The sequence below is a fragment of the Pseudomonas sp. S3(2024) genome (genome assembly GCF_036861315.1).
GTDB lineage: Bacteria > Pseudomonadota > Gammaproteobacteria > Pseudomonadales > Pseudomonadaceae > Aquipseudomonas > Aquipseudomonas putida_A.
In genome coordinates this window covers 425,130-482,800 of record NZ_JAZAQQ010000004.1, presented here as the reverse complement: position 1 = coordinate 482,800, position 57,671 = coordinate 425,130, and the positions used below count along the sequence as shown (strand labels likewise).

At 61.2% G+C, this 57,671-nt stretch carries 40 protein-coding genes (2 of these 40 cut by a window edge); 31 read left to right on the top strand and 9 right to left on the bottom strand.

The features are described from left to right. The 12 genes from gcbA to VLA07_RS13805 form a co-directional block, all read left to right on the top strand. A protein-coding gene (gcbA, locus tag VLA07_RS13860) for a diguanylate cyclase GcbA (RefSeq protein WP_027613596.1) crosses the window boundary here: on the top strand, window positions 1-198 show its end. It extends 1,473 nt beyond the left edge of the window; the window shows 198 of its 1,671 coding nt (coding positions 1,474-1,671); the start codon falls outside the window, past its left edge; the stop codon is at window positions 196-198. Between the two features lie 51 nt (window positions 199-249). Further along, the gene (locus tag VLA07_RS13855) at window positions 250-2,196 is read left to right on the top strand and encodes a methyl-accepting chemotaxis protein (protein WP_333989466.1); all 1,947 of its coding nucleotides are present in this window, start codon (window positions 250-252) and stop codon (window positions 2,194-2,196) included. Window positions 2,197-2,448: 252 nt separating this feature from the next. Further along, on the top strand, window positions 2,449-2,901 hold the full coding sequence (gene aroQ, locus VLA07_RS13850) for a type II 3-dehydroquinate dehydratase (RefSeq protein ID WP_025111759.1): 453 nt from the start codon (window positions 2,449-2,451) through the stop codon (window positions 2,899-2,901). Window positions 2,902-2,949: 48 nt separating this feature from the next. Continuing rightward, entirely contained in the window at window positions 2,950-3,411 is a 462-nt protein-coding gene (accB, locus tag VLA07_RS13845) for an acetyl-CoA carboxylase biotin carboxyl carrier protein (protein WP_333989465.1), read from the top strand. Between the two features lie 17 nt (window positions 3,412-3,428). Beyond that, window positions 3,429-4,787, top strand: coding sequence for an acetyl-CoA carboxylase biotin carboxylase subunit (gene accC / locus VLA07_RS13840; RefSeq protein WP_333989464.1), 1,359 nt, complete (start codon window positions 3,429-3,431; stop codon window positions 4,785-4,787). A gap of 255 nt (window positions 4,788-5,042) precedes the next feature. Continuing rightward, window positions 5,043-5,921 carry a 50S ribosomal protein L11 methyltransferase gene (gene prmA / locus VLA07_RS13835; protein ID WP_027613592.1) on the top strand — a complete coding sequence of 293 codons (879 nt, stop codon included), beginning with the start codon at window positions 5,043-5,045 and terminating at the stop codon, window positions 5,919-5,921. 30 nt (window positions 5,922-5,951) lie between these two features. Next, complete coding sequence (locus tag VLA07_RS13830; RefSeq protein ID WP_333989463.1) at window positions 5,952-7,244, top strand: DUF3426 domain-containing protein; 1,293 nt, start codon at window positions 5,952-5,954, stop codon at window positions 7,242-7,244. Window positions 7,245-7,429: 185 nt separating this feature from the next. After that, window positions 7,430-8,440: a tRNA dihydrouridine synthase DusB gene (gene dusB / locus VLA07_RS13825; protein WP_007961945.1), complete on the top strand. Its 1,011-nt coding sequence runs from the start codon at window positions 7,430-7,432 to the stop codon at window positions 8,438-8,440. Then, complete coding sequence (gene fis / locus VLA07_RS13820; RefSeq protein ID WP_003221275.1) at window positions 8,437-8,757, top strand: DNA-binding transcriptional regulator Fis; 321 nt, start codon at window positions 8,437-8,439, stop codon at window positions 8,755-8,757. Before dusB ends, fis begins: the two co-directional genes overlap by 4 nt. Window positions 8,758-8,839: 82 nt before the next feature. Continuing rightward, entirely contained in the window at window positions 8,840-10,447 is a 1,608-nt protein-coding gene (gene purH, locus VLA07_RS13815; protein WP_333989462.1) for a bifunctional phosphoribosylaminoimidazolecarboxamide formyltransferase/IMP cyclohydrolase, read from the top strand. 149 nt (window positions 10,448-10,596) lie between these two features. Beyond that, window positions 10,597-11,892, top strand: coding sequence for a phosphoribosylamine--glycine ligase (gene purD, locus VLA07_RS13810; protein WP_095138182.1), 1,296 nt, complete (start codon window positions 10,597-10,599; stop codon window positions 11,890-11,892). A gap of 99 nt (window positions 11,893-11,991) precedes the next feature. Beyond that, the gene (locus tag VLA07_RS13805; RefSeq protein WP_333989461.1) at window positions 11,992-14,766 is read left to right on the top strand and encodes a hybrid sensor histidine kinase/response regulator; all 2,775 of its coding nucleotides are present in this window, start codon (window positions 11,992-11,994) and stop codon (window positions 14,764-14,766) included. A 10-nt stretch (window positions 14,767-14,776) separates the two neighbouring features. Here the strand turns inward: VLA07_RS13805 and VLA07_RS13800 are convergent, their stop codons facing one another. Together VLA07_RS13800 and VLA07_RS13795 are read right to left on the bottom strand one after the other, a co-directional pair. Beyond that, entirely contained in the window at window positions 14,777-15,505 is a 729-nt protein-coding gene (locus VLA07_RS13800; protein WP_333989460.1) for a hypothetical protein, read from the bottom strand. Window positions 15,506-15,562: 57 nt separating this feature from the next. Next, complete coding sequence (locus VLA07_RS13795; RefSeq protein WP_247268726.1) at window positions 15,563-16,366, bottom strand: hypothetical protein; 804 nt, start codon at window positions 16,364-16,366, stop codon at window positions 15,563-15,565. Window positions 16,367-16,582: 216 nt separating this feature from the next. On the opposite strand from VLA07_RS13795, the gene VLA07_RS13790 reads away from it, so the two are divergent. Next, window positions 16,583-17,179, top strand: a complete 597-nt coding sequence (locus VLA07_RS13790) for a MarC family protein (protein WP_007961956.1) — start codon at window positions 16,583-16,585, stop codon at window positions 17,177-17,179. A 61-nt stretch (window positions 17,180-17,240) separates the two neighbouring features. On the opposite strand, the gene VLA07_RS13785 is transcribed toward VLA07_RS13790, so the two are convergent. From VLA07_RS13785 to VLA07_RS13755, 7 genes are all read right to left on the bottom strand, one after another. After that, the gene (locus VLA07_RS13785) at window positions 17,241-24,218 is read right to left on the bottom strand and encodes a TcdA/TcdB pore-forming domain-containing protein (RefSeq protein WP_333989459.1); all 6,978 of its coding nucleotides are present in this window, start codon (window positions 24,216-24,218) and stop codon (window positions 17,241-17,243) included. 101 nt (window positions 24,219-24,319) lie between these two features. Continuing rightward, window positions 24,320-31,375, bottom strand: coding sequence for a TcdA/TcdB pore-forming domain-containing protein (locus VLA07_RS13780; protein ID WP_333989458.1), 7,056 nt, complete (start codon window positions 31,373-31,375; stop codon window positions 24,320-24,322). Window positions 31,376-31,784: 409 nt separating this feature from the next. Continuing rightward, entirely contained in the window at window positions 31,785-33,485 is a 1,701-nt protein-coding gene (cobJ, locus tag VLA07_RS13775) for a precorrin-3B C(17)-methyltransferase (protein WP_330207411.1), read from the bottom strand. Then, window positions 33,485-34,219, bottom strand: coding sequence for a precorrin-2 C(20)-methyltransferase (locus tag VLA07_RS13770; protein ID WP_371917839.1), 735 nt, complete (start codon window positions 34,217-34,219; stop codon window positions 33,485-33,487). Before VLA07_RS13770 ends, cobJ begins: the two co-directional genes overlap by 1 nt. Continuing rightward, window positions 34,216-34,842 carry a precorrin-8X methylmutase gene (locus VLA07_RS13765; protein ID WP_333989457.1) on the bottom strand — a complete coding sequence of 209 codons (627 nt, stop codon included), beginning with the start codon at window positions 34,840-34,842 and terminating at the stop codon, window positions 34,216-34,218. The genes VLA07_RS13770 and VLA07_RS13765 overlap by 4 nt, the downstream gene beginning before the upstream one ends. Next, window positions 34,835-36,133: a precorrin-3B synthase gene (gene cobG, locus VLA07_RS13760; protein ID WP_333989456.1), complete on the bottom strand. Its 1,299-nt coding sequence runs from the start codon at window positions 36,131-36,133 to the stop codon at window positions 34,835-34,837. Before cobG ends, VLA07_RS13765 begins: the two co-directional genes overlap by 8 nt. A 119-nt stretch (window positions 36,134-36,252) precedes the next feature. Next, window positions 36,253-36,909, bottom strand: a complete 657-nt coding sequence (locus VLA07_RS13755) for a hypothetical protein (protein WP_247268722.1) — start codon at window positions 36,907-36,909, stop codon at window positions 36,253-36,255. Window positions 36,910-37,142: 233 nt separating this feature from the next. On the opposite strand from VLA07_RS13755, the gene cbiE reads away from it, so the two are divergent. The 18 genes from cbiE to VLA07_RS13665 all read left to right on the top strand — a co-directional run. Continuing rightward, complete coding sequence (cbiE, locus tag VLA07_RS13750) at window positions 37,143-38,354, top strand: precorrin-6y C5,15-methyltransferase (decarboxylating) subunit CbiE (protein ID WP_330207414.1); 1,212 nt, start codon at window positions 37,143-37,145, stop codon at window positions 38,352-38,354. Next, entirely contained in the window at window positions 38,347-39,444 is a 1,098-nt protein-coding gene (locus VLA07_RS13745; RefSeq protein ID WP_330207415.1) for a cobalt-precorrin-5B (C(1))-methyltransferase, read from the top strand. The genes cbiE and VLA07_RS13745 overlap by 8 nt, the downstream gene beginning before the upstream one ends. Next, window positions 39,441-40,169 carry a cobalt-precorrin-6A reductase gene (locus VLA07_RS13740; RefSeq protein WP_333989455.1) on the top strand — a complete coding sequence of 243 codons (729 nt, stop codon included), beginning with the start codon at window positions 39,441-39,443 and terminating at the stop codon, window positions 40,167-40,169. Before VLA07_RS13745 ends, VLA07_RS13740 begins: the two co-directional genes overlap by 4 nt. A gap of 349 nt (window positions 40,170-40,518) precedes the next feature. Continuing rightward, window positions 40,519-40,917: a DUF2946 domain-containing protein gene (locus VLA07_RS13735; protein ID WP_333989454.1), complete on the top strand. Its 399-nt coding sequence runs from the start codon at window positions 40,519-40,521 to the stop codon at window positions 40,915-40,917. A gap of 48 nt (window positions 40,918-40,965) precedes the next feature. Then, entirely contained in the window at window positions 40,966-41,445 is a 480-nt protein-coding gene (locus tag VLA07_RS13730) for a copper chaperone PCu(A)C (RefSeq protein ID WP_097089900.1), read from the top strand. Between the two features lie 21 nt (window positions 41,446-41,466). Next, complete coding sequence (locus VLA07_RS13725; RefSeq protein WP_333989453.1) at window positions 41,467-41,913, top strand: DUF2946 domain-containing protein; 447 nt, start codon at window positions 41,467-41,469, stop codon at window positions 41,911-41,913. Window positions 41,914-41,998: 85 nt separating this feature from the next. After that, on the top strand, window positions 41,999-44,119 hold the full coding sequence (locus VLA07_RS13720; protein ID WP_333989452.1) for a TonB-dependent copper receptor: 2,121 nt from the start codon (window positions 41,999-42,001) through the stop codon (window positions 44,117-44,119). 177 nt (window positions 44,120-44,296) lie between these two features. After that, window positions 44,297-45,676, top strand: a complete 1,380-nt coding sequence (locus VLA07_RS13715) for a PepSY-associated TM helix domain-containing protein (protein WP_333989451.1) — start codon at window positions 44,297-44,299, stop codon at window positions 45,674-45,676. A 150-nt stretch (window positions 45,677-45,826) separates the two neighbouring features. Then, window positions 45,827-47,950: a TonB-dependent receptor gene (locus VLA07_RS13710; RefSeq protein WP_333989450.1), complete on the top strand. Its 2,124-nt coding sequence runs from the start codon at window positions 45,827-45,829 to the stop codon at window positions 47,948-47,950. Between the two features lie 114 nt (window positions 47,951-48,064). After that, window positions 48,065-48,853 (top strand): ABC transporter ATP-binding protein, encoded by a 789-nt coding sequence (locus tag VLA07_RS13705; RefSeq protein ID WP_027613567.1) that lies wholly within the window; start codon window positions 48,065-48,067, stop codon window positions 48,851-48,853. Then, window positions 48,850-49,797: an ABC transporter substrate-binding protein gene (locus VLA07_RS13700; protein ID WP_115988311.1), complete on the top strand. Its 948-nt coding sequence runs from the start codon at window positions 48,850-48,852 to the stop codon at window positions 49,795-49,797. Before VLA07_RS13705 ends, VLA07_RS13700 begins: the two co-directional genes overlap by 4 nt. Continuing rightward, on the top strand, window positions 49,794-50,804 hold the full coding sequence (locus VLA07_RS13695; protein ID WP_210556685.1) for a FecCD family ABC transporter permease: 1,011 nt from the start codon (window positions 49,794-49,796) through the stop codon (window positions 50,802-50,804). The genes VLA07_RS13700 and VLA07_RS13695 overlap by 4 nt, the downstream gene beginning before the upstream one ends. Before the next feature lie 324 nt (window positions 50,805-51,128). After that, window positions 51,129-52,394, top strand: coding sequence for an urea ABC transporter substrate-binding protein (gene urtA / locus VLA07_RS13690; protein WP_333989449.1), 1,266 nt, complete (start codon window positions 51,129-51,131; stop codon window positions 52,392-52,394). 164 nt (window positions 52,395-52,558) lie between these two features. Next, window positions 52,559-54,061: an urea ABC transporter permease subunit UrtB gene (gene urtB, locus VLA07_RS13685; protein WP_333989448.1), complete on the top strand. Its 1,503-nt coding sequence runs from the start codon at window positions 52,559-52,561 to the stop codon at window positions 54,059-54,061. Further along, window positions 54,061-55,140: an urea ABC transporter permease subunit UrtC gene (urtC, locus tag VLA07_RS13680; RefSeq protein WP_333989446.1), complete on the top strand. Its 1,080-nt coding sequence runs from the start codon at window positions 54,061-54,063 to the stop codon at window positions 55,138-55,140. The genes urtB and urtC overlap by 1 nt, the downstream gene beginning before the upstream one ends. Continuing rightward, complete coding sequence (gene urtD, locus VLA07_RS13675) at window positions 55,137-56,006, top strand: urea ABC transporter ATP-binding protein UrtD (protein WP_115985438.1); 870 nt, start codon at window positions 55,137-55,139, stop codon at window positions 56,004-56,006. The genes urtC and urtD overlap by 4 nt, the downstream gene beginning before the upstream one ends. 133 nt (window positions 56,007-56,139) lie before the next feature. After that, on the top strand, window positions 56,140-56,838 hold the full coding sequence (urtE, locus tag VLA07_RS13670; protein ID WP_333989444.1) for an urea ABC transporter ATP-binding subunit UrtE: 699 nt from the start codon (window positions 56,140-56,142) through the stop codon (window positions 56,836-56,838). A gap of 30 nt (window positions 56,839-56,868) precedes the next feature. Continuing rightward, a protein-coding gene (locus VLA07_RS13665; RefSeq protein ID WP_333989443.1) for an urease accessory protein UreD crosses the window boundary here: on the top strand, window positions 56,869-57,671 show its 5' portion. Its footprint extends 37 nt past the window's final position; 803 of the gene's 840 nt are visible here — the first part of the coding sequence; it begins with the start codon at window positions 56,869-56,871; the stop codon falls past the right edge of the window.

Sequence of the window (57,671 nt, the reverse complement as noted above, 5' to 3'; positions counted from 1 at the left end):
CACGATTTGTGGTGCACCTTCAGCGCCGGCGTGGTGGAAATGCACGAGGATTCCGACAGCCTGATGATGGCCAGCCAGGCCGACGAAGCGCTGTACCGCGCCAAAGGTGCCGGACGCAATCGAGTGCAGACCGCACGCGACTCAAAGCAAAGTGCCACCTTTTCATCGGAATCCACTGATTCGGTCATAACCCTGTAACAGAACCGCAATAAATTCAGGCGCTTACCATTTCTGCCGTTGGTAGCCGTCATGCGCCTGAAGTTGCTCACCAATCTCAACACTCTGCTGCTGGTCGCCGTCTGCGTGGCCCTCGGCGCGACGCTGTGGTGGTCGCAAAAAGCCTTGGAGCGTCCGTATCTGTTGATGGAGCGCTACCTCGGCCTGTCGCAGCAATTTCAGAATGACGTGGCACGCAATGTCGAGGACTACCTCGCCAGCGGCGACGCCCTGCGCCTGAGCAGCGCCAGCCAGGCCATCGACGGCCTGCAGAAGGAGCTCGGCGAACTGCCGCCGGCACTGGCCGAGACCCTGCGGCCAAGCCTGTCGAGCCTGGAAGAGTTCAGCAAAACCGACCTGCTCGCCGCCGGCAAACTGGCCGGTGATCCGCAAGCACTGCTGCTGCAAGCCGAACGCGAACTGAGTGCCAGTCTCGATCAACTCAGCACCTACGCCAATGGCAACGCGACGTATCTGACGCCGCTGCTCGTCGCTTCGCAGCACTTGGGCAAGCTGTCGCTGGCCCGCGACAAACTGGTCAGCAGCGGCCGCAGTGAACTGGCCGCCGACGTCGAGCGCGAAGTCGACAACATCCTCACCCAGGCTCAGGCCATCGACGCCCTGCCCCTGCTCGGCGTGGTCGCCAAGCATGAATCCGGCAGTGATGATTTCGCCGCGATGATGGGCATCGAAAGCACAGAAAAAGCCGCAGCCGAAGACGCCGGGGTCGGCCTCAAGCGCGAACTCAACAGCCTGCTCGGTCGCTACCCGGCGGAGCTGGTACGTACCCGCGAGCAGATCCAGAAACGCACCGACCTGAGCACCGCGACCCATTTGAAGATCGCCGCCGTGCAACAGGCGATCGCCGGGCTTGAGCCGGTGGTACGCGCCCAGCACGGGCAGATTCAGGGCGAAGTGCGCCTGATGCAGGGCGTGATGATCGGCCTGATTCTGTTGATCGCCCTGCTGATCGACACCCTGCAGCGGCGCCTCGCCCGCACCCTGACCAACCTCGCCCCGGCGCTGTCGACCTGGGCCGAAGGCGATTTCAGTAGCGACATTCAACTGGGCAAGACCAACCGCGAACTGCATGACATCGAAGCGTCGCTGAACCGCCTGCGCGCGTATCTGGTGGATCTGGTCGGGACGATTCGCGGCAATGCCGAACAGGTGGCCGACAGCAGCCGTACCCTGGCCGAACTGAGCAACGACCTGCACAGCGGTGCCGAACATCAGGCCGGCGACACCGCGCTGATCCGCGATTCACTGGGCGAACTGGAAGCGACCATTCAGCAGGTTGCCGGCGATGCACGGCAGGCCGCCGATGCCAGTCGCCATGCCGGGCTGGCCGTCGAACACGGACAAACCGTGATCGGCCAGAGCCTCACCGGCCTGCACGCGCTGGTCGGCGAGGTGCAAGGCAACGCGCAGATGATCGAGCATTTGGCCGAAGAGTCGGCGACCATTGGCGGAGTACTGACGGTGATCCGCTCGATCGCCGACCAGACCAACCTGCTGGCCCTGAACGCGGCCATCGAAGCGGCGCGGGCCGGGGAAATGGGCCGTGGTTTTGCGGTGGTGGCCGAGGAAGTGCGCTCACTGGCGCAACGCACGGCGGGCGCCACGGCAGAGATCCAGACACTGATCGCCGGCCTGCAAACTGCTGCCCGACAATCGGTCGAAGGCATGCGCGCGCAAGTCGAACACGCCGAAGCCACAGCCAATCAGGCACAAGCGGCGGACGGCGCGCTGGATAAAATCGTCGGCGCGATCCAGACCATTTCCGACACGGCGATACGTATCGCCGACATCACTGCCCGGCAAAGCGGCGCGGTCAGCGAGATCCGCGACCACAGCGAGCGGATCCATCAATTGGGCGGGGATAACCTGCTGCGTATCGGTGAAGGTCGCGAACAGGGCGAGAACCTGCTGGTATTGGGCGGGCAACTGCATACCGCCGTGCAAGCCTTCCGCGTCTGATAAACCGCTATCGCGAGCAGGCTCACTCCTACAAGGGAACGCATTTCAACTGTAGGAGTGAGCCTGCTCGCGATAGCGTCATTCGTATCACCGCAAATCTTGCGGAATGACCGGATCAAATCACTCAGTCACAAATTTCGCGCAAACATCGGTCATCGTGCTGGCTATTGCAGAGAACTGGACAGTCACAAAGCCTTTGCGGCATAGTCGCCGGGTTCTGACGACTGCTCATTCATAACAAGGAACATGCAGATGGCGACGCTACTGGTGCTGCACGGCCCCAACCTGAACCTGCTCGGCACCCGCGAACCGGGCACCTATGGGTCAACGACCCTGGCGCAGATCAATCAGGATCTGGAGCGCCGCGCCCGTGAAGCCGGCCATCATCTGCTGCACCTGCAAAGCAATGCCGAGTACGAATTGATCGACCGCATCCACGCCGCTCGCGGTGAGGGTGTCGATTTCATTCTGATCAATCCAGCAGCATTTACACACACAAGTGTCGCATTACGTGACGCGCTGCTGGGAGTGAGCATCCCATTCATCGAAGTGCATTTGTCCAACGTGCACAAGCGCGAACCTTTCCGCCATCACTCTTACTTCTCCGATGTAGCGGTGGGAGTGATCTGCGGCCTTGGCGCCAGCGGTTACCGACTGGCCCTGGAGGCCGCACTAGAACAGCTTGAAACACAGGCAACGACTTGAACCACAAGCGTTAAACGCCCCTGACCGACCCTTGGGAGTTGATGATTCATGGATATCCGTAAAGTTAAGAAACTGATCGAATTGCTGGAAGAGTCCGGCATCGACGAGCTCGAGATCAAGGAAGGCGAAGAGTCCGTACGCATCAGCCGTCACAGCAAGACCCCGGCTCAGCAGTACTACGCTCCGGCGCCGATGCAGGCTCCGGCCGCTGCGCCTGCCGCCGCTGCTCCAGTAGCTGCTGCCGCTCCGGCTGCCGCTGCTGCTCCGGCACTGAACGGCACCGTGGCCCGCTCGCCAATGGTAGGTACCTTCTACCGTAAATCTTCGCCAACCTCGCCAGCCTTCGTTGAAGTCGGCCAGACCGTGAAGAAAGGCGACACCCTGTGCATCGTCGAAGCCATGAAGATGATGAACCACATCGAATCTGAAACCAGCGGTGTGATCGAATCCATCCTCGTCGAAGACGGCCAGCCGGTTGAGTACGACCAACCGCTGTTCACCATCGTTTGAACTGCGGAGAGCCTTTGATGACTGCGAAGTTGGAAAAAGTTCTGATCGCTAACCGCGGTGAGATCGCCCTGCGGATTCTGCGTGCCTGCAAAGAGATGGGCATCAAGACCGTCGCCGTTTACTCCAAGGCCGACAAAGAGCTGATGCACCTGGGTCTGGCAGACGAGTCCGTCTGCATCGGCCCGGCTTCTGCCGCTCAGTCCTACCTGCACATCCCGGCCATCATCGCTGCCGCTGAAGTGACTGGCGCTACCGCCATTCACCCAGGCTACGGTTTCCTCGCGGAAAACGCCGATTTTGCCGAGCAGGTCGAGAATTCCGGCTTCGCCTTCATCGGCCCGAAAGCCGAAACCATTCGCCTGATGGGCGACAAGGTATCGGCCAAGCACGCGATGATCGAAGCAGGCGTGCCTACCGTTCCAGGTTCCGACGGCCCGCTGCCGGAAGACGAAGAAACGGCGCTGCGCATCGGTCGTGAAGTCGGCTACCCGGTGATCATCAAGGCCGCAGGCGGCGGTGGTGGTCGCGGCATGCGCGTGGTGCACAAGGAAGAAGACCTGATCGCCTCGGCGAAACTGACCCGCTCCGAAGCTGGCGCGGCGTTCGGCAACCCGATGGTCTATCTGGAAAAATTCCTGACCAACCCGCGTCACGTCGAAGTTCAGGTACTGTCCGACGGCCAGGGTCACGCCATCCATCTGGGCGACCGCGATTGCTCGCTGCAACGCCGTCACCAGAAGGTTCTCGAAGAAGCGCCGGCACCGGGCATCGACGAGCAGGCGCGCCAGGAAGTTCTGGCTCGCTGCGTCAAGGCGTGCATCGACATCGGCTACCGTGGCGCCGGCACGTTCGAGTTCCTGTACGAGAACGGTCGTTTCTACTTCATCGAAATGAACACCCGTGTTCAGGTGGAGCACCCGGTTTCGGAAATGGTCACCGGTATCGACATCGTCAAGGAGATGCTCAGCATCGCCGCTGGCAACAAGCTGTCGTTCACGCAGGATGACGTGGTGATCCACGGTCACTCGCTGGAGTGCCGGATCAACGCTGAAGACCCGAAAACTTTCATGCCGAGCCCGGGCACGGTCAAGCATTTCCACGCCCCGGGCGGCAACGGCGTTCGCGTCGATTCGCACCTGTACAGCGGTTATGCAGTTCCGCCGAACTACGACTCGCTGATCGGCAAGCTGATCACTTACGGCGCCACCCGCGACGAAGCCATGGCGCGCATGCGTAATGCCCTGGACGAGATCGTGGTTGACGGGATCAAGACCAACATCCCGCTGCACCGTGAACTGACCCGCGACGAAGGCTTCTGCAAAGGGGGTGTGAACATTCACTACCTCGAGCACAAGCTGGCTGGCGAGAAGCACTAAGCTTCAGCCCGCACCTGACAAAGCCGCCTTCGGGCGGCTTTGTTGTTTCTACAGCTTTCAAATCCCCTGTGGGAGCGGGCTTGCTCGCGAAAGCGGTGCATCAAATACATTTATTTGTCTGGCACACCGCCTTCGCGAGCAAGCCCGCTCCCACAGGGTGCAATGCAGCTCCCACAAACCCTGCGCGCTCGCGTAAACTTGCGCGCTTCTCGCTGGCCGCTAGGCTGCAATCATATTTTTTCAAAGGTGCCCGCCATGCCTTGGCTGCAAGTACGTCTCGCCATCAGCCCGGAACAAGCCGAAACCTACGAAGACGCTTTCCTTGAAGTCGGCGCCGTTTCGGTGACCTTCATGGACGCCGAAGATCAGCCGATCTTCGAGCCGGAACTCAACACCACCCCACTGTGGGCGCACACGCACCTGCTGGCCCTGTTCGAGGGCGGCACCGAGCCTGCGCCGGTGCTCGCGCATCTGGAACTGCTGACCGGCAGTCCGCTGCCCGAGCATCACAGCGAAGTCATCGAAGACCAGGACTGGGAACGCAGCTGGATGGACGGCTTCCAGCCAATGCGTTTCGGTCAGCGCCTGTGGATCGTGCCGAGCTGGCACGCCGCGCCCGAGCCTGACGCGGTCAATCTGTTGCTGGATCCGGGCCTGGCGTTCGGCACCGGCACCCACCCGACCACCGCCCTGTGCCTGGAATGGCTCGACGGTCAGGACCTGAAAGACTGCAACGTCCTGGACTTCGGCTGCGGCTCGGGAATTCTGGCGATCGCCGCCCTGCTGCTCGGCGCGAAAGAAGCCGTCGGCACCGACATCGACGTGCAGGCGCTGGAAGCCTCGCGCGACAACGCCGGGCGCAACAACATCGCCGATGAGCTGTTCCCGCTGTACCTGCCGGAAGATCTGCCGCAGGTCAAAGCCGACGTGCTGGTGGCCAACATTCTGGCCGGCCCGCTGGTTTCCCTGGCGCCGCAGCTGTCCGGCCTGGTGAAAACCGGCGGTCGTCTGGCACTGTCAGGCATCCTCGCCGAACAAGGTGAAGAAGTCGCTGCCGCCTATGCGCAGGACTTTGATCTGGACCCGATCGCCAATCGCGATGGCTGGGTGCGTATCACCGGCCGTCGGCGCTAGAATGACCGCCTGCATAAACCGGATCGCCGCATGACCGACAGCTTCGTCACCCAGTGCCCGCATTGCCAAACCAGCTTCCGCGTCAGCCATGCTCAGTTGAGCGTGGCCCGCGGGGTGGTTCGCTGTGGCTCCTGCCTGCAAGTGTTCAACGCCGCCAAACAGCTGCTGGAACAACACGCCGGCAAGGAAGCGGTCACTCCGGTGGCGCCGTCCATTGTCCAGCCAGCACCGTCTCAGGCGGTGGTCAGCGAGCCGCCGCCAGTGGTCGAAGCACCCGTCAATGACGAACCGCCCGCGCCGCGCGCCATCAGCCAAAAGCAATGGAGCGCCAGCGAGCTGGACCTGGACAGCCTCGATCTGGACGAAGAACTCGCCCGCCTCGAACAACGGGAAATCCAGCCGACCACCGAGTTCGGTCGTCAGCGCGAGGAGTCCCTGAGCGCCCGGCGCGACAGTCCTGAAGCCGATGAAACGGAGTGGCGCGACAGCCTGTTCAGCGCACGCGACGATGAACGTCTGCCCGAGCCCGAAGATGACGTCGAGTCAGATGCCGTCGAACCGGAACCGCTAAACACCGCGCGCACCGAGCCTTCCCTGTCGCTGGAGCCGGTGGATCTGGATGACGAGCCGCCGATCCCGCAACTGCGCCTGCACGACCCGATTGATCCGAATGCCCGCCGCGAACGCCTGTCGGCCAACGTCGAGCCGGACGATGACGACTTGCCATCGGTCGAACCGCTGCGCAAAAAACGTCAACGCGCCGAACCCGGCGTGCGCGCCGAAGTGCTGCAGGATCTGACAGACGATCCGCTGCAACTGGACTGGCAGAAGCGCCGCTCGCCCTGGGGCGGACGCCTGCTCTGGGGCTTGCTGGTGCTGTTGGCCGCCGCCGGTCTGGCAGGTCAGTACATTGCCTATCATTTCGACGAACTGGCGCGCCAGGATCAGTACCGCCCGTGGTTTCAGCAGTTCTGTCCGCAGATCGGCTGCACGGTGCCGTCCAAGGTCGACATCGGCAAAATCAAAAGCAGCAATCTGGTGGTGCGCAGCCATCCGGAATTCAGCGGGGCGCTGGTGGTGGATGCGATCATCTACAACCGCGCGACGTTCTCCCAGCCATTTCCGTTGCTGGAGCTACGCTTCGCTGACCTCAACGGTCATCTGATCGCCAGTCGTCGCTTCAAACCCGGCGAATACCTCAACGGCGACCTTGAGGGCATGGCGGAAATGCCGCCGCAGACGCCGATCCACATCGCGCTGGATATCCTTGATCCAGGCCCCAAAGCGGTGAATTACAGCCTGAGTTTCCACTCGCCCGAGTGAATCGCTTCATCGCTTCAGGTTTGACGGCAGTTTTCTGACTTCGCCCGCGCTTACCAAACCGCTGGTAATAACAGAATAACTGTTCAGATTTTGTTCAATTCAGCCTTTATCCAGTCATCGAGAGCGGGTATCATGCCAACCCTTTTTCGAACTCTCATGATCCGGCCCCACTTCAGGGAAGTCCTATGTCGGCGGTACGCATCGGCCCATATACATTGCAGAACGGTTTGATTCTCGCCCCGATGGCGGGCGTCACCGACCAGCCCTTTCGTCAGCTGTGCAAGCGTTTGGGCGCAGGGCTTGTAGTCTCGGAAATGGTCACCAGTGACATGAGCCTGTGGAATACCCGCAAGTCGCGCATGCGCATGATCCACGAAGGCGATCCCGAGCCACGCTCGGTGCAGATTGCCGGTGGCGATGCGCAGATGCTGGCGGACGCGGCACGGGCCAACGTCGAACTGGGCGCACAGATTATTGATATCAACATGGGTTGCCCGGCAAAGAAGGTCTGCAACAAGGCCGCCGGCTCCGCGTTATTGAAAGACGAAGCACTGGTGACCGAGATCCTGCAGGCCGTCGTCGCTGCAGTGGATGTGCCGGTGACCCTGAAGATCCGCACCGGATGGGATCGCGACAACAAGAACGGCCTGACTGTGGCGAAGATCGCCGAGCAGGCCGGGATCACCGCGCTGGCCGTGCATGGCCGCACGCGCGCCGATCTGTACACCGGCGAAGCCGAGTACGACACGATTGCCGCGATCAAGCAGGCGGTGTCGATCCCGGTGTTTGCCAATGGCGATATCGATTCGCCGGAAAAGGCCCGTTACGTGCTTGACGCGACCGGTGCCGATGGCCTGCTGATAGGCCGGGCTGCCCAGGGGCGGCCATGGATTTTTCGCGAGATCGAACACTTCCTGCGTACCGGCGAGAAATTGCCGGCGCCGGAGCTGAGCGAAGTGGAACGCATCCTGCTGGAGCATCTGGCCGCACTTCACGCCTTCTATGGGGATGTGATGGGCGTCCGTATTGCCCGCAAGCATGTGGGCTGGTATCTCGCAACCTTGCCGGGCGCCAGGGAGTTTCGCGCCCACTTCAATCGTTTGGATGGTACGGAAACACAATGCGCCAACGTTCGGGAGTTCTTCGCCGAGCGTTACAAGAGCCTGACAGGGGACGAAGAAGGGGTGGCCGCATGACGATGATGACCGAGACTTTAGTGAGTGGAACAGCACCCGTGAGCGACAACGTGAATTTGAAACAGCACCTCAATACCCCGAGCGAAGAAGGTCAGACCCTTCGCGGGAGTGTCGAGAAGGCGCTGCACAATTATTTCGCCCACCTTGAGGGCGCGTCCGTCACGGATGTGTACAACCTGGTGCTCTCCGAAGTCGAGGCTCCCCTGCTCGAAAGCGTGATGAACTACGTCAAGGGCAACCAGACCAAGGCCAGCGAGCTGCTCGGACTCAACCGCGGCACGCTGCGCAAGAAACTCAAGCAGTACGATCTGCTGTAAGCATTCAATCAAACCAGAAAGGCGCCCGCGTAAAACCGGTCGCCTTTTTTGCTGACTTCCTTTGCTTTTGATGGAAATTGAGATGACCGACCAGACTACCCGCCTGCCGATCCGCCGCGCCTTGATCAGCGTTTCCGACAAGACCGGGATCCTCGAATTCGCCAAGGAGCTTGAAGCCCTCGGCGTCGAGATCCTCTCCACCGGCGGGACGTTCAAGCTGCTGCGCGACAACGGTGTTGCCGCAGTGGAAGTCGCGGATTACACCGGTTTCGCGGAAATGATGGACGGTCGGGTGAAAACCCTGCACCCGAAAATCCACGGCGGGATCCTCGGTCGTCGCGGTATCGACGATGCAATCATGAACGAGCACGGCATCAAGCCGATCGACCTGGTTGCGGTCAACCTGTACCCGTTCGAAGCCACCATCAACAAGCCCGGCTGCGACCTGCCGACTGCGATCGAGAACATCGACATCGGTGGCCCGACCATGGTTCGTTCGGCAGCGAAAAACCATAAAGACGTGGCGATCGTGGTGAATGCCAGCGATTACGCCAACGTTCTGCAAAACCTCAAGGCCGGTGGCCTGACCTACGCTCAGCGTTTCGACCTGATGCTCAAGGCCTTCGAACACACCGCCGCCTACGACGGCATGATCGCCAACTACATGGGCACCGTGAATCAGGCTGCCGACGTGCGGAGCACCGAAGGCCGCAGCGAATTCCCGCGCACCTTCAACAGCCAGTTCATCAAGGCTCAGGAAATGCGCTACGGCGAGAACCCGCACCAGAGCGCGGCGTTCTACGTGGAAGCCAAGCCTGCCGAAGTCGGCATCGCCACCGCGACCCAACTGCAAGGCAAAGAGCTGTCGTACAACAACGTGGCCGACACCGACGCCGCGCTGGAATGCGTAAAAAGCTTCGTCAAGCCGGCCTGCGTGATCGTCAAGCACGCCAACCCGTGCGGCGTGGCCGTGAGCCCGGACGCCGAGGGCGGCATCCGCCAGGCCTACGAACTGGCCTACGCCACCGACACCGAGTCGGCCTTCGGCGGCATCATCGCCTTCAACCGTGAACTGGATGCCGAGACCGCCAAGGCGATCGTCGAGCGTCAGTTCGTGGAAGTGATCATCGCTCCAAGCGTCAGCGAAGAAGCTCGCGCCATCGTCGCCGCCAAAGCCAACGTGCGCCTGCTGGCCTGTGGCGAGTGGTCGGCGGACCGCGCTCCGGCCTGGGACTACAAGCGCGTCAACGGTGGCCTGCTGGTGCAGAGCCGCGACATCGGCATGATCGGCGCCGATGACCTGAAGGTGGTGACCCAGCGTGCACCGACCGAACAGGAAATCCACGACCTGATCTTCGCCTGGAAAGTCGCCAAGTACGTCAAGTCCAACGCCATTGTCTACGCCAAGAACCGTCAGACCATCGGCGTCGGCGCCGGCCAGATGAGCCGCGTAAACTCCGCGCGTATCGCCGCGATCAAGGCTGAGCACGCGGGTCTGCAAGTGGCGGGTTCGGTGATGGCCTCGGATGCGTTCTTCCCGTTCCGCGACGGCCTGGACAACGCGGCCAAGGTTGGTATCACGGCGGTGATCCAGCCGGGCGGCTCGATGCGTGATGCTGAAGTGATCGCTGCAGCCGACGAGGCTGGCATCGCCATGGTGTTCACCGGCATGCGCCACTTCCGTCACTGATACAACTCGATCCAAATGTGGGAGCGGGCTTGCTCGCGAATGCAATCTGTCAGCAACAGCCGTTTTGCCTGGCACACCGCTTTCGCGAGCAAGCCCGCTCCCACATAAAGCGCTCCAGCAGCGCCTGACAGTTTTTTGAGGTTTTTGAAATGAATGTTTTGATCATTGGCAGCGGTGGCCGTGAACACGCCCTGGCCTGGAAAGTGGCTCAGGATCCGCGCGTACAGAAGGTTTTCGTCGCACCGGGCAACGCCGGTACCGCGATTGAAGCCAAGTGCGAGAACGTCGCCATTGACGTGCTGGCCCTTGAGCAACTGGCCGACTTCGCCGAGAAAAACGTTTCCCTGACCATCGTCGGCCCGGAAGTGCCGCTGGTGGCAGGCGTGGTCGATCTGTTCCGCTCCCGTGGCCTGGACTGCTTCGGCCCGACCGCCGGCGCTGCACAGCTGGAAGGCTCGAAAGCCTTCACCAAGGATTTCCTCGCGCGCCACAAGATCCCGACCGCCGACTACCAGAACTTCACCGAGATCGAACCGGCCCTGGCTTACCTGCGTGAAAAAGGCGCACCGATCGTGATCAAGGCCGACGGCCTGGCCGCCGGTAAAGGCGTGATCGTTGCCATGACCCTGGCCGAAGCCGAAGACGCCGTGCGCGACATGCTCGCCGGCAACGCCTTCGGCGACGCCGGTTCGCGCGTGGTGATCGAAGAATTCCTCGACGGCGAAGAAGCCTCGTTCATCGTCATGGTCGACGGCAAGAACGTGCTGCCGATGGCCACCAGCCAGGACCACAAACGTGTTGGCGACGGCGACAGCGGCCCGAACACCGGCGGCATGGGTGCCTACTCCCCTGCCCCGGTGGTCACCGCCGACGTGCACCAGCGCGTGATGGATCAGGTGATCTGGCCGACCGTGCGCGGCATGGCCGAAGAAGGCAACGTCTACACCGGTTTCCTGTACGCCGGTCTGATGATCGACAAGGCCGGCAACCCGAAAGTCATCGAGTTCAACTGCCGCTTCGGTGACCCGGAAACCCAACCAGTGATGCTGCGTCTGCAGTCGAGCCTGGTGCTGCTGGTCGAAGCCGCTCTGGCGCAAGCGCTGGACAAGGTTGAAGCACAGTGGGATCCACGTCCGAGCGTCGGCATCGTGCTGGCCGCCGGCGGCTACCCGGGCGACTACGCCAAGGGGGCGGCAATCAACGGTCTGGACGCAGCCGCAGTCCTGGAAGGCAAAGTCTTCCACGCCGGTACGGCGCTGAAGGATGGCAACGTGGTGACGGCCGGTGGTCGCGTACTCTGCGCCACCGCCATGGGCGCCAGCGTCAGCGAAGCGCAGCAGCAAGCCTACAAGCTGGCCGCCGCCATCGACTGGGAAGGCTGCTTCTACCGCAAGGACATTGGCTACCGCGCCATTGCCCGTGAACGTGGCGAAACCCAGGAATAAGCTGTCCTTCACGTCCGGCGCGGGATGCAGTCCCTCGCCGGGCTGTTCCGCCGCCGCGCATCGTTATATTCTGGCATCAACCTACGAAGGGATTTCGCCGTGCGCTGGCTCAGGATTGCCATAAGTTTCACCGTCACGTTGCTGACCTTGCTCTGCATGCTCCCGGCCCAGGCCGCGCAAGGCAGTGGCTGGTCGGTATTGCTTGACGATCAGGGTAATCTGCAACTGAGCGACATCCGCTCGGCGCGCTACACCAATCAATTCAGCCCTATCGAACTTGATCGCCTTACGGCGGCCGAGCCCGATGGCGCACTCTGGCTGCGTTTCAAACTGGCACCGGGCAAGCACGAGCAGGTGCTGCGGATCTTCGCTCCCGACCTGTCCAACCTCAGTCTCTACGTGCTGGACGGCGACAAGCTGATCGAGCAACGCACTTCCGGCACCCAGCAGCCACAGGTCGAGCGGCCACTGCCGAGCAGCGACTTCCTGTTGCCGCTGCCGCAAAGCGACAAGTCCCTCGACGTTTATCTGCGGATGGTTTCCGACCATCAACTGCGCCCGCACATCACCCTGCAATCGGCGGTGATGAGTGCCGCCAACCAGAACCAGACGCTGATCTTCGGTCTGCTGTTCGGCTGTCTCGGCATGTTGCTGCTGCACAACATCGTGCGCTACGCCTACTCCCGCTCGCGCAGCAGCCTGTGGCTGGCGGTCTGCGAAGGCCTGCTGGGCCTGAGCCTGTTGCTGTTGCTCAACCTCGCCGGCCCGTGGTTGCCGAACTGGCACGCGATCCAGACCCCGGGCGCCTATCTGGCGTTGCTCCTGACCGCCCCAGCCGGGCTGATGTTCGCCCTGCGCTTCTTCGCCCCACTCGGCCCGCACCCGCTGAACAAACTATTGCTGGGCGACATTCTGTTCATCGTGATCTGCAGCCTGCTGCTGTTATTCGTCAACACCCTGCCGCTGAACATCATCACCTACGCGCTGGTGGCGCTGGCCGGTCTGAGCATGTTGCTGGTCGGCTTCTATCACTGGCAGAAGGGCTACCGTCCGGCGCGGCTGTTCGTTGCCGGGATGGTAGTGTTCAACATCGGCACGCTGATTATTTTGCCGGCCCTGCTGGGGCTGACCCTGGTGGCGCCGCAAGGCCTGATCATGACCCTGATGGGTTTCATCTGCATCAGTGGCTTGCTGATGAGCATCGCCTTGGGTGAACGCCAGCGCAGCATCACCGAAAGCCGGTTCAGCATCAGCCGCGACCTTGCCGCGAGCAATGCCGAGATCAACGCCAAGGCCGAGTTCCTGGCCAAGATCAGCCACGAGATCCGCACCCCGATGAACGGTGTGCTGGGCATGACCGAACTGCTGCTGGGTACGCCACTGTCGGTCAAGCAACGCGATTACGTGCAAACCATCCACAGCGCCGGCAACGAACTGCTGACGTTGATCAACGAGATTCTCGACATCTCCAAGCTCGAATCCGGACAGATCGAACTGGACGATGTGCAGTTCGACCTCAACGCGCTGATCGACGACTGCCTGAGCATCTACCGGGCCAAGGCCGAACAGCAGAACGTCGAGCTGATCAGCTTCATCCAGCCGCAAGTGCCACGCGTGATCAGCGGCGACCCGACCCGCTTGCGCCAGACCCTGCTGAGCCTGCTGGAAAACGCCCTGAAGAAAACCGACGAAGGCGAAGTGCTGATCGTCGTCGCCCTCGACGAACGCAGCGTCAAACCGCGCCTGCGCATCGCCGTGCAGGACAGCGGCCAGCCAATGGAAGCGGAAGAGCGCGATGCGTTGCTGCACGCCGAACTGCACAGCAAACACTTCCTCTCGGCCAACCGTCTGGGTGGCAACCTCGGACTGGTGATTGCGCGGCAACTGATCCGCCTGATGCACGGCGAGTTCGGGATCAAGAGCGGCGCCAATCAGGGCAGCACCTTGTGGCTGACCTTGCCGCTGGACCCGGATCGCCTCGAACACCCGACCTCCGACCTCGACGGCCCGTTGCAAGGCGCGCGCGTGCTGGTGGTGGACGACAACGACACCTGCCGCAAGGTGCTGGTGCAGCAATGCAGCGCCTGGGGCCTGAACGTCAGCGCCGTGCCATCGGGCAAGGAAGCGCTGGCGCTGCTGCGCACCAAGGCGCACCTGCGCGACTATTTCGATGTGGTGCTGCTGGACCAGAACATGCCCGGCATGACCGGCATGCAACTGGCGGCCAAGATCAAGGAAGACCCGAGCCTCAATCATGACATCCTGTTGATCATGCTCACCGGCATCAGCAACGCGCCGAGCAAGATCATCGCGCGCAACTCCGGGATCAAACGCATCCTCGCCAAACCGGTGGCCGGCTATACGCTCAAGACCACGCTGGCCGACGAGTTGAACCAGCGCAATAAAGGTCAGGTGGTGTTCCAGCCGCAAGTGGTCACTCCCGCGACGGCGGCCAAGGTGCCGAGCGATTTCCGCATTCTGGTCGCCGAAGACAACACGATTTCGACCAAAGTGATTCGCGGCATGCTCGGTAAACTCAATCTGCAACCGGACACCGCCAGCAACGGCGAAGAAGCCCTGCAGGCGATGAAGGCTCAGCGTTACGACCTGGTGCTGATGGACTGCGAAATGCCGATCCTCGATGGCTTCTCGGCGACCCAGCAGCTACGGGCGTGGGAGGTCAGCAATCAGCGTATACGCACGCCGATTGTCGCGCTGACCGCGCACATCCTCGCCGAACACAAGGAACGCGCGCGTCAGGCCGGGATGGATGGCCACATGGCCAAACCGGTGGAGCTGTCGCAACTGCGCGAGCTGATCGAACACTGGGTAGCCCAGCGCGATCAGCACAACCGTACGGCTTCGACGTTCTGAAAGCAATCCGCTACGAACGTGCCTCGACTGATGGCGTGTTCATGCAGGTTTCACCGCGCAGGGTCAACGTTGCGACATTACCCTGAATCCTGTCTTTGAGCTTCAGAGCCATTTGATGCCTTATAGGCGCATACAACGTTTCCGACAGACTTGCCTGGACGTAACGGCTGCTGATCGGGCCTTGCACCTCTTCAGCCCGATAACAGTAAGGCAACGGGTTGGAGCTCAGTCGTCGATCAGTTTTGAACTCTATACATACACAGCTGAACGAAGTGGGTGTTGGTGCGACGATTACGAGCAAACGAACATTCATCACAGGCGGCGTCGTGTGGGTTGGCTGATCTTCGGGCACTTGTTGCATATACTTGCGCAATAAACTGATCGCCGGGTTGAGCTGCGTTTCGTTGACCATTTGCGATAACACTTCGGCGGTCACTCTCTCTTTATCGACTTCCAGCCGAGACATCGCCGAAACAGCCCACTGAACTGTCGATTCGGCGCTATCTGAAGATATATCAAATTCGTCGCGCGCTTTGGCAGACCACATCCAGACACCACCCAAAACTTCAATATAGGTGTCATACCAACTAGTACCCGGAGTTGATTTCACTCTTTTACTTGCGGCCAGCTGCGCATACAACAACGCATTCACTACATCATCATAAGCAATGACTTCTATCGCCGAAGGCACTATCAAGACTGCGCCCCCTACAATCAACACCGAATGATCACAGTTCATTTCAACACCTCGATAGAGAAAGGACAGCCAACAAATGACCGCCCTTCCCTGCATTCATCAGATATCGTAATCAAGCGTCTCAGTAGCGTAAGCCACAATTTTGGATGCAATGAGCTGCCGAGTAGCTTCAGCCAGGGTTTCGTTCTTTTCGAACGCCGTCTCACCACGATACAGACCGACGTTACGAACATCCGTATCGACGAACAATACTTTGGTCGACGAATTTCCACGTGTAAATCGTACGGTGCCAATGGCAAAGATGTTCGTGCCGTTCACATCAATACACGAGCCTACGGTCACGCCACCGACACCTTGATTCAGAATGTTGCGCTCATAAAGCGTCAACGCGGTATCGCGTTTTTGCAGAGCGGCAATTGCATCACCTGCGGTTTTCAGCATTAATGCAGTGGACGGCCCCGGTACCGTGAGACCTGTGACTATCGAGGCGAGGATCTCCAACACCAACTTGTCCATGCGCACGCTGGTTCCCGAGACATTCAGATTGTTGTAGTACATGCTGAGGCTCATCCAACCCGCTTGCCCCATAACCTTACAGAACTGCGCATACCATTCTTTGCCTTGGTGCTCTAGTGGAAACATTTTGGTTGCAACAAGCGATGCATAGTGATAAGCATTCTGCGCATCTTTCCTGTTTTGGTCAGTAAGATTACCACTAAAGGTAATCAGCCCGTCCCTCACGACCGAAGCCGTGGCAGGAACTTCGACTTCATCTGCCGCAGAAAAAAAACCACGCGCCCTGGAAACAACTGGCACGCCCAGATCGTAACAGTCCAGCGCCTCTACACAGGCATCAATATAGGCTTCACTAAATACATTACTCACAAGAAATTCCTTATACATTAAAACAAGCTCCTCATGAACTTGCCGAGACCAAACAATAATCAACTATCACCCCACCGACAAACTTAAACATGTAACTTCATTTACAGAGAACAAATAAGCAAAAACCATAATCCCTCACACAAAACAAACAACACGCACCTTTAAAACCTGTCCCACAACCAACAGATCGACTGATAAACTCCGGCTCACCCCCTCGGAATGCGAGCGCAAACCATGCTCCACGTGTTATTCAGCGTTTACCTGAAGATGCTGGTGCTCTACAGCCCGTTCTTCGTGTTGTCCTGCTTCATCAGCCTGACCCGTGGCTACTCGCGCAAGGAACAGCGGCGCCTGGCCTGGAAAGTGGCGATTGCCACCCTGGTGTCCAGCGTCCTTTTGTATCTGTTCGGAAGGGTGATTTTCGATGTATTCGGGATCACTGCGGACGCATTCCGCATCGGTGCCGGCAGCGTGCTGTTCATTTCGGCGTTGGGCATGGCCCAAGGCAAGCCTGTGGTGCAGAGTGACAACGTGCAACAGGACGTGACGATCGTCCCGCTGACCATCCCGCTGACCGTCGGCCCGGGCACCATCGGCGCCCTGCTGGTGATGGGCGTCAGCCAACCACACTGGGACGACAAACTGACCGCGATCATGAGCATCACTCTGGCCAGTTTCACCGTAGGGGTGGTGCTGTATCTGTCCAATCACATTGAACGGGTTCTCGGTGATCAGGGCCTGCAGATCGTCAGCCGGCTGATGGGCCTTTTCGTTTGCGCACTGGCGGCGCAAATCATCTTTACCGGGATCAAGGGCTACCTGGTGTCCTGAACGAAAAAGGGCTGCGGAGGAAAACCTCCGCAGCCGGTCTGATCTGCCAACTCGCAATGGCTTACTGGTCGCTGGACAGCCCGATCAACGCACCGAGTTCCAGCAAGGACTCGGTAGCTATTGCACTCATCAGCTCCTCCAGGCTAACGGTCACCGAAATCTCGTCAGGTAACGCAATACCGAGTGTCACCTGCTGTTGCCGTGCCGCCTCCACGCTCGCGGCATTACGCAAGATGATGCTGCTTCCCGAGTCGGGATCCGTCAGCAGCAGGTGACCGCCGGACATCGAGACCAGCCACCGCTGCATCGGCTCCAGCGTCAGCGCCAGATAGATTTTTGCCGCCTCGGGAAAATCGAGGTCGACAATCAGGCAGTCAAGGCTGTCCCAGCTCTGGCGGTCGAGCGAAAGGTAGGAGGCGGATTGCGCAAAACGCAGGACCAACGTATCGACGCCAGCCGGAATCGGCGCAACCTTGCCGGTTGACTTGATGCCATCGATAACCAGCGTATCTGCAACCCGGCTGACCCCTTCCACAGTCATCCATGCATCAATGCGCGTAACGTCTTCACTGGCGTTGCTGAACAATTGGCCCGTTACAGGATCATGCAGCACCAGGGTCTGACCATTCGCCACGCCCAGATAGTGCGGCCAGTCACGGCCTGACACCGTGGCGCTGAGCAGACGACCGGCAGCGACGTCATACCAGCGGCAAAGACCATCACTCCGGCCCGCTGTCAAGTACGGAGCGCTGTGCTGACCTGCAAGCAATCGCGCCAGCTTTTGCTCCCGTGCCTGAAGGGAATCCACATCGTTGAAAAACTCGACTTCAACGCCGACGATACGCGGCGATTCACCTTCGAACAGGTCGAACAGCACATGGTCATGCCGACGGGCGCGCAGACCTGATGCATGGGGCACGGCCCAGGCAAAAGTGTGTCGTGGCATGACTCGCTGCATCGGGGCAAGCAAATGTGCCTGCAGCAAACGTGTTCCCGAACCGAATGCCGTCGCCAGGCTTTCAGGTGTCATGAAGGGTTGACGATAGATTCGACCGGTTGCCCAGTCCATCAACCACGCCGCTTTTTTGTCAGGCGTCAGTCTCAACACGCGCATGGCTTTGCCCGCCGTGTCGGCAATCAGAAATTGCTGATCCAGATAGATGACATACAGGGATGTCTTGCCCGTTGCATCGCTGATACCTCCGACTTCCACGCCATCGGCGGACTCGTTCTGAATGTTGGTCCCGACCGTTTCCCACCACTTGAACCCTTGCCCAGTGCGCTGCTGGCGGGCCGACAGCCATGCGTGATTGAGTCCCACCAGCCGCGTCTGGCCGTCGTCATTCATCTGGAACAGCATGCCTTCGTCAGTGAGGATGACGTATTGTCCGCCCTGGCGGTGAATATGCTGCACCTCAAGCGGCAAGACACTTTGCGCAAAGGTCTCGGGTATCTGATCCGCTGCGGCAATGTGCTGTCGATAAACAAGACGATGGCCCAGATGGTGAAACAACACTTTATCGCCGGTCGATTGAAGCGGATCAAGCAGCACGCAATCGAGGAAGTCAGGTGTACCTTCCGTATCGCGCAGCACTGGTCGAATGAACCGCCCATCGTCGCTGCGTACCCACACTCGGGTGAGAGTACGCAAATTCTCATCGAAGGCATCGAGCGCAATGAACGCGCCCAATGTGAACTCCACCCTCTGTTCATCAAACGGCTCATGGTGCCGATTCATGTGCTGTTCGAGGAACTCCCGGACATTGTCGCGCCCTTCGCGTACGGGGCTTGGCTGATCAGTATTCGTATCGGAAATCGCGGTTATGACAAGAGAGTCTTCCCCGAGCAGGTAAGTGATCTTGTAGAAGCTTTTCCACTGATCTTCAAAGCGCTGAACCACCTGCAGCAAACCCTCTGGCGTCTCCTGAATCGCAACAATGCAGGCGTTGCCCCACGAATGTATTCTCATCACCCGATAAGCGCGCTTGATCTGTCCGGTGACCAGATCCGTACGCCAGATGATTCCCTGCACCGGGCAGTAGTAAAACATCTCCTCGCCGATCGTCGGTCCCATGCAGATCTGCGCCGCATACTGTGGGTCCAGTCCGCGCACCAGGTGCAGGGCATCTTCGGTGTGGTCGTACCAGGCCGTGGTACGAACGCCCGTCAGGGCATCGTGATAGTTGCGGATGACCGTCGGGCCATCGGCCAGACGATGAGCGCGGGCGAGTTCGCGCAAATGCTTGCGTGTGGCCGGGCCGTCGGCATCGTTGAGCGCGTCGAGTTCAGCAAAGAGCAGCGCTCCCGTTGCCCAGCCAACCTGATAGAACCCCTCCGCAAGTTGCAGGTACACGACACTCCTGGCGGGCACCTGCACCCGCATCGAGCCCAACTGAAAAGTATCCAGTTCCAGCTTCACCGCCGCTGCACTCACCCATGGGGCACGCAATGACCAGGTCATTGGATCATCGGAGGAAACCTGCAGCCGCAACGACTTGACGCCCTCGGCCAGGGTGATCGAACAGTGCCCGCCAACGGCATCGATGTCATAGCATAGGTAACCGTGCACCTCTTGCGGCAACGGGGGGACATGCAGAAAACGCTGGTCAGGGCCAATCACCACACTGACGCGGGTTTCCACGTAGTTGGGCACCATTTTTTCCATGATGTATTCGGTCGGTGCCTGGTAAAAGCTGAACCAGAATTGCTGCTCGCCTCCCCGCTTGTATTTTTCCAGTGCCAAAGCCGTTTCCATGTCTTCTCTGAGCGTTGTCGCAAAAGGCAGACCTTCATGGACGAAGCCCAGGAAGCACTCCGGCACACTCGGCAGCACGACGCTTTCAATACCCGGCGCTGTATCGAAGGAAATCGAGTCGCGAAGGTCGAGGGCCTCTCGAATGCTGAATGCCATGCTGCGATCCCCGACGATCCTCGGCTTATGCAGAAAGGAGTAATCTTCCGCGGCGAAAATTTTGTGGCCACCGAAGGTAATGAGCCCTTTGCGCAAATCAAGCCCGGTATAGACCGCACAAGGATTGGCGATATAGGTATCGCCTTGTACCGAGTGATTTTCAGGTCGATAGGCCGCATGCACGTCATTCAGATACCGGCCGATCCGTCTTCCACGATCAGCCCTGGCGCTGAAGCCCTCGACCAAAGCGCCGATGCCCACCGCCAGCCCGCCCAGAATCACCCCCGCGCCGCCGAGAAAGGCCGCCGCCGTGCCCGCACCGGCAACACCGGCGCCCAAAGCGCCAACACCCAGCGCCAGCCCAGCTGAATCGAAGGCCAGCTGCGTGGCATAGACCGCTCGCTGGATATCGTTTTGGGCATTGACCAACAGATAAATGTCGAAGCCGATGCTGGCCAGTTGCAGAACGGTTCCGACACCTTCGTTCAAGACGCTGCCCAATGCATTGCTGACGATCGATGAGGTGGTTTTGGCCACCCGCAGACCATCGGTAAAGGCATGACGCACCAGATTCAGCAGTTGTACTGCGTCGACCACCAGCCCGTGAGCCATCTGCGCGTAGGCCAGGTAACCGTGGATGCGCACTGCCGACGTCAACGCGGTCGCCCCCATCCCGGACTCCGCGTTCTGCAACCCGAGCAGCAGGGCTTGAATGGCAAATCCGGCATTGAGCGTGTGCACCGCACCGACATCCGTCGGATCGATCACTGGCGCCCCCGCGCGTCTGCCGGACAACGCTTCAAACGTATCGCTCAGGTAAGACTTGATCCCTTGCAGGCGCGTGTCATCGGTCTGCACTGTGCGTGTGCGCTGCGGATCACTGGCACTGACCAGGGTGATTTCGCTGCGCCCTTGCGCAGTGCTCTTCAGGGAGTCGAACACCGGAACGAAGTCACGAGACAGTTGATGCTGGTCCTGTAACCGCAGGGTCGCGCTTTCGATCGTCCGCGCCCACTTGTGGCTGTCCACACTGCTCAGCGCCTGTCCCAGACGCGCGTTCTCTGACAAGGAACGCGCGCGCAAGGCGGCATGCTGACTCCAGGGTTCGACGGCACGCCCGCCACCCAGCGGATCACTGCTGAGCAAATGCTCAACGCTAATTTCCGAAGGCAACGATTTACCGGCAATGCTTGCGCCGTCGAGTTCGATGACTTCGAAAACGCTGGCAGCCCCCTGTTCCAGACCATATAGCCTGGCAATCACTTGCTCCTGCATGAAGCGCTGGACGCCTTGTTGCAGATCCTCGATCCGGGCGAACGCATACAGCCCGAAATTGGGATCGTAGAAGCGATAGGATGTCTCGCCTTGCGCTACAACCTTGCTCACCAGCATCGAATGATTGTCTGTGTTGAGCAACAGGCTGCCGGCAGCGGTTTTCGCTTCCAGCGTCTGCATCACAGTGGCCAGGTTCGCCGCCGGTCTCTTCTCGCCCAATCGCGCCATGGGAACGCCACGCAACTCGTCCAGCACCTTGAGCAGGGCATGGGCTTGCGGTGCGTCGGGAGTGAGGTTGGCAATCGCCAGTTTGCCGATCAGCGCGCGCTCGGCCGAAGCGCCTTTTTCCAGCGCGGCGGCCATCACCAGCGCCAGTGGATAGCAGCGTCGGCCCGGATCCCCTGCACCGCGCAGCAGCAAATCCTGCGGCAATTGTCTGGCCGTATGTGCGCCCGCCGCGAAGAACGCCTCGCGCACTGCCGCACCCCGCGCAAGGATCGACGCCCGGCGCTCATTCACGGCGGCGACCTCGACCCGACTCACGTACTCGCGCCATTGCCGCACGCTGATCGGTTCGGCAAATGCCTGCGCCTTCAGCACCCTGGAGTTCTGCCCGAGCGATTCGCGCTCCGATGCATTGACTCGTGCCTCCACCGGCGCAGGATCGCGATTGAGCAGTGTCTGTTCGATCACCTCGTAGCGCGCGACCAGGCCACGGTCGCGCGTATCTTCGGCAAAGGCGACGGTGGTTGCCCAGGCGTCTGCGAACCCGACCTGATCCAGTGTTGCGGCACCGAACAGGCCGCCGAACATCACCCGATGCAACGGGCTCAACTGATCCAGCGGCAACTTGCCTGCCGCGATGCGCGCCAAGGCCTCGTTGAGGTTACCCAGTGACTCGGCACCCGTGGACGTTGGAATTTTGTCGACTGTCTGGTTCAGCACCTGCTGTCGAGCATCAAAGTCGAGGTGGATGGGAACGTTGAACGTCACATCACCGGTCAAGCGGTCATTCATGGCCCGCACAAACGGCTCACCCAGATCATCCAGCAGTTGCTGCAGAACCGAGGTCAGCAACACGGATTTTCCTTCTATGACCGGCCAGCCAAGTTTGAACGTAAGAGTCCGCTCTTTCAGCAAATCGGACAGATTGCCGGTGTAGCGCGACTTGAGCTTGCCCGAGTTCCACTTCTCATGTTCTTTCGCCAGCCAGTCTTCGGGGGTATCCTTGACTGCCCAGCCGGAGACCATTTCCTCTTCGGTAAAGACGTTGAAGCCCTCGACCTGCTTCATATGTTCGCGAATGGTCGTCAGCTGTTCACGCTGCAGTTCTCTTTCGACATAGCCGACTACACCGCCTTCAAGTGCGCCCGGACCGGTCATGTAGATGGTGCCCAAGGCGTCGAAACGAATCCCGTCCTGATAATACTCAGCTATGGCGCGTATGAGCCTTTCTGATGAATATTCACGCGATGTACTGGGCAAGCGCCCATCAGCCTGTGCTTCAGAGACGACCTTGATTGCAATATCATCGACTGACGACACATCTGCTGGCGTCACGCCTGCGAGTATCATGCGGCGCTCAACCTCATACAGGCAGTCATAAGCCACCCGGATGAAGTGCATGCTCGCATTGACCATGTTGCTGCCAGGGTGAGCCAGAACATAGGCATTCATTTCCTTCGACGACGGATTGCCCCAGGCCGCGCCGCGCCCGATGGCATCCTGGGGTAAAGACGTCGGCTGCGGCGAAGCGAAAATCTGCTCCACACCCGGCCTGCTCCGGGCAAATGCGCTCAGTGCCTCGAGATGTTCGGCGGGAATATGCCCGGTTCTGTCGACATAACGTTGCCGATCCCGCCCCGGCATCAAGGCATCGTCATGGTTGAGCAATAACTGCAGGACACCGATCTTCGCGTCTGTGCTGAAACCACTGATGTCCACGCCGCCCGGTCTCTCGATCAGCGGCGGCAAATAATCCATGTCGCTGTAACGCCCGCCCTCGAGAAACTCGGCCTGCAGTCGCACCACATCACTGGCAGCAGCAAAGTTGCCGCGCATGGCGACTTCGCGCTGGTAGACGTCAGCCAGAAAATGACTGGCAAACTCCTGGCGAACATCGCGCAGGCGCAAGTCCTCACCCACCATGGCCTGATGCGAATCCAGACATTTCTGGCGGAAGGCTTCGAGCGTCGCACGGTCCTTGCCATAACCTCGCACCATCAGGTCGATCCGCGCCTCGTCTGCGCGTCCGGCCCAGCGTGGCTGATTCAGGTAGTCGAACATCTGCTGTTTGAGTACCCGGGCGCGGTCCTCAATCATGCTCGACAGCACCGTTGGTTTTACCTCTTTGCTCTTTAATGCCTCCATCGTGTGCGCACGGGCGCTGTCGAGAATCACCCGATTCATTTCAAAGGCCAGCAGCGCGTCACTGTCATACCAGAGATTGAATGCATATCCCTGCGACGCCAGTACCTTGCGCCAGATGTTCATGTAATCGCGCTGATTCGGCCCGACCTCACTGCCACCGACCCAGACAAAATGCATGATGCGCGGTATTGGTTTGCCTGCCGATAGCATCTTCACAGTCGCACTCAGACGGCGGTCGTAGTCACCCAGTTTCAGGCGCAGCGCCTTGACCTGAGCATCCGCGGCGTCCAGCTGTGTTGATTCAATCGCGTCCTTGAGCAATCTGATTGCTATTAATTGTTCTGCAAGACTGGTAGCCGCCGTAGCTCCGTCGTAGTAGCGCAAAGGAGCCTCCCCCAGGCTACCGCTGACGGACTCAAGCTCTGTGCGCGCAATAAGATCGGCGAACACACTGCCCATCGTGACTTCATCCTTAATGCTCAATTCAATTTCCTTTTTTTTGGCCAAACGAACCCATCGCGACGACATGAACCGTCGCGACACAGAGAAAAAACAAACTTCAAAAAACCCAACGAAGACTTTCGTCAGGCCGGCACCGCTCCCAGCAACTGCGCCAGCGTTGTACTGCCGTCGCCATCATCGACTTCGACGATTTCCCGCAGCCTCTGCACCAGGCTCGATACCGGATAGGAACGCCCGCCCTCGAACCCGAGGAAGACGTCACCGCGCATCGCCGGATCCGCCGAGCACACATCCCGCAGGATCAGGCTGTGCTGGCGATCCGGGTCGACAATCAGCAAGTGCTCGTCGACAAACGACAGTTGCAGTGTTTGCGGTGCGTCCAGCGCCCAGACCAGCTTGCCGGGAATTGCCGGGACCTCGCCCAGCGGGTGACGGCAATCGACAATCACCGAGTCCAGCCGCAACCAGCAGGCCTTCGACAGGTGGTACGTGACGCCGCCCTGCCCCAGGCGTAACACCAGACAGCTCACGTCATCAGCGATCAGTGGCAACAGGTCTTCAACCTTGTTCTGGCCCTCGACCACCAACACCTCGGCGTCACGCCGCATGTATTCGAACGGGCCGATGCTCTGCTGACCGGGGAAGACGTGTACGCGGTGTGCCTGAAGTTCGTGCAACAGCACATGCCGATGGCGGGTGCCGAGCAATTCGCAATCGTGTGGCAGATCGTGGCCTGCTACCCGAATCAGTTGTGCATTCGCCACGTCGTACCATTGCAGGTTGCCCGCGCCAGACTCCACGGCGATGTAGGGCCCATGCTCGGCGGTCTCCAGCAATGCCTGCAGAGACTCCGGCAAATGTTCCGCGTGCTCGCTGGCCCAGTGATGATCGACGCCGATGATCCTTTCAGCTTCCTGATATCGCAGTTTGAGTGACACGCCGTTGACCGATGTCCCGTACAGACCGGAGCCGTCATTGCGCACGGCGCTGAACCGCCAGTCGTCCCACTCGGCCTGCGGTGCCGGCAGCATGTCGCTCGCCAGTAACTGGGCGCCGCTGCCGAATGCTGGCTCGAGTTGCCGGCTGTCGAAGAACCGCTGACTGCAGATCTCACCGCTGGCGACATCGAACAGCCAGACCGCCTGGTTGTCCGGTGTGACCCCGAGCAGGCGCATTTCCCGTTCGTGCCCCGGATCGCACAGCAGCAAGCGGTTATCCACATACCAGGCACACAGGCTGCGATCACCGGCGGCGTTGCGCAGACCCAGAATGGCGAAACTGTTGACCGGGTACTTCACCGCCAGCGTTTCGAGTGCCTGCCACCACTGTGCGCGCCCCCTGAGCCAGCGCTCACTCAAGCCACCCAGATGCACTTCACCCTCTGCGGTCAGGTTGAAGAACAGACCGTCGTCGGTCAGGGCCAGATACCCGTCCTGCACCGGTACCACGTCATTCAACCCGTCGGGCTGCAGCCATTGATGCGTCCATTGCGCCGGCCAGCGCTCGCTGCCAGCGGACGCGCTGCGTTGCACCTTGCACAGCTTTTGCGCCAGCCGGTCGTAAATGAAAAACAGCTCGTGCTCATCGTTGACCGGCAGAAGCAGCAGATCACCAAGCTGTTTGATCGAATCGACCCAGCCGCGGTCATGCCCGAAGGCAAACGGATGAATGCACAACAGGTCACGGCTGCGAATCCAGACCAGGTCACGTTTGCCCGGATCGAACGCCCAGCAGACCGACACGTAGGCGGCCGGTTGCCAGTCGACGGTACTGACGCCTGCGCGTTCGGGCACCGGCGATAACGTGAAATAGTGACCAAGCACTACCGACCAATCCGTCAAGGTCGGGTTGGCGAACACTCGCTGGCCCAGCTCACGGTCAATCTCCCGGGTAACTGCCACCAGTTGCAGTTGGCCCTCATGGATCAGATAGTTGAACTGCGTGACTTGCCGATCGGTACCCAGCCATTGCTGTTCGATATGAATCACGCCCTGCGCATCGACTTCAATACGCCGAATGCTGCACTGCCCCTCCATGACAAGTAGACGATAGCGGCACTTGAGCAAACCGCTGACGGCATCGACCTGCCAGATGTCGTAGTTGCGCACCTCATAGAAAAACGCAGAATCGTCGACCACCGCCGCCAGCAGCATTTCATCGGCCGCCAGTACCTCTTCACTGCGGATGTACAGAAAACGATCCTCGGCAGCGTCGTACCAGGCCGTGGTGTGACGCGGCTGGCTTTCGGGCTCGAAAGGAATCGGAAAGTGATGAACTGGCGTGTAAGGCAGCACCAGCCGATGCTCCCGGGCCAGTGTCTGGTAATGCGTGAGCAGCGACTGCTCATTCTCCCCGGCTGGCGCGCTCTGCTCGATAATGTCCAGTCGTCCGTCACTGCGGTTGACCTTGAACGATTGCCGCCCGGTCAGCTGAAGCATGACCTCATGCCGACCTCTGCCGCCGAACGTCACCTTCACCCCACCCACCGAAAGAACCCCGCCGACGTCGATCCGCACATCCCTCTCGGTGGCCCAGGCGGCTACCAGATTCCAGCGGCACTGCTGCAGGCTGGGGGACCGCAACTGGAGATTGACCCCGCGATTGAGGATCAGTGAGCAGGCGCCGCCCGCACCTTCGATGCGGTACGACACCTTGTCGTGCCAGACCTGCGGCATCATTGGCACCGCCAGCGCACGCTCGTGGGCATCCAGCCGCACCTCGATCACGGTTGGCCGATACGACGGTGCGAGACGGTTGATGATGTAGTGCACGGGAAAGGAGTAGAACGAAAACAGAAACCGCCGCTGGCCAGCCGCATCCTTCTTCTCCAGCTTGCGGGCGGTATCGAAGCCGGTGTCGTGACGCAGCGTCGAGAAAGGCAGCGCCTTGTATTCGTAACCGTAGTACGTGGTCGGCGTGCACGGCAGGACGACCAGTTGCGTGCTCGGCGGATCGAAGTGGATGTAGCCGGGAAGTCCCAGTTCACGCCGCAGATCGAGCGCTTGTTGATCATCCGGATTGAAATCCGGCACCCCGAAATGGTCGCGCAGCCGATACACCTTCGGACTGTCGAGCACCAGCATCGTGCGATTGAAGTCCAGGCTCTGGACGACCAGCGAAGGGTGAGCGACCCACGCCCCGAGTCCGTCGTCATACCGATAACCGACACCCCGACAGGCCCGCTCCAGCTCATCGAAGAACAGCCCGACCTCCTGCGCCTGCTCAGCGATCCTGGCAAACCCCTGTGCCAGGGCTGCCACACCCACGGCCAGTCCGCCCAGGATCACCCCGGCTCCACCGAGCACTGCGGCCGCTGTTGCCGCGCCCGCCGTGGCAGCCCCCAGACCACCGGCGGTCAACGCCAGACTGGCGGAGTCGAAGGCCAGTTGGGTGCCGAATTGCGCGCGCTCGATCTCGTTGTCTGCCGTCGCCAATTGATAGATGTCGAAACCGACATTGGCCAACCCCAGCACCGCGCCCACGCCTTCGTTGGCGACATGTCCCAGCGCCTCGCCAACCACCGGCGCACAGGTGCGGGCGATGATCTTGTCTTCATTGAGCGCGGTTTTTACCAGACTGATCAGGCCAGCGACATCCGTGACATTGCCATGCACCAGCTGCGCGTAATTGACGTAAGCGTGCAAGCGCACGGCGGTGGTCAGGGTGCGGTCATCCCCCTCTCGTCCACGCAGGACGTTCATCAGTGCCTGGATGGTGAAGCCGGTATTGAGCGTGTGTACGGCACCCGCCTCTGCCATCTGTGGCGAGATTCGGGTGCCCAGTGCCGAAAACTGCTCCGACAGATAATTTCTGATGCGCAGCAGACGGTGATCGGAGCTCACCACCTGCACCACATGCTCGGCCTGCGTGGGATCGACCAGGTTGATCCGGTACTCGCCGGCGGGCGTCATCTCCAGGGTTTCGAACAACGGCACCAGCGGTTTTGCCGCAGCATGCAAGTGCTGTAGAGCGTCAGTCGCCTGGGCAATCTGCTGTCCCCACCAATGACTGTCCAGATCGCGCAGGCTGCGCCCCAGGTGCGGATTACTGACCAGCGAATGGCCGCGAGCACTGTTCAGGCGCCGACGGATCGGTCGCTGCGTATGCTCCGGCAGCACGTTGTCGGATTCCAGTAATTGCCCGACGCGCAAACCGCCGGACAGATCCAGCGCCGCTATCTTTTGCCCCTGCAGCTCGATCAGATCAAATGTCGGGCGCGCGTCGTCGCCATAGGCCGCATAGTATTTCGCCAAACCCTGTTTCTGGAAAAGATCGGTCAGTGCCAGCTGAAACTGGTCAGGCTGGCTGAACTCGAACACGCCGAAATTGGGATCATAGAAGTGATAGGTGGCGTGCCCACCATTGAAGATTTTCGCCACCAGCATGGCGTGGTTGTCCGAGTTGAGCATCAGCGTGCGCGAGCTGGCGAACGCCTCCAGCGTGGTGCCGAGCTGCTGCAGATCGACACGCCCCAGCGGCTTGCCGATGTCGTGCAACTGCACGTCGCGCAACTCCTCAAGCGCCTCCAGGAACACCATTGAATCGCGCTGCTGCGGCTCGGCGGTGGCCAGGAAGAATCGCTCGCGCAAGCGTCGCGATGCCGCCCCGCCGTGCTCCAGAGCAGCGCTCATGATCAGCGCCAGCGGGTAACAGCGGCCACCGGGATCTCCCGGCCCCTGGAGCAACAGATCCTGCGGCACCAGCTTGACGTCACTGGCCTCGATTTGCCCCAGTACCTGACCCAGCCGCAGGATCACCTGTTCACGATGCTCGCGGGTGGCGATGGTCTGGATAAGGGCAACATGACGCCCCCATTGAAACAGCGTGTGCGCCTGCGACAGCGCGGCTCGTTTTAACGTCAGCGCGCTGTCCGACGAGACCATCGGCTGGTCGACATGGCTGGCGAGACCGGCCATGAATTGCGGCGCCCGATGCTGATACAGATGGCGTTCAATGGCCGCATAACGTACCGATGCTCCTACCTCGGCAACGCTGTTGGCGAGGTTGTCGAGCTCGGGGGCAAGTTGCGTGAAGCTTGAGTTATCCAGTGAGCGTACGCCGAGCATCTGTCCCAACACTACCCTTTGCAAGGCACTGATCTGGAAGAACTGCAGCGAACCCTCGGCAATGCCGCTTAGCAACTCATCCAGCGCCAGCCCCTGAATCCGCGCATCACTGAGCGACGCCGGAGCTTGCAGAGTGACGGGTTGGGCCTTGATGGCCTGACGATCGTCGAACCCCAGACCCGGCCCTTCGGGAAAAACCAGCGGACCGTTATGACCTTGCCTCATCGCCGCCACAAACGGTGCACCGAGTCGGTCGATCATCCCTTGCAAGACCTCCGTCAATAACACCGGGCGTCCCTCGATGAGCGGCCAACCCTCTTCGAACACCACAGTCTGCTGTTTCAGCAGGGCAGCAACATCACCGCTGTAGCGGACACTGAACTGTCCTTGCCGCCAACGCTGCTGTTCGTCGACAACCCATTGTTCATCATCGCTGGCGTTGTCTTTCCACGAGTGATCCTGCTCCTCCTCGGTCTTGTCGTTGATCATCCAGAGCGGCTCGATGGCAGTCTCGACGCGCACTGTTTCATCTTCGCGCGGGACGAAGTTGTGCTGTTCGTAATCGCGCATGCCAGCGCGCATCGCGGCCGGGCCAGTCAGAAAAATTGTCCATTCGCTCTGCGGGCGGATACCGTCTTCGAAATATCCGGCGACCGCCAGAATCAGTTCGTTCACCGTTGCGTGTTCGATCGAGGACAGAGCGGCAATAGAGCCGCAGTTTTGCTCGAATACCTCGCGCGCAAGCGTCGACATGCCGTAAAAATCGCTCAGCGCAACACCGCGCTTGGCCGCCAGTCGAGCCGTCAGGTCGATGAAGTCATAATTGAAGCGAAACCGGTCGATCACGCTTTTGAGCATCGGCGATCGGGCATGGGCCATCAGGAAGGAATTGCTCAGCGAGCTCTGCACAGCAACTGCCCGCAAGTCCTGTGGGCGGACGAGCAACTCGGCCGGCGCCTGGAACACTTCATTCAGCGCCGGTTTTTGTCGGGCAAACGTCTCAAGCGCGGCGCGGTGTTGCTCGGGAATGCTTGCCAGATAATCAGTGTACTGGTGGCGCAGCGCCTCGCGTGCAGGCATCCAGTGCCGATTGTGATCGAGCAGCAGTTGCAGAACGCCAACGCGTGACCGGGGATCAAACCCGCTGATGTCAACGCCTCCCAGAGTCTTGACCAGTGGCGGCAGATTATCGACATCGGCATATCCGCCGCCCTCTTCGTAAAGGACCTCGGCGCGCACCACATCGGAAGCAGCGGCCAGATTGCCGCGCAGCCGGATTTCACGCTCGTAGATATCCTGTAATTGCAGCGGAGTATCAAGGGCGTTCAAGTCGCGCAACTGCAGGTCGTCTCCTGCGAGGTCCAGTAGACTGCGGCGGTTTTGCTCGATCAGCGCCTCCAGTTGCGCGGCGTCCTGCCCATAGGCACGGGCCAACAGATCGACGCGTGCTTCATCAGCTGAAAGTCCCCGCGCCAGTGCGGCATCGATATGCATGGACATCTGTTGTTTAAGGACGATGGCCCGTTCTTCGTACAGCGTGCCCAACTGGTCTTTGGAAATACTGTCGCTGCCATCTTGTTGCAGGGCGTCGGCCTTGGCCGCCTCGACGATCAGCCTGTTGGTTTGCCAGGCCAACAATGCGTCGCTGTCGTACCAGAGATGGAGGCTGTAACCTTGCCCGTTCAGCACCTGTTTCCAGAGGTTGAGATAGTCACGCTGTATCGCGCCCAGTCCTCCACCGAGCCAGACAAAGTGCAGATTCTTCGGCACCGCAGTCGGGGTGCTCTTCGCGTACGCCAGGCTGTTTTGCACACGGGTCTCGAAAGCCTGGATGCTGTTATAGATGCGCGACAACTGTGCAGGCTGGCTATCGGATTGCGAGTATTTATGTGGCGAACCGATCAACTGGCCGATCGACTGCTTGAGCAGTGCCAAAGGCTCGATCAGTCGTGGAGAATCGAGCAAGCCAATACAGGCAAAATAATAACGCCACACTGACTGATAGGATTCACTACCCCTGTACGCCGACATGGCCTGTTCCAGATCCGCCTGCTTGAACAGTTTGATGAATTTGACAAACCCGCTGGCGTCTTGAGTTCTTCGGTCCTGCATGAAAGTTGCTCCTTTGCCCTGACCAATAACGAAAGTGCCCGCTGGCACTTGCATAGCGGCCAAACTAACTTCTGGCGAATCGGAGCTCAAACTTCAAAACTTTCAATACATGTCAAAATCAACAACTAAAAAACAACTGATAACGCATGTAACGGCAACAAGTTATTTCTACAATCAATATATAAATCAAACGCACCCGAGCAGAACGCGAAATTATCAAGGCTGCAATTTCAGCTCTGTCTATCAGTATTCAAGATAAGTCGAACAGAATGTAAGCAAAGAGAAAGCTCTCACACAGAAGCGGAGCAGATCGTACAGGTCGCGTTGAACAATATGACGCGGTCAGATCCGGAAACAATCTGTGCGGGAGATCGCGGTTGGCGAGGCAGCAAGCTCCCTCGCCAACGGCTCAGGACTGGGGCTTTTCGCCGTACCAGCGCGGCGTGTAGACCCACTCGCCACCTTCAGCCTTGGGGAAGGTGCAAGTCGTTGAAGAGCCGACCAGCACCATGGTGCGCATGTCCACCTGATCCGGGGTCAGTTGCCCCAGTGTCGTCACGCGCAGGGTTTGCCCCGGGCGACCGATGTCGCGCCCCAGCACCACCGGTGTTGCCGCGCTGCGATGCTGCGCGACGATTTCCAGCGCACGCCCCAATTGCCACGGGCGTGCCCGGGAAATCGGGTTATAGAAGGCCAGCGCCAGATCGGCCTCGGCCGCCAGATCCAGACGTTTTTCAATGATCGACCACGGCTTGAGGTTGTCCGACAGCGACATCACGCAGAAATCATGCCCCAGCGGCGCACCCGCTTGCGCAGCCGTGGCAAGCGAGGCGGACACCCCTGGCAGGATTTCCAGCTCGACGCTGTGCCATTTCGGGTCGGTCGACTCGTGCAACGCTTCGAGCACCGCCGCGGCCATGGCGAACACGCCGGGGTCGCCGGATGAGACCACGATGACCGAACGCCCCTCGGCCGCCAGCCGGAACGCGTGGCGGGCGCGCTGCATTTCTTCGCGATTGTCGGTGCAGTGCTGCACCTGATCATCGCGAAACGGGCCGGCCATGCGCACATAGGTTTCGTAGCCGAGCACATCGGTGGCCCGCGCCAGTTCCGCCTTGACCGCAGGCACCATCAACTCGGCAGCGCCGGGGCCAAGGCCGATCACCGCCAGGCGCCCACGCTGCCGACCGATCTGCGCGACGTCCAGCGGCTGTTCGGCCCGCGCAATCGCCAGACCGTTGGTATTGCTGATCGCGGCCTGCGGCAGTGCCTGACGAGCCAACTCGCCGAGGTCTTTCTGCGCCGCGAGAAAGCGCAGCGGCACCCCCAGTTCGAGGGCGGCTTCACGCAGTCTGGCCGACGCCATTTCAGTGTCAGCCGCCAGCAGACAGGCCAGCGACTGCTGCGCAACCCCGGCCTGCTGCAACGCGGCGCGCACGGCATGCGGCAGATCGTCCAACTGCGCACTCACCGCCACCGCCACACTGCGTGGATAGATCAGCAGCTCGTTGGCGCTGGCGACACGCTCGGCACTGCCGACATGAATCGAGCGCTGCGCCTGCGGATCTTGTGGCAACTGCGCCTGATCCAGCCACGGCGCCGCGCCTTCGATGCGCACGCTGTGCCCGGCCAGCAGATCGGAAACGAAACGCTTGCCCAGCTCCAGATCAGCCAGCGCATAACCGCTGGGTGGATTGAGCAGGCAAGTGCCAAAGCGCAATTCGCCACTGGTGGTGATCGCCGCTGCGACCTGCAATGCGGCGGCGATTTCCCGGGCCATGACATTCACCCCGCCGAGGCCGCCGAGCAGCGGCACCACGGCGCTGCCGTCTTCAGCAACAGCGAGTACCGCCGGCTCAGCGCCCTTCTCCAGCAACAACGGCGCCAGGGTGCGAATGACAATACCAGCCGCGCACAGGGCAATGATCGGCGTGTCTTGCTGATACAACTCACGCAGGGTCGCGCCGAATTCCTGATAGCTGCAGTCGGCGCCTTCGACGCGTCCGGCGAGGCCGTGGATCTGCGCTGTCGGATACAACTGCTGGATCCGCCGTGCGGTAGCGAGCGCGCCTTGTCCGAGGATGACAATGGCCGGTGTGGATGGCGTCATCAACCTTGCCACCGTTCGCCCGGGACGATGATCAGCGAGAAGTACGGCGAGGACATCGGCTCGACCTGATCCAGCGGCACGATCTTCTGATTGGCCATGGTCGCGCGTTCGACGTACAGCGCCCGCTCGGCCAGACCGAGCTCTTCGAGTACCGCACGGACCTTGGGAAAGTTGCGCCCCAGTTTCATGATCACCGCCGCATCGGCGTCGGCCAGACGGCGCTTGAGATCCTCATGCGGCAGCACGCCGGAGAGCACCGACAGGCTCTGGTTGCGATACACCAGCGGCGCGCCGAGCACCGAGGCGCCGCCGAGCATCGAGCACACGCCCGGTACCACTTCGGCTTCATAGCGCGTGGACAACCGGTCATGCAGATACATGTAGGAGCCGTAGAAGAACGGATCGCCTTCGCAGATCACTGCAACGTCGCGCCCGGCGTCCAGATGCGCCGCAACTTCTTCGGCGGCATCATCATAGAAATCGCTGATCACTTGCTCGTAGGACAGCGGCGCCGGCAGCACTTCGGTGGTCACCGGGTACACCAGCGGCAACAGATTCTGCGCGTCCTGCAGGTGCGCTTCGATAATGCCGAACGCATTGCCCTTCTTGCCCTTGGCGACAAAGTACGCCACCACTGGCGACTCGCGCAGCAGACGCAGGGCTTTGACGGTAATCAGTTCCGGATCACCGGGGCCCACGCCGAGGCCGATCAGACGTCCTTTGGCCTGCATCATTCGATCTCCGTGGCGAGGGCATTGACTGCTGCGGCGGCCATGGCGCTGCCGCCCAGCCGACCCTGCATGATCACGAACGGTACGCCGCGACTGTCAGCCGCCAGCGCCGCTTTCGATTCGGCGGCGCCGACAAAGCCCACCGGGAAGCCAAGAATCAGCGCCGGTTTCGGTGCGCCGGCGTCGAGCATTTCCAGCAGATAGAACAGCGCGGTCGGCGCGTTGCCGATCACCACCACGCTGCCTTCCAGATGCGGACGCCACAGTTCCAGCGCGGCCGCCGAGCGGGTGTTGCCCAGCTCACGGGCCAGCTCCGGCACGCTGTCGTCGCGCAGGGTGCAGATCACCTGGTTATTGGCCGGCAGACGCGCACGGGTCACGCCTTCGGAAACCATCCGCGCATCGCACAGGATCGGCGCACCGGCCGCCAGTGCATCACGCCCGGCCTTGCCGGCACCTTCGGAAAACTGCAGACCATCGACCGCCTCGACCATGCCGCAGGCGTGGATCACCCGCACCGCGAGTTTTTCCAGATCGGGCGGGATGCGCGCCAGATTGGCCTCGCTGCGAATGATCGCGAAGGAGTTGCGATAGATCTCCTGACCGTCGCGGATGTAATCAAGCATCAAGGGGGCTCCGTGAGCGGGCGTCGAGCAGGATCGCGGCCGCTTCAATAGTAAGGTTGCGTGCGTGCAGCGTGCCGAAACCCGGCAGCGCTGCATCGCGAAAATAAAGGTCGTAATGACCGGGGCTGACCGCCAGCAATGTCGCCGGGGCGCAATGGGCCGCCGCACAAGAGCGCGGGCAACCGGACAGGTGCACGTGCTGCGCCTGTGGCAACAACGTCGCCAGCAGCCGCGCGTCGTGTTTGGTATCGGCCAGACCTTTGCCACAACCGCTGGAGCCGGTGCAGGCAATCAGCCGGGACAGCGGCTCGCGGGTGTCGGTCAGCCAGTGCAATTGACTCAGGTGTTGCAGGACTCGCCCCGCGACGGCGGGCTTCACGTTCGGCAGCAGCAGACTTTGCCAAGGGGTGAAACGCAGGCTGCCATCTCCGAACTCGCGAGCCAGCTGGGCCACGCCCCGCAGCATGGCCGGATCGAGACGGCCGAGCGCCGGCACCGCACCGACATATACCCGGTCGTCAGCGTTTTGCGCGTGAACACCGATATGCAGCGCATCCGCCATCGGCGTGCGCTGTCGAGCAACGGCAGCTTTGATCGCCACGCGTTCGCGCAATTGTTCGAGAAACGCCAGCAGCGGCAGTTCATCGAGCAAATGGCGCATGCGGGTCTGCTCCGGCCGAGCCAGCTCAAGGAACAACTCCAGCACCGCGACCACCAGTGCATGGCCGTTTTCCACGCTCACGGCACCGGCCGCACGATCGGTCGGGCAGCCGGCCAGACCGAACGCCAACAACACTTCACCGTCACGTTCGAACGCCGACAGCCACAGATCATGCGGATGCTCGAGCATCGCCAACGCCTCACCGCCGTCCAGTTGCACGGCGAACTTGGCGCTCAACTCATGAAAGCGCGGATGTGTCTGCAGGGTCGCCAGAATCTGTTCAGCCAAGGGCCGGGTATCGAATAGCAACTGCCGATCAATCCCGGCACTCGGGCTGAGCATCAGGTTGCGCACATCGTCGCCCGCTGCGGTTTGCGGCCCCAACCCGGCGGCCAGCAAACTGTCGACCAATGCCGCGGACTGCTCGCCGATGCCGCGAATCTGCAGATTGGCGCGGTTGGTCGCCTCGATCGCGCCACTGGCAAAACGCTCGGCGGCATCGGACACCGCGTCGGCCTGATCAGCAGTGATCGAGCCGCCATTGAGCTTGATCCGGCAGATACCGCCATCCAGCGCCTGGACAATACGCAGCAACCCCGGACAAGCCGAGGGGCGCAAAGCGGTGGACATAGAGCGTTCGTTCAAGGGATGACCGGCTGGCTGGCAGCGCTGTGGTGGGCGAAAGGTCGCCATTATGCCTGCTTTGCCCGAGCGCATGAAAATGCCTGCCGGTCGGAAACTGCGGCGTTTCAGAGTTCGACCTCCTCAAGGTCGGCCACGCTCTCGCGAATCGCCTGATCTACAACGTCCCGGTTTTTGTCGATGTCCCGGCGATTGATCACCATTCTCCTGGCGCGGATGTCCAGTTGCGACATCGGTTGATGGACCTGCCAGAACAGGTAGTTGGTACTCAATACCAACTTGAAAAAGCGGATATGGCTGAGCACCACAACCAACTCGCCGCTGGCATTCTTACTGACCGGCACAATATGCGAAGTGAAGCTTTTGCCACTCAAAGCGGTAAACTTTTGCAGCAGTGCTGTATCTCTTTCCAGTGCTGCCAGCCCGGCTTCAACCTGCTCTAATTGACCGCGCGCGAGCAAGGGGGCTGTCAACCGCCGCCACGCCTCCTGCACACTTCCGGAAAACGCCTCCTGGACCAGCACGACCGGCTTCTCTTCCAGGTTCCAGCCACATGACCAAAGGCCCCCGGCAAAGTAATCGAACCACTCTGCAGGGTGCAGGCTGCTGTCACAACGCTTGTCCGCCGCGATCTGGGCGAGATAAATGCAGTTCCTCACAAATCTGTTATCGGCCTCTGCGCGCCCCTCCAGTCCGGTGAACAACATATTATTAACGACAACTGCATTACTCTGACTTAAACGTGTAGCTGAATTGATATCCATATCGCTCCCTGCCAACTTGGCACGTATTAATTTTATAGCTTCATTGCGCCAGACTTATTAAAAAGAACTGACTTGGAATCAAACTAACAAAAACGAAAGTTGAAAAAATCACTATTACTCGACATTAAGTTTCCGCGTTGTTCTCGACACGCCGCGACGACAGACCTGCGTCAGGTGCCGGCAGTCGCGTTATCATGCCGCCCGTGAAGATCTACTCAGGATTAAGGAACGGCATGACACCCTGGCTGACGGTTGTGGGAATCGGTGAAGACGGCTTCAAGGGCCTGGGCAAAAATGCCCGGCGAGCCCTGATGGGCGCCTCGCGGATCATCGGCGGCCAGCGGCAACTGGACTTGCTGCCGGTGTGCATTCGTGGCGAACGCGAATTGTGGCCGAGTCCGTTTTCCCTCGCGCCGGTATTGGAGCAGCGCGGCGAAGCGGTGTGCGTGTTGGCCAGTGGTGATCCGATGTTCTACGGCGTCGGCGCCAGCCTCGCGCGGCACGTGCCGAGTGTCGAGATGCTGATCCTGCCCGCGCCCTCTTCCTGTTCGCTGGCCGCCGCCCGGCTCGGCTGGCCGTTACAGGAGGTGGTCACCCTCTCGCTGGTGGCGCGACCACTGGCGGCACTCAATGCGCAGCTGTTCAGCGGGGTGCGCCTGTTGCTGTTGAGCAATGACCGGCACAGTCCGGCGGCAGTCGCGGCGCTGCTGCGCGAGCGCGGCTTTGGCGGCAGCCGCCTGACTGTGCTTGAGCATTTGGGCGGCGATGCCGAACGGCGCCTCGAAAGTACTGCCAATGACTGGAATGACCCGGCGATTGCCGATCTGAATGTGATCGCCATCGAATGCCTGGCCGATGCGCAGGCACCGCGCCTGTCACGTCTTGCCGGACTGCCCGATTCGGCATTCCAGCACGACGGCCAACTGACCAAACGCGATGTCCGCGCCATCACCCTCGCCCGCCTCGCGCCGATCCCCGGCGAACTGCTGTGGGATGTAGGCGGCGGTTGCGGCTCGATCGGCATCGAATGGATGCGCGCGCACCCCAGCTGTCGCGCCATCGCCATCGAGGCGGACGCAGGCCGACAGGCCTTGATCGAACACAACCGCGACGCGTTGGGCGTACCCGGTCTGCACCTGGTGCGTGGCCGTGCGCCGCAGGCCCTTGCCGGGCTGGAGCGCCCGGACGCGATCTTCATCGGCGGCGGCGTGACCCGCGAAGGCGTGTTTGAAACCTGCTGGGAACAACTCAAGCCCGGTGGCCGACTGGTTGCCAACGCCGTGACCCTGCAAAGTGAAGTCACTCTGATGCACTGGCGCGAACGCCACGGCGGCGAACTGACCCGAATTCACGTTGCCCAGGCGCAACCGCTGGGCGAGTTCGACACCTGGCGTCAGGCGTTGCCGATTACCCTGCTGGATCTGGTCAAACCCCTCGATGCGTGACGAAACCGCCGAACAACCCGCGCCCCTGCGTAGCGGCCTGACCACCGGCAGCTGCGCCACCGCTACCAGCCTCGCCGCCGCCCGCCTGCTGCTCGGCGGTACGTCGGCGGATGCGGTGCAGATCGTTCTGCCCAAAGGCAAACAAGTGCAGATGCGCCTGGAGTTTTGCCGCTTGACCGCCGACGGCGCCGAGGCCGGGACGATCAAGGACGCCGGCGACGACCCGGACGTAACGCACGGTGCGCTGCTCTATTCGCACGTGCGGCTGCTGGCCGAGCCGGGGATTCGCTTCATTGCCGGCGCAGGTGTCGGCACCGTGACCCGGCCGGGGCTGGTACTCGGCGTCGGTGAACCGGCGATCAATCCGGTGCCGCGCAAGATGATCAGCGACCACCTGACGCTGCTCGCCACCGAAAGCGCTTATGCCGGCGGTTTCGAGGTCACGGTCAACGTCGAGGGCGGCGAGGCGCTGGCGCTGAAAACCATGAACCCGCGCCTGGGCATTCTCGGTGGTTTGTCGATCCTCGGCACCAGCGGCATCGTCCGGCCGTTTTCCTGCGCGGCGTACATCGCCTCGATCCATCAGGGCATCGACGTCGCCAAAACCAATGGCTATCTGCACATTGCCGCGTGCACCGGCAACGCCAGCGAAGACACCATGCGCCGGGTCTACGACCTGCCGGAAATCGCCTTGATCGAAATGGGCGACTTTGTCGGCGCGGTGCTCAAGCATCTGCGCAAAGTGCCGGTGGATAAACTCAGCCTGTGTGGCGGCTTCGGCAAGATCAGCAAACTGGCGGCCGGGCACATGGATCTGCACTCGCGGCATTCGAGTATCGACCTGCCGCAACTGTCCGAGTGGGCGGCGGCGATTGGCGCTGATCAGGCGTTGCAGCAGAGCATTCGTGAAGCCAACACCAGCCAGCAGGCCCTGGCGATGGCCAGCGCGGCGGGCATTGCCCTCGGCGATGAGGTCTGCCGCCACGCGCTGAATTTCGCCTGCAGCGTGGTGCCGGCGCAGGTGCAGGTCGAGGTGTTTGCGATTGATCGCCAGGGCGGCATTGTCGGCCACGCCGGAGGTTTTGCATGAAACGCATTCTGTTGCTTGGCGGCGTCACCGAGGCGTTGGCCATCGCCCGTACGCTGGGGCCAGAACACATTTACAGTCTGGCCGGCGTGGGCCGGGTGCCGACCGACCTGACCTGCCAGGTGCGCGTCGGCGGCTACGGCGGGGCCGAAGGTCTGGCGCAATTCATTCGCGCTGAAGGCATCGACCTGCTGTTCGATGCGACCCACCCTTACGCCGCGCAAATCAGCCACAACGCCGCCATCGCCGCACAACTCGCCGGCATCCGCTGCTGGGCCTTGCGCCGCCCCGCATGGCAGCCGCAGCCGGGCGACGACTGGCGTGAAGTCAGCGACTGGGCCGAACTGATCGAAGCCCTCAAACCGTTCCGCCGCCCGCTGTTCACCCTCGGCCGCGAACCGCTGCAACACCTCGACGAAATCCCTGCCAACCAGTATTGGACCCTGCGCGCCCTCGACGCTTATCCCGGTAACGAACGCTGCGAAGTCATCGGCGCCCGTGGGCCGTTTCTGCTGGAGGATGAACGCGCACTGTTCGAACGCCGGCAGATCGATGTGCTGATCAGCAAGAACAGTGGCAGCACCGCGACCGAGCCGAAACTGGAAGTGGCGCGGGAGTTGCGAGTGCCGGTGATGGTGCTGAAGCGACCGGTGTTGCCGAGGGTTGATCGGGAGTTTGTGACGACGGATGAAGTCCTCGCTGCCCTTGCCGCCGTCACCCGGCTTTAGCCAGGCGCAGATCTCGAATACGCCTTCGCGGGCAAGCCCGCTCCCACAGTGGTCGGCGGCAACCGCATAGTCTGTGTATGCCAGGAATCCTGTGGGAGCGGGCTTGCTCGCGAAGGCGTGCGACCTGACAGCTCGTATCCTGAACGTTAAAAAGCAGATCAAAAGATCGCAGCCTCGTTCCACTCGTCAGCTCCTACAGGAACGGCGGATGAGTCTGGCGTTGCGAATTTCCACCGCTACACTCTGTTTCAATTGATCTGCGACACCAAACCGCACGACGCCTTTTTACTTATCGGCCCTGATCAGGCTAAATAGCCGCGCCTGATCGCCCACCCAACGGATCTGTCCCATGAACCGACACCGGCTCGCATTTGCCTGGATCGCCTGCTTCGCAGTGCTGTTCAACATGCTCGCCATGCCGATGACCGGGGCGATGGCGCAGGCGGCCAATTCACCGGCCGAACAATTGCTGTGGAGCAGTTTCTGCACCGGCAGCGGGACGAAGATGGTGGCGATCAACATCGGCACCCCAGAGCAGAAAGCCCCGTCCAACGACAGCCATTCCAACATGCAGCATTGCTGGTGCTGCTCGGGTTCAGCGCCGCTGGTGGCGTTGCCGGGCCATGCACCGCAGCTGTATTTCGCCCGCTACGAAAGCAATCGCAGCGTGGCGCCGCCCTCGTTGCAAACACCGACACCGCGCCAGCAATGGCCGAGCCTTAATCCCCGCGCCTCGCCTCTGGTTTGATTTGTTCTCGCAATTGACCTGCGTATCAAATCGTTCTGGAGAACTGCCATGTTGAACAAACTCTTCGTCATCGCTGCGCTGTTGCTGCCGGCGTGCTTCGCCCATGCCCACGAATACAAGGCCGGCGAGCTGGAAATCGCTCACCCGTGGTCGCAGGAGCTGCCGCCCAACGCGCCGACCGTCGCGGCTTATTTCGTGATCAGCAATCCCGGCAAGACCGACGACCGCCTGCTCAGCGTCGACTCGCCGATCACCGCCGAAGCGCAACTGCACGAGCATGTGATGCAGGGCGATCTGATGAAGATGCAGCAGGTGCCCAACGTGGTGATTCCGGCCGGCGGCAAGGTGACGTTCGCGCCGATGGCCTATCACGTGATGCTGCTCAACCCGAAAGACCGCAGCCTGCTCAGCGACGGCAAACGCTTCCCGCTGACCCTGCATTTCGAGAAGGCCGGTAACGTCACCGTCGAAGTCGCGGTGCAGAAGAAACCTCCGCAAGATACCCAGGCACACGATCACGCCCAGTAACCGATCCGGCTGACCACGCCCGTGCGCCCGCAACGCGCTGGGGCATCCCGCCTGCATCGCCAGAGCCAGACTCTGACCCGCGGTAGCTGGATCGCCCTGTTCGCCATGTTGATGATCTTCATCGGCCCGCTGATTTCTCAGTCGATGCCGATGGATCAGCACGCCTCGACTTCCATGCCGATGAGCATGGACATGGCGATGGACATGCCGGGCATGGATCACGCCGCGCACGGCGCACAACCGGCTGCCGAACACTGCCCGCCACAATCCTCGCACCACGCCCTATGGGAAAAGTGCGGTTATTGCAGCCTGCTGTTCAATTGCCCGGCGCTGACCGGTGGCGGCACGTTCGCCACGTTCAGCATTGCCCACGTCAACACCTTCACCCCGCCCTCCCCGCGTCTGGGCCATGCCCGGCAGACCTTCTTCCCCGGCGCCCGCACCCGCGCCCCGCCCATCACGGCGTAAACACCGCACCTTTGATTGCACACGGTTGAGAAGACAGCTTCAGGCTGCCGGCCGTGTCGTTTACGACTGTTTGATGGAAATTGTCATGTCCAGGTTTTCTGCTGTTCCACGCTCGGGTTCTGCCCAGGCGTCTTTCGCGCTGAACGCATCGCGCATTGGTTTCTCGCACGCCACCGCCGTCCTTTGCGGCGTTCTGTTATCGCCGCTGGTGTTGGCCGATGACCACGCCGGGCACAACGAAGAACTGAGTCCGACGGTGATCACCGCGATCGCTCCAAGCTCGCCACTGACCATCGTCACCAACCCCAAGGACCCGCGCCAACCGGTGCCAGCCAGTGACGGCGGCGATTACCTGAAGACCATTCCCGGCTTCGCTCTGGTGCGCAATGGCGGCACCAACGGTGATCCGGTGCTGCGCGGGATGTTCGGTTCGCGCCTGAACATTCTCACCAACGGCAGCATGCTGCTCGGCGCCTGCCCCGGGCGAATGGACGCGCCGACCTCGTACATCTCGCCCGAGACCTACGACAAACTCACGGTGATCAAAGGCCCGCAAACCGTACTCTACGGACCGGGCGCATCGGCCGGCACGATCCTCTTCGACCGTGAGTCGGAAAGCTTCGGCGAACTCGGCACGCGGGTGAATGCAAGCGTGCTGGCCGGCTCCAATGGACGCTTCGACAAAGTTGTCGACGCCGCTGCCGGCGGGCCATTGGGCTACGTACGGGTAATCGGCAATACCGCGCACTCCGACGACTATCGCGACGGCAACAACGACATCGTTGCCTCGCGCTACGACAAGTGGAACGGTGACATCGCGCTCGGCTGGACCCCGGACGCCGACACCCTGATCGAACTCACCGCCGGCAAGGGCGATGGCGAAGCGCGCTACGCCGGGCGCGGCATGGACGGTTCGCAGTTCCTTCGCGAAAGCCTCGGCCTGCGCTTCGAAAAATCCAACATCACCGACGTGCTGGAGAAAGTTGAAGCACAGGTTTACTACAACTACGCCGACCACGTGATGGACAACTACACCCTGCGCACACCGTCCGGCACCGGGATGATGGCCGGGCCCATGGCGTCCAACGTCGACCGGCGCACCCTCGGCGCGCGGATCAAGGCAACCTGGCGCTGGGCCGACATCCAGCTGATCACCGGTCTCGATGCGCAGACCAACGAGCATCGCCAGCGCAGCGGCATGGGCATCGACACCTACAAGGATCAGCCCTACACCAAGGACGCCGATTTCCATAACTACGGCGTGTTCAGCGAAATGACCTGGTACGCCGCCGACCGTGATCGGCTGATTACCGGCGCCCGGGTCGACCGTGCTTCGGCCAAGGATTACCGGCAGCGCATTGGTTCGGGAATGATGAGCCGGCCAAATCCGACCGCCGACGAGACCCGCGCCGACACCCTGCCAAGCGGCTTCGTGCGTTACGAGCATGACCTCGCTGACAGCCCGGCCACGCTGTACGCCGGCCTCGGTCACGCGCAGCGCTTCCCGGATTATTGGGAGCTGTTTTCACCGAAGTCCGGCCCGGCCGGCTCGCTGAATGCGTTTGACTCGATCAAACCGGAGAAGACCACCCAGTTCGACTTCGGCGTCAACTACAAGACCGCCGAACTCGAAGCCTGGGCCTCGGGCTACATCGGTGTGGTGCGCGACTACATCCTGTTCGACTACACACCGACGATGATGGGCATGAGCACTTCGCGCGCGGAAAACATCGACGCGCGGATCATGGGTGGCGAGCTCGGTGCCGCCTACAAACTCACCGATAACTGGAAAGCCGACGCGACCCTGGCTTACGCCTGGGGCAAGAACAGCAGCGACGGCAAAGCCCTGCCGCAAATGCCGCCGCTGGATGCGCGCTTCGGCCTGACCTACAGCGAAGACAACTGGAGCGCCGGGGCGCTGTGGCGCGTGGTCGCGGCGCAAAACCGCATCGACCAGAACAAGGGCAACGTGGTCGGCAAGGACTACGACAAGAGCGGCGGCTTTGGCGTGTTCTCGCTCAACGGCGCCTACCGGATCAACAAAAACTGGAAGGTCAGCACCGGCGTCGACAACCTGTTCGGCAAGGCTTACGCCGAGCACCTGAACCTGGCGGGCAACGCCGGCTTCGGCTACCCGGCCAACGACCCGCAAGCGATCAATGAGCCGGGGCGCACGCTCTGGACCAAGGTCGATATGAGTTTCTAACCGAGCGGCACGCCCTGCCCTTGTGGGAGCGGGCTTGCTCGCGAAGACGGCGGCACATCCGGCACGGGTGGCGCCTGACACGACGCTTTCGCGAGCAAGCCCGCTCCCACATGAGTGCAGCGGTGACGCTACCCATACAGAACAACTAAAAGATCCAAGCCAAGCGGAGCAAACGTGATGCAAAAGCCCAAAGCGAATTTCTACAACCTGGCGTGGCGCTGGCATTTCTATGCCGGCCTATTCGTCGCGCCGTTCATGGTAATGCTGGCCCTGACCGGCATCATCTACCTGTTCAAACCGCAACTCGATTCACTGATGTACAGCAGCCTGCTCAACGTCCCCGCCGGGCATCACACGGTGCCGGCCGATGACTTGCTGCAACGGGTCAAGAGCGCTTATCCACAAGGCCAGATCAGCCAATACCTGCCGCCGGCCAACGCCGAGCGCAGCGCTCAGTTTGTCGTCAAGAATGAGGGTCATGAACTCAACGTATTCATCGATCCGTACCACGGCGACATCCTCGGCGAGCAGGATGCGAAGAAAAATCTGCAAGCCGTCGCCCGCGCCATTCACGGCGAATTGATGATCGGCACGCTCGGTGATCGCCTGATCGAACTCGCCGCCGGTTGGGGCGTAGTGCTGGTGGTGTCGGGGGTGTTTCTGTGGTGGCCGCGCGGTCAGGCGGCGGGGATTCTGTGGCCACGCCTGAACAGTCGCGGTCGCGTATTGTGGCGTGATCTGCACGCGGTCACCGGGTTCTGGGGCGCGGCATTGCTGCTGGTGATGCTGCTCAGCGGCATGACCTGGACCGGGTTCTGGGGCCAGCAATATGCGCAGGTGTGGAACGTGTTCCCGGCCGCGATGTGGAACAACGTGCCGACCTCCGACGTCGAGGCTGGCAGCCTCAACAACGCCGCGCGCCAGACCGTGCCATGGGCGATGGAAAACACGCCGATGCCGATGTCCGGCGACCACGCTGAACACATGGCCCACGGCGGTATGCAACACGGCCCCGCCGCACCCGCGATCAGCCTGCAAGAGGTGCAGAACATCGCCATTGAACGCAAGGTCGAACCCGGCTACAGCATCACCCTGCCAACCACCGCGACCGGCGTGTTCACCATCGCGGTATTCGCCGACGACCCGCGCAACGACGCGACCTTGCATGTCGATCAGTACACCGGCAAGGTTCTCGCCGATGTGCGTTTCGAGCAGTACGGCGCAGTGGCGCGGGCAACGGAAATCGGCGTGATGCTGCATGAAGGCAAGATGTTCGGCACCTTCAACCAGATCGTCGTGCTGCTGATCTGCCTGATGATTCTGCTCAGCGCCGTCAGCGGTGTGGTGATCTGGTGGAAGCGGCGTCCGCAAGGCAAGTTCGGCGTGCCGCCGCTGCGCCATGACCTGCCGAAATGGAAAACCGGCGTGGCGATCATGCTCGCGCTGGCCGTGATCTTTCCGCTGGTGGGGGCTTCGCTGGTACTGGTCTGGCTGCTGGATCGGCTGCTGTTGTCGCGTCTGGGCCGCCAAGCTGAATCTGCCTCAACTTCAACGTGAAGCAGGCGAGATGCGCGTTTCAGACAGATCTTTAAACTGCCGGGACTTAAACTCCGGCATTTTTTAGTGTTACTGTATAACGCAAATAGGCCGCCCTGCCCGCAACCAAAAGTTGCGGGCTTTCTTTTGAAGAAGTGATTCACCGTCCCGATGAACAAGTACCTCTTGTCCAGCCTCTGCCTGTTCGCCCTGAACAACGCCAACGCCGACGGCCAGCCGCTGACGCTGCCCACCGGCACCATCTCCGCACCTGCGGTTGACGAAGAAAGTGTCAGCCTGACCACGCCGACCACCGCCGGCTCGCGCCTGAACCTGACGGCCATGGAAACTCCGGCCAGCGTCGAAAGCCTTAGCGGCGAGCAGGTTCGTGCCCGTGGTGATCGCAGCGTGCAGGACGCCGTGTCGCGCAGCACCGGCATCAGCCGCACCGGCACCCCGGGCGATGGCGGCACCTCGTTGCAGGCACGCGGTTTTACCGGGCAGAGTTCGGTGATGCAGTTGTATGACGGCAATCGGATGTACACCGGCATGGGCACCGTGACCTTTCCGGTCGACACCTGGTCGGTGCAGCGCGTAGACGTACTGCGCGGCCCGGCCTCGGTGCTGTACGGCGAAGGCGCGACCGGTGCGGTGGTCAACGTGATTCCGAAGAAACCGTTCGAGGGTGAAATCGAAAATCACCTGCGCGTCGGCTACGGTTCCTACGACAGCCAGCAGCAGGCGTTCGACAGCGGCGGCTCGCTGAGCGACACCCTGAGCTATCGCCTCAATCTCAATCGTCTGCGCAGCAACGGCTGGATCGATCGCGGTGACTCCTCCAGCGACTTCATCAGCGCCGCCCTGCGCTGGCAGGCCACCGAAGACCTGGCCTTCACCCTCGCCCACGATTACGGCGATCAGCGCCCGCAGAACTACTTCGGCACTCCACTGATCAACGGCCGATTGCAGGACAGCCTGCGCAACAAGAACTACAACGTGCGCGACGACCAGCAGCACTACAACGATCAGTGGACGCGCCTGACCAGCGATTGGCAGATCAACGACGCCGTCAGTGCCAGCAACGAGCTGTACTACCTCAAAGCCCAGCGCCGCTGGCAGAACGCCGAAAACTACAACTTCGACACCGCCACGCAACAGCTCAGCCGCAGCGGCTACTTCGGCATCGGCCATCAGCAGGAGCAGGTCGGCGACCGCCAGACCTTCACCTTCAAGCACTCGCTGTTCGGCCTCGACAGCCAGACCGTGACCGGCGTCGATTACAACCGCATCCGCTTCCAGCTCAACAGCAACTCGCCGTTCAACGATGTGCTGCCGAACGGTCAGGCGCTGGATCTGTATCACCCGCAACCGGGCTATTTCGAAAGCGCCAACCCGTACCGCGACCAGTTCGACAGCACCACCAAACAGATGTCAGTGTTCGCTGAAAACCGCACGCAACTGAGCGAGCGCTGGTCGCTGGTGACCGGCGTGCGCCGTGACTATGTACATGTGGATCGCAACAATCTGGTCGACGACAGCCAGAGCGACAAGACCCTGACCGGCAACAACTGGAAGGCCGGACTGGTGTTTGCGCTGACGCCCGAGACTTCGTTCTACGGTCAGGTTGCGACCAGCACCGACGGCATCGGCGGCCTGATATCCCTCAGTCCGAGCCAGCAGCAATACGACCTGTCGACTGCACGCCAGACCGAGGTCGGCATGAAGCAGTTGTTCTGGGATCAACGCGGCGAGTTCACCCTGGCGGCCTATCGCATCGTCAAAAAGAAACTGCTGACCGACGATCCGGGCAACCCGACGCTCAAGCAGCAAGTTGGCCAGCAATCTTCCAACGGCCTGGAAGCCAGCCTCGATCTGCAACTGCCGCACGCCTGGCAACTGCAGGCCAACGCGGCGATCGTGAAGGCCAAGTACGATGACTTCTCCGAAGTGGTCGACGGGCAAACCCTGTCGTACAACGGCAATCGCCCGGTGGATGTGCCACGGCGCACCGCCAATCTGTGGCTGAACAAAAACCTCAGCGATGATCTGAAGGCCGGTGCCGGCGTGCGTTATGTCGATGCGCGTTACGCCGACATGGCCAACCGCAACGAGCTGCCAAGTTACACCCTGGTCGATGCGACGCTGTCGTGGCAAGCCCTGCGCAACACCACGCTTGGCCTGCAACTGAACAATCTGTTTGACCGCCAGTACGCACAAAGCCAATACAATGCCGGCCAGCAGTGGATTCTCGGCGAGCCGAGATCGTTCTTCGTCACGGCGGATTACACCTTTTGATTCACCGGCCCCTTCGCGAGCAAGCTCGCTCCCACATTGAAATGCGATCCACTGTGGGAGCGGGCTTGCTCGCGAAGGCGTCATCAGCAACACCCGATATTTCAGAGTAAAAGCATGACCTCACTGACCCTCGCCAACCTGGCCTGGACACCTCTGGGCCACGGCCACTGCCATCACCAGTTCCAGCTGCGTGACGCCTCGTTGCAGGTGGCCGCCGGTGAGTTTGTCGGGCTGATCGGGCCCAACGGCAGCGGCAAGACCAGCCTGCTGCGCTGCGCCTATCGCTTCAGTCAGCCGGAAAGCGGAGAGGTCAGACTCGATCACCACAACGTGTGGAAGCAATCCTCGCGCTGGTGCGCGAAACGCATCGCCGTGGTCCTGCAGGAATTCCCCGATGCCTTTGGCCTGACCGTCGAAGAAGTGGTCGCCATGGGTCGCACGCCGCACAAAGGCCTGTTCGATGGCGACACGCTGGAAGATCGCAATCTGGCGACGCAAGCGCTCAAATCCGTCGGCCTCGACGGCTTCGAAGACCATGCGTTCGCCACCCTGTCCGGCGGTGAGAAGCAGCGGGTGATCCTTGCCCGCGCCCTGACTCAGCAACCGCAACTGCTGATCCTCGACGAGCCGACCAACCACCTAGACCCGCGTTATCAGCTCGAACTGCTGCAACTGGTCAAACGTCTGCAGATCGGCACCCTCGCCAGCATTCACGACCTGAACCTGGCCGCCGCGTTCTGTGACCGACTGTACGTGATCAATCACGGGCGGATCGTCGCCAGCGGCACGCCGCAACAGGTACTCACCACCGAGCTGCTGCGCGACGTGTTCGGCGTCGAGGCGTTGATCGATTCCCACCCTCTTCACGGCTACCCGCGAATCACCTGGATAACCCGACCATGACTGTGCGTTCCCTGCTTTGTGTCGCTCTTTTGTTGTGCAGTGCCCAGGCCTTCGCCGAAGCTACGAAATACCCGTTGACCATCCATAGCTGCAACCGCGAAGTGACCTTCAACGAAGCGCCGAAACACGCGGTCAGCCACGACATCAACATGACCCAGATGATGCTCGCCCTCGGCCTCAAATCGCGCATGGCCGGTTACAGCGGCGTCAGCGGCTGGAAGTCGGTGACGCCCGAAATGCAGTCGTTGCTCGACGGTTTGCCGGAGCTGGCTGCGAAATATCCATCGGTGGAAACCCTGCTCAACGCCAACGTTGATTTTTTCTTCGCCGGCTGGGATTACGGCATGCGCGTCGGTGGCGACCTCACGCCGCAGACCCTGCAACCGCTGGGCATCAACGTGTATGAGCTGACCGAATCCTGCGCCTTCGTGATGAAGCGTCCGGCGGCGACGCTGGACGACACCTACAACGACCTGCGCAACCTCGGGAAAATTTTCGACGTGCAGGATCGCGCCAACGCACTGATCGCCGACATGCAGAATCAGGTCGCCGAGATCCGCAAAGACCTGCCCGCCGACAAGCCGCGCGTGTTTCTCTACGACAGCGGCGAAGACCGCGCCATGACTTCCGGGCGTCTCGGCATGCCGCAGGCGCTGATTGATGCTGCAGGCGGGCGCAACATTCTCGACGACGTCGACGCGAGCTGGACGAGGGTCAACTGGGAGACCGTGGTCGAACGCAATCCGCAGGTGATCGTGATCGTCGACTACAGCGAAATCACTGCTGAACAGAAGATCGAATTTCTGCTGAAGAACCCGGCGCTGCAATCGGTCGATGCGATCAAGAACCAGCGCTTCATCGTCATCCCTTACGTGCAGGCCACGCCGGGGATCGATAACGTGCTGGCGGTGGAAACCCTGGCCAAGGGGTTCCACGGCGAATGATCGACCGTCGCTACGCCTTGTTGCTGATCGCCCTCGGCGCCGTGTTGCTGGTGTCATGCGTGGTCTCGCTCGGTTTTGGTCCGGCGCGGGTGCCGGTGGAGGTGGTTTGGCGGATTCTGCTGCACAAGACCTTGGGTTTCGGCGAGGTGAGCTGGAGCGCCGGGCAGGAGCACATTGTCTGGCTGATCCGTGTGCCGCGCATGTTGCTCGGGGCGTTGGTCGGTGCCGGGTTGGCGTTGATTGGCGCGGTTCTGCAAGCGGTGACGCGCAATCCTCTTGCCGATCCGCACCTGCTCGGCGTCACCTCCGGCGCGACACTCGGCGCAGTGATCGTGGTGCTGCACATCGGTGAAATCGTCGGCCTGCTGACCCTGCCGATTGCCGCGTTCATCGGTGCATTGCTGAGCATGTTTCTGGTGCTGGGCATTGCCAACCGTCAGGGTCGGCTCGACAGCGACCGGTTGCTGCTGTGCGGCGTGGCAGTGTCGTTCGTGATGATGGCAATCGCCAATCTGCTGCTGTTCATGGGCGACCATCGCGCCAGTTCGGCGGTGATGTTCTGGATGCTTGGCGGCCTCGGCCTCGCGCGTTGGGAGTTGCTGACGGTGCCGGCGCTGAGCGTGTTGCTCGGCCTCGGTCTGCTGTTGGGCATGGCCCGGCCATTGAACGCACTGATGGCCGGCGAACAGACCGCCGTCACCCTCGGCCTGAATGCCCGCGCCGTGCGCCTGCGGGTGTTTGTAATCGCCTCGTTGATGACCGGGGTGCTGGTGTCGATCAGCGGCTCGATCGGTTTTGTCGGGCTGATGGTGCCGCACATTGCCCGGCGTCTGGTCGGCGCCGAACACCGCCGATTGCTGCCGGCCTGCGTACTGCTCGGCAGCCTGTTTCTGGTGTGGGTCGATGTTGCCGCACGAACCCTGATCGCCCCGGAAGACCTGCCCATCGGCGTTGCCACCGCGGCTATCGGCGGTCTGTTCTTCATCGGCCTGATGCGCCGCCGCTGATCCAACCCAATCAACTTGTAGGAGTGAGCCTGCTCGCGATGACGGCGGCACATTCGACATCAATGCGGATGACAGAACGCTATCGCGAGCAGGCTCACTCCTACAGGGGACAGTGTTGTCCTTGAAATCGCGCCCCAATCTGGCGCGGCCGCCTGCACCAACGCTCTCTCCGCGTCCCTTCATGGTGCATCCCACCAACGCGCAACCGCTCTAAACCGACATTTTCCTGCCCGATCCCGACCGGGCACAGCCCTTGCAAAACACACCTTCAGTCGTCCGCATCTGCCAACCATAAAAAACTTTAACGTTCATGGAGATCGCACAATGAAGCGTCGCAGTTTGATCAAGGCTTTCACACTCACGGCATCCATTGCCGCGATGGGCATGACCTGGACTGTCCAGGCGGCCGAGACCATCAAGGTCGGGATTCTGCATTCGTTGTCCGGGACCATGGCGATCTCTGAAACGTCGCTCAAAGACATGGCGCTGATGACCATCGACGAGATCAACGCCAAGGGCGGGGTGAACGGCAAGATGCTCGAACCGGTGGTGGTCGACCCGGCGTCGAACTGGCCGCTGTTCGCCGAGAAGGGCCGGCAGTTGCTGACCCAGGACAAGGTCGCGGTGGTGTTCGGTTGCTGGACCTCGGTTTCACGTAAATCGGTACTGCCGGTGTTCGAAGAACTCAACGGCCTGCTGTTCTACCCGGTGCAATACGAAGGCGAAGAAATGTCGCCAAACGTGTTCTACACCGGCGCCGTGCCGAACCAGCAAGCGATTCCCGCCGTTGAATACCTGATGAGCGAAGAAGGCGGCAGCGCCAAGCGCTTCTTCCTGCTCGGCACCGACTACGTCTACCCGCGTACCACCAACAAGATCCTGCGCTCGTTCCTGCATTCCAAAGGCGTGGCCGACAAGGACATCGAAGAGGTCTATACCCCGTTCGGTCATAGCGACTATCAAACCATCGTCGCCAACATCAAGAAATTCTCCGCCGGCGGCAAGACTGCGGTGATCTCCACGGTCAACGGCGACTCCAACGTGCCGTTCTACAAAGAGCTGGCCAACCAGGGCCTGAAGGCTACCGACGTACCGGTGGTGGCGTTCTCGGTGGGTGAAGAAGAGCTGCGCGGCATCGACACCAAACCGCTGGTGGGCAACCTTGCGGCGTGGAACTACTTCGAGTCCGTGGAGAACCCGGTGAACAAGAAGTTCGTCGCTGACTGGAAGGCCTACGCGAAGAAACACAACCTGCCGGGCGCCGACAAAGCGGTGACCAACGACCCGATGGAAGCCACTTACGTCGGCATCCACATGTGGGCGCAAGCGGTGGAGAAAGCCAAGTCCACCGACGTCGACAAGGTTCGCGAAGCGCTGGCCGGCCAGACCTTCGCCGCGCCGTCCGGTTACACCCTGACCATGGACAAGACCAACCACCACCTGCACAAACCGGTGATGATCGGCGAGATCCAGAACGACGGTCAGTTCAACGTCGTGTGGCAGACCGAAGGCCCGATCCGCGCCCAGCCTTGGAGTCCGTTTATCGATGGCAACGACAAGAAGCCGGATTATGCAGTGAAGAGCAACTGAGCCATTGGGTGTCGGGCTGGTAAGACTTTCAGTCCGACATACTCCCCCTGTGGGAGCGGGCTTGCTCGCGAAAGCAGTTCGTCATTCAACTTAGATGCAAGCTGACACACCGCTTTCGCGAGCAAGCCCGCTCCCACAATTAGTCCGCGCAAGGCGACTCTGTTATGCCGACTACCATATACCGCTTATTTCTGGCCCTGGCACTGCTGTTGCCGATGACTGCCTTTGCCGGTGACGCCGAAGACTTCGTCGCCGCCAATCCCGTGCAGCAAGCCAGACTGCTGGAAGCCTGGGCCGCGCAGCCCGAGCCGGCGCGTGTCGAGCTGATCAACGCCCTGCAACAAGGCGAATTGACCCTCGACGGCCAGCCGAAAACCCTGCGCCTGAACAACCGCCTGCGGGGTCTGATCGACACCGCGTTGGCCAGCCACCAATTGCTCGCCGCCGACGCCAAAACCCGTCTGACTGCCGCGCAGCAATTGCAGAAAAGCGCGAAACCCGCGCAGCTGAAATTCCTCGACCAGCAACTGGCTGGCGAAAAAGACGAGAACGTCCACGCCGCCCTGAGCCTGGCGCTGGCCAATCTGCAGCTGGTCGACAGCGATCCGGCGGTGCGTCTGGCCGCCGTGCGCCTGCTCGGCGAAACCGGCGATCCGCTGGCCCGCACCCGCCTCGAAGGCCTGCTCGAACCCGGCGTGGAAAGCGATGCCGGGGTGCGCACCGCCGCCGAAACCAGTCTGGCTCAGGTCAAGCGCAAACTGCTGATCGGTGAAGTGTTGGGTCAGGCGTTCAGCGGCATGTCCCTCGGCTCGATCCTGCTGCTCGCGGCCCTCGGGCTGGCGATCACCTTCGGCCTGCTCGGGGTGATCAACATGGCCCATGGCGAGATGCTGATGCTTGGCGCCTACTCGACCTACGTGGTGCAGCTGATGTTCCAGCGCTACGCCCCGCAAGCCATCGAGTTCTATCCGCTGATCGCACTGCCGGTGGCGTTCTTTGTCACAGCGGCGATCGGCATGGCGCTGGAACGCACGGTGATTCGTCATCTCTACGGCCGCCCGCTGGAAACCCTGCTCGCCACCTGGGGCATCAGCCTGATGCTGATCCAGTTGGTGCGCCTGCTGTTCGGCGCGCAGAACGTTGAAGTAGCGAACCCGGCGTGGCTGTCCGGCGGGATTCAGGTGCTGCCGAATCTGGTGCTGCCGTACAACCGCATCGTGATCATCGCTTTCGCCTTGTTCGTGGTGGTGCTGACCTGGCTACTGCTGAACAAGACCCGCCTCGGCCTCAACGTGCGAGCGGTCACGCAGAACCGCAACATGGCTGCCTGCTGCGGCGTGCCCACCGGGCGCGTCGACATGCTCGCCTTCGGCCTCGGCTCGGGCATTGCCGGGCTCGGCGGTGTGGCGCTGAGTCAGATCGGCAACGTCGGCCCGGACCTCGGCCAGAGTTACATCATCGACTCGTTCCTGGTGGTGGTGCTCGGCGGCGTCGGCCAACTCGCCGGCAGCGTGCTCGCCGCCTTCGGGCTGGGCATCGCCAACAAGATTCTCGAACCGCAGATCGGTGCGGTACTCGGCAAGATCCTGATCCTCGCGCTGATCATTCTGTTCATCCAGAAACGTCCGCAAGGCCTCTTCGCACTGAAAGGACGGGTGATCGACTGATGAACCAGCCTCTACTTGTCACGGCCACGCAAAAGGCCGGCCCGAAAGTCACCCTCGCCATCGGCGCGGTGATCCTCGCGCTGCTGATCGCTCTACCGTTGCTCTCGCTGTTGCCGGCAGACAGCGCGCTGCATGTCTCGGCCTACACCCTGACGCTGGTCGGCAAAATCCTCTGCTACGCCATCGTCGCTCTGGCGCTGGATCTGGTCTGGGGCTACGCCGGGCTGCTGTCGCTGGGCCACGGCCTGTTCTTCGCCCTCGGCGGTTATGCGATGGGCATGTACCTGATGCGTCAGGCCGCCGGTGATGGTTTGCCGGCGTTCATGACTTTTCTGTCGTGGACCGACCTGCCGTGGTACTGGAGCGGCACCAGCAGCTTTATCTGGTCGATGTGCCTGGTGGTACTGGCGCCGGGGCTGCTGGCGCTGGTGTTCGGCTTCTTCGCCTTCCGTTCGCGGATCAAGGGTGTGTATTTCTCGATCATGACCCAGGCCCTGACCTTCGCCGGGATGCTCCTGTTTTTTCGCAACGAGACCGGCTTCGGCGGCAACAACGGCTTCACCAATTTCCGCACGATTCTCGGTTTCGGCATCACTGAGCCGGGCACCCGCGCGGTGCTATTTCTGGCGACCGTACTGTTGCTGGTGGCGAGTCTGTTCATCGGCTGGCGTCTGGCGCAGAGCAAGTTCGGCCGGGTGCTGACCGCGCTGCGCGATGCGGAAAACCGCCTGATGTTCTGCGGTTACGACCCGCGCGGTTTCAAGCTGTTCGTCTGGGTCTTGAGCGCGGTGCTGTGCGGTCTGGCCGGGGCCCTGTACGTGCCGCAAGTGGGGATCATCAACCCCAGCGAAATGTCGCCGACCAACTCGATCGAGGCGGCGGTATGGGTCGCCCTCTGCGGTCGCGGCACGCTGATCGGGCCGCTGCTCGGCGCCGGTGTGGTCAACGGCATGAAGAGCTGGTTCACCGTGGCTTTCCCCGAATACTGGCTGTTCTTCCTCGGCGCGCTGTTCATCGTCGTGACGTTGTACTTGCCCAAAGGTGTGATCGGCCTGCTGAAGAAACGAGGTGAACAATGAGAGTCACTGCGAGTGCTGAATTCATGCTCGAACCGGCGTTTTTCCCCGTGGAACCGAACAAGGATGAGGGCACCAGCCGCGACTCGATCGGCCTCGGCCAACGCGTCGGCCCGGGCCTCGACACCCGCCACGGCACGATCCTGACCCTGGAAGATATCAGCGTCAGCTTCGACGGCTTCCGTGCGCTGAACAATCTGAACCTGTACATCGGTGTCGGCGAACTGCGCTGCATCATCGGCCCCAACGGCGCGGGCAAGACCACGCTGATGGACGTGATCACCGGCAAGACCCGCCCCAGTCACGGCAAAGCCTGGTTCGGCGAAACCCTCGATCTGACGCAGATGAGCGAAGTACAGATTGCCCAGGCCGGCATCGGTCGCAAGTTCCAGAAACCCACAGTGTTCGAAGCGCTGAGCGTGTTCGAGAACCTGGAACTGGCGCAGAAAACCGACAAGTCGGTGTGGGCCAGTCTGCGGGCACGCCTGAGCGGCGAGCAGCGCGATCGCATCAGCGAAGTGCTGGAGACCATTCGCCTGACCACCTCGGTCAATCGCCCGGCGGGCTTGCTGTCCCACGGGCAGAAACAGTTTCTGGAAATCGGCATGTTGCTGATGCAGGACCCGCAACTGCTGCTGCTCGACGAGCCGGTGGCGGGCATGACCGATGCCGAAACCGAATTCACCGCCGAGCTGTTCAAGTCGCTGGCCGGCAAGCATTCGCTGATGGTGGTGGAGCACGACATGGGCTTCGTCGGCTCGATTGCCGACCATGTGACGGTGCTGCATCAGGGCAGCGTGCTGGCCGAAGGGTCGCTGGAGCAGGTGCAGGACAACGAGCGGGTGATCGAGGTTTACCTCGGCCGCTGAGCTGCAAACACCTTTCCAAACTGTAGGAGTGAGCCTGCTCGCGATAGCTGTGTATCAGATAAGCCGGCGTTGACTGACACGCCGCTATCGCGAGCAGGCTCACTCCTACAAGCGATTTGAGGAGATTTTGAGAATGCTGCAAGTCGACAAGCTGCACCAGTACTACGGCGGTAGCCACATCCTCCGTGGCCTCTCATTCGACGTAAAAGTCGGCGAAGTCACCTGCCTGCTCGGGCGCAACGGCGTGGGCAAGACCACCCTGCTCAAATGCCTGATGGGCCTGTTGCCGGCCAAGGAAGGTGTGGTGAACTGGGAAGGCCAACCGATTACCACGTTCAAGCCGCACCAGCGGGTACACGCCGGGATCGCCTATGTGCCACAGGGCCGGGAAATCTTCGGCCGGCTCACAGTGGAAGAAAATCTGCTGATGGGCCTGTCACGGTTTCCCGGCAGCGAAGCGAAAGAAGTACCAAGTTTCATCTACGAATTGTTCCCGGTGCTGCTACAAATGAAGCAGCGCCGCGGCGGCGACCTGTCCGGCGGTCAGCAACAGCAGCTGGCTATCGGTCGCGCCCTGGCCAGTCGTCCGCGTTTGCTGATCCTCGACGAGCCCACCGAAGGCATCCAGCCCTCGGTGATCAAGGAGATAGGCGCGGTGATCAAGAAGCTCGCGGCGCGCGGCGACATGGCGATTTTGCTGGTGGAGCAGTTCTACGATTTCGCTGCGGAGCTGGCCGATCAGTACCTGGTGATGTCCCGGGGCGAGATCGTGCAACAGGGTCGCGGCGAAAATATGGAGGCCGAGGGTGTACGAGGTCTGGTAACAATTTAATCTGTAGCTTCCTAACGATAATTACAAACCATGAACTTACCGCTTCCCACTGCCCTGTTTACCCCGAGCTGGCACGCCGAGCTGGAGCTGGCCTACGCCCGCTTCGGCGACTGTACGCGCCCGGTTCAGCGCCGGCATCTCGGCCCTCTGCGCGTGCAAAAGCACCTGTATGCCGAAGGCCCCGAGGTCTGCCAGCACATCATCGTCCACCCGCCCGGCGGGATCGCCGGCGGTGACCGGCTGAACATCAGCGCCCGCGTCGAAGCAGACGCCTGGGCGCAGATCACCAGCCCCGGCGCGGCCAAGTGGTATCGCGCGGCGGGGCCGGCCTATCAGCAACTCGATTTGAAAGTGGCCGCAGGTGCGACGCTGGAATGGCTGCCGCAGGAAACCATCGTCTACAGCGCCGCCCAGGCCGAACTCACCACCTCGATCGAACTTGAAGGCGATTCGCGGCTGTTCTATTGGGACGTGGTGGCGCTGGGCCGATCGGCCAGTGGCGAGCGCTTCGACCTCGGACACTTTCAGGCGCATCTGGATATCCGCCGTGACGGGCGATTGCTCTGGCACGAACGTCAGAGGATTACTGGCGGTGACGGGTTGCTGGATTCGCCGATCGGGCTGGATGGCCATCCGGTGTTTGCGACGCTGCTGGTGAGCGGTGAAATCGATGCCGAACTGCTGGACCGCTGTCGCTCGCTGGGCCATGAGGTGCGCGGTGATCTGACCCAGTTGCCGGGGCTGTTGGTTGCCCGTTGCCTGGCGAGCGAGGCACTGCTGGCCCGCGCCTGGCTGATCGATTTATGGCGTTTGTTACGCCCGGCTCTGCTAGG

Excerpts from the sequence above, each read along its gene's own strand:
- purD (WP_095138182.1), top strand. The coding sequence starts at position 10,597 with ATGAATGTTTTGATCATTGGCAGCGGTGGCCGTGAACACGCCCTGGCC.
- VLA07_RS13830 (WP_333989463.1), top strand. The coding sequence starts at position 5,952 with ATGACCGACAGCTTCGTCACCCAGTGCCCGCATTGCCAAACCAGCTTC.
- VLA07_RS13800 (WP_333989460.1), bottom strand. The coding sequence starts at position 15,505 with ATGAACTGTGATCATTCGGTGTTGATTGTAGGGGGCGCAGTCTTGATA.
- aroQ (WP_025111759.1), top strand. The coding sequence starts at position 2,449 with ATGGCGACGCTACTGGTGCTGCACGGCCCCAACCTGAACCTGCTCGGC.
- urtB (WP_333989448.1), top strand. The coding sequence starts at position 52,559 with ATGCCGACTACCATATACCGCTTATTTCTGGCCCTGGCACTGCTGTTG.
- VLA07_RS13740 (WP_333989455.1), top strand. The coding sequence starts at position 39,441 with ATGAAACGCATTCTGTTGCTTGGCGGCGTCACCGAGGCGTTGGCCATC.
- fis (WP_003221275.1), top strand. The coding sequence starts at position 8,437 with ATGACGATGATGACCGAGACTTTAGTGAGTGGAACAGCACCCGTGAGC.
- VLA07_RS13735 (WP_333989454.1), top strand. The coding sequence starts at position 40,519 with ATGAACCGACACCGGCTCGCATTTGCCTGGATCGCCTGCTTCGCAGTG.
- urtE (WP_333989444.1), top strand. The coding sequence starts at position 56,140 with ATGCTGCAAGTCGACAAGCTGCACCAGTACTACGGCGGTAGCCACATC.
- VLA07_RS13700 (WP_115988311.1), top strand. The coding sequence starts at position 48,850 with ATGACTGTGCGTTCCCTGCTTTGTGTCGCTCTTTTGTTGTGCAGTGCC.
- VLA07_RS13745 (WP_330207415.1), top strand. The coding sequence starts at position 38,347 with ATGCGTGACGAAACCGCCGAACAACCCGCGCCCCTGCGTAGCGGCCTG.
- accB (WP_333989465.1), top strand. The coding sequence starts at position 2,950 with ATGGATATCCGTAAAGTTAAGAAACTGATCGAATTGCTGGAAGAGTCC.
- VLA07_RS13790 (WP_007961956.1), top strand. The coding sequence starts at position 16,583 with ATGCTCCACGTGTTATTCAGCGTTTACCTGAAGATGCTGGTGCTCTAC.
- cbiE (WP_330207414.1), top strand. The coding sequence starts at position 37,143 with ATGACACCCTGGCTGACGGTTGTGGGAATCGGTGAAGACGGCTTCAAG.
- prmA (WP_027613592.1), top strand. The coding sequence starts at position 5,043 with ATGCCTTGGCTGCAAGTACGTCTCGCCATCAGCCCGGAACAAGCCGAA.
- VLA07_RS13720 (WP_333989452.1), top strand. The coding sequence starts at position 41,999 with ATGTCCAGGTTTTCTGCTGTTCCACGCTCGGGTTCTGCCCAGGCGTCT.
- VLA07_RS13765 (WP_333989457.1), bottom strand. The coding sequence starts at position 34,842 with ATGCTTGATTACATCCGCGACGGTCAGGAGATCTATCGCAACTCCTTC.
- VLA07_RS13770 (WP_371917839.1), bottom strand. The coding sequence starts at position 34,219 with ATGATGCAGGCCAAAGGACGTCTGATCGGCCTCGGCGTGGGCCCCGGT.
- urtC (WP_333989446.1), top strand. The coding sequence starts at position 54,061 with ATGAACCAGCCTCTACTTGTCACGGCCACGCAAAAGGCCGGCCCGAAA.
- cobG (WP_333989456.1), bottom strand. The coding sequence starts at position 36,133 with ATGTCCACCGCTTTGCGCCCCTCGGCTTGTCCGGGGTTGCTGCGTATT.
- urtD (WP_115985438.1), top strand. The coding sequence starts at position 55,137 with ATGAGAGTCACTGCGAGTGCTGAATTCATGCTCGAACCGGCGTTTTTC.
- VLA07_RS13755 (WP_247268722.1), bottom strand. The coding sequence starts at position 36,909 with ATGGATATCAATTCAGCTACACGTTTAAGTCAGAGTAATGCAGTTGTC.
- cobJ (WP_330207411.1), bottom strand. The coding sequence starts at position 33,485 with ATGACGCCATCCACACCGGCCATTGTCATCCTCGGACAAGGCGCGCTC.
- urtA (WP_333989449.1), top strand. The coding sequence starts at position 51,129 with ATGAAGCGTCGCAGTTTGATCAAGGCTTTCACACTCACGGCATCCATT.
- VLA07_RS13710 (WP_333989450.1), top strand. The coding sequence starts at position 45,827 with ATGAACAAGTACCTCTTGTCCAGCCTCTGCCTGTTCGCCCTGAACAAC.
- accC (WP_333989464.1), top strand. The coding sequence starts at position 3,429 with ATGACTGCGAAGTTGGAAAAAGTTCTGATCGCTAACCGCGGTGAGATC.
- VLA07_RS13780 (WP_333989458.1), bottom strand. The coding sequence starts at position 31,375 with ATGCAGGACCGAAGAACTCAAGACGCCAGCGGGTTTGTCAAATTCATC.
- VLA07_RS13855 (WP_333989466.1), top strand. The coding sequence starts at position 250 with ATGCGCCTGAAGTTGCTCACCAATCTCAACACTCTGCTGCTGGTCGCC.
- VLA07_RS13705 (WP_027613567.1), top strand. The coding sequence starts at position 48,065 with ATGACCTCACTGACCCTCGCCAACCTGGCCTGGACACCTCTGGGCCAC.
- purH (WP_333989462.1), top strand. The coding sequence starts at position 8,840 with ATGACCGACCAGACTACCCGCCTGCCGATCCGCCGCGCCTTGATCAGC.
- VLA07_RS13730 (WP_097089900.1), top strand. The coding sequence starts at position 40,966 with ATGTTGAACAAACTCTTCGTCATCGCTGCGCTGTTGCTGCCGGCGTGC.
- VLA07_RS13695 (WP_210556685.1), top strand. The coding sequence starts at position 49,794 with ATGATCGACCGTCGCTACGCCTTGTTGCTGATCGCCCTCGGCGCCGTG.
- VLA07_RS13795 (WP_247268726.1), bottom strand. The coding sequence starts at position 16,366 with ATGTATAAGGAATTTCTTGTGAGTAATGTATTTAGTGAAGCCTATATT.
- dusB (WP_007961945.1), top strand. The coding sequence starts at position 7,430 with ATGTCGGCGGTACGCATCGGCCCATATACATTGCAGAACGGTTTGATT.
- VLA07_RS13715 (WP_333989451.1), top strand. The coding sequence starts at position 44,297 with ATGCAAAAGCCCAAAGCGAATTTCTACAACCTGGCGTGGCGCTGGCAT.